The sequence below is a fragment of the Shinella sp. genome (assembly GCF_035998705.1).
Classification (GTDB): domain Bacteria; phylum Pseudomonadota; class Alphaproteobacteria; order Rhizobiales; family Rhizobiaceae; genus Shinella.
Genome location: NZ_DASYHH010000010.1, coordinates 114,204 through 171,426 on the forward strand (window position 1 = coordinate 114,204; position 57,223 = coordinate 171,426).

Below are 57,223 nucleotides of genomic sequence, written 5' to 3' on the forward strand. Positions count from 1 at the left end.
CCGCCTTCTCCCGCGCCTTCCGGCACCAGTTCGGCATGAGCCCGAGCGAGGTGCGCGACATGGGCGGCAGCAGGCCGCTCGCCCGAGGCTCCGCCGAAAAACAGGCGGCCACCTCCGTGCACGACTGGCTGCGCATCGTCAGCGCATTGTAGCCATCTTGTCGTTTGACACTTGAAATCACATCGGCCAATATGTGATCACATTTCACGGGGGTACGGCATGGAGAGGGCGAACCTGGAGGCGCGCGCCCGCGCGCTCATCGAGGCGGAAGCAGAGGTTTTTCGCGCAAGGCGGCCGCGTTGTGCCGCCGCGCATGACGAGGCGGCATCGGGCTTCTTCGACGGCGTGCCGCAGCACTGGATGCTCGACTGGCCGACCCCCTTCCCCATGGTCGTCGACCGGGCGAGCGGCGTCGAACTCGTCGATCTCGACGGCAACCACGTCGTCGACGTTTGCCTCGGCGATACCGGCGCGATGTTCGGCCATGGTCCGGCCCCGGTGCTGGAAGCCCTGAAGAATGCCGGCACGCGCGGCCTCACCACCATGCTGCCCTCTTCCGATGCGCAAGCTGTGGGCCGCCTGCTCGTCGAGCGCTTCGGCCTGCCGCGCTGGCAACTCGGCGCCACGGCAAGCGACGCCAACCGATTCGCCATCCGCATCGCGCGCGCCGTCACCGGCCGCGCCAAGCTGCTGGTCTTCGATGGCTGCTATCATGGGGCGGTGGATGATACGCTGGTCGATCTCGTCGATGGCAAAACCATCTCCCGCCGCAACCTGCTCGGCCAGGTTCGCGATCTCGGCGAACTCACCGTCTCCATTCCCTTCAACGACGAAGCAGCGCTGGAACAGGCGCTCGCCTCGCACGACATCGCCTGCGTGCTCGCCGAGCCCGTCATGACGAATTGCGGCATGATCTCGCCCGCGCCCGGTTTCCACGACGCGTTGCGTCGCCTGACGCGCGCCGCCGGCACGTTGCTGCTGATAGACGAGACGCATACCATCTCCACCGGCCTTGGCGGCTACTGCAGGGTGAATGGCCTCGATCCCGACCTGATCGTCATGGGCAAGCCGATCGGCGGCGGCGTTCCGGTCAGCGTTTGGGGCATGAGCCAGGCGATTTCCGACCGCCTGCACGTCATCCGCCGCGAGCAGAGCGGCCACGGCCATTCCGGCATCGGCACGACGCTCTCCGGCAGCGCCCTGCAACTCGCCTGCCTGCGCGCCTGCCTGGAGCACGTCATGACCGAGGAGGCCTACCGCATCATGCAGTCCCGCGCCGACCGTATCGAGGCGGGTTTTACGGCGGCGATCGCCGCGGCCGGCCTCGACTGGACGGTTTCACGCGTCGGCGCCCGGCTGGAAGTGGTGTTTTCACCCTTGCCGGTGCGCAATGCCGCGGAGGCCCGCGCCGCCGCATCCGACACGATCGAGGCGGCGCTGCATCTCTCCATGCTGAACCTCGGCTACCTGCTGACGCCCTTCCACAACATGGTGCTGGTCAGCCCCGCGCTTTCCGAAAAGCAGGCCGATGGCCTCGTTGAGGCCTTTGCGAGCGTCATCGGCCGCCTCGCGGAACGGAGGGCCGCCGCGTGAGCCGCGACATCCCGACCCCGCCCCCCGAGGCCGCCGACATTTCCGAGGCGGAAGCTTTTCTGGCCGCCCATCCCGAAATCACCGCCTTCGATCTCGTGCTGATCGACATCAACGGCATTGCACGCGGAAAAATCATCCGGCGGCACGAGCTGCTGCCGATCTTCCGCTCGGGCCGGCATCTGCCCGGTTCCATCCTCGGTCTCGACGTGACCGGCGAGGATGTCGAGGAGACCGGCCTCGTCTGGTCCGATGGCGATGCCGACCGTCGTGCCTGGCCGATCCCCGGCTCGCTCGTGCCCCTGCCCTGGACCTCGCCGCCGCGTGGTGAACTGCGCCTGGCGCTCTTCGAGCTCGACGGGGCGCCGATGGACTGCGATCCACGCCATGCGCTGGCACGCCAGGTCAACCTGCTCGAAGCCGATGGTTTCCACCCCGTCCTCGCCTATGAGCTGGAATTCTACCTGCTCGACCGCGAGCGCACGGCCGACGGCAATTTCCAGCCGTTGCGCCTGCCGCTCTCCGGCGAGCGGCCGGATGGCATCCAGGTCTATGGCGTGACGGAACTCGACCGGCTGGAGCCCTTCATCGACGCAGTCTATCGCGGCGCGGAGGCGCAGGGCCTGCCCGTCGAGACGATGATTTCCGAATATGCCCAGGGCCAGTTCGAGCTGACGCTGCGCCACGGCAAGGCGCTGCGCGCCGCCGACGACCTCGCCATGCTGAAGCGCCTGATCCGCAGCCTTGCCGTGCGCCACGGCATGATGGCCTGCTTCATGGCAAAACCCTTTGCCGGCCGCGCGGGCTCCGGCATGCATGTGCATGCCAGCCTCGCCGATGCCGAGGGCAACAACCGCTTCGCCGATCAAGGTCAGGCGCTCTCGCCGCTGTTGAAACACGCCGTCGCCGGCCTGCTCACGACGATGCAGGAATCCATGCTGGTCTTCGCCCCGCACTTCAACTCCTGGCGCCGCTTCGCCGCCCAGAGCTATGCGCCGACGACACCGACCTGGGGCACCAACAACCGTAGTGTCGCTGTGCGCGTGCCCGCGGGCTCCCCCGCCGGTCGCCATCTCGAACAGCGCGCCGCCGGCATCGATTCCAACCCCTATCTCGTCGGCGCAACGGTGCTTGCCGGCATGCGCAAGGGCCTGCTTGCAAAGGCCGACCCCGGCCCCGAAACAACGGCCTATGCCGAAACCGCGGGCGACGACCTGCCGCCGGACTGGCGCGGCGCCATCGAGACGGCAACCCGCTCCGCCTTCCTGAAGGAGGCGCTGGGCGAACGGCTGCACCACGTTTTCCTCGCTCTCAAACGCGCCGAATACCGCCGCGTCGCCGCGGAAGTCACGGCGCTCGAACGCACGCTCTATGGTGAAATCGTCTGATGAAGACCTTCTACACGGCAGACCATCACCTGCATCACAGCGGCATGGAGCTTTCCTTCGGCCGCATCGTCGAAACCTTCGAGAAGCCGGTGCGCGCCGAAATCGTGCTGCGGCGCGTAAACGAGGTCGGTCTCGGCCCGGTCATCGAGCCGCCGCCCTACGAACGGGCGGCCATAGAACGCATCCACACGCCCGATTATCTCGACTTCCTCGAAACCGTCTTTGCCGAATGGCGCGCCGCCGGCCGTGATGGCGAGGTCTGGCCCTATAGCTGGCGCCACCGTTCCATGCCGATGATCGACGCCCCGCCCTCAGGCCTCGACGCGCGGCTCTCCTACTATTCCTTCGACATGGCCGGCTCGATCACCGAAACCACTTGGCAGGCCGCCAAACGCGCCGCCGACACAGCGCTCGCCGGGGCAGACGCCGTGCTCGCCGGCGACCGCGCCGCCTTCTCGCTCTGCCGTCCGCCCGGCCACCATGCCGGCCGCGATTTCTTCGGCGGCTACTGCTACCTCAACAATGCCGCCATTGCCGCCCAGCGTTTTCTCGACAACGGCCACAGCCGCGTCGCGATCTTCGACGTCGACTACCACCACGGCAACGGCACGCAGGAAATCTTCTACGACCGCGACGACGTGCTGCTCGCCAGCCTGCACGGCGACCCGGATTTCGAATTTCCCTTCCACCTCGGCTACGCCCGCGAACGCGGCGCCGGCAAGGGCGAAGGCTACAACCTCAACTATCCGCTGCCCGCCGGCACCGCCTGGCCCGAATGGCAGGCCGCCTTCGAAGACGCCCACGAAAAGATCCGCGCCTACGCCCCGACCGCCCTCGTCATTTCGCTCGGTGTCGACACGTTCAAGGACGACCCGATCTCGAAATTCAAGCTGGAGAGCGAGCACTTCTCCACCATCGGCCGCCGCATCGCCGATTTCGACCTGCCGACGCTTTTTGTGATGGAAGGCGGCTACGCCGTCGACGCGCTGGGGGTCAATGCGGTGAACGTGTTGCAGGGATTCGAGGGCGGCTGACGCCCGCTCACAAATCCTTGTGCAGGTTGTTGCGCGAGAGGTTCTTCACGTCGCGCTCGCCGCACAGCGCCATGGTCACGTCGAGTTCCTTGCGGATGATTTCGAGCGTGCGGCGCACGCCGGCCTTGCCGCCGGCGCCGAGGCCGTAGAGGAAGGGGCGGCCGATATAGGTGCCTTTGGCGCCATAGCAGAGCGCCTTCAGCACGTCCTGGCCGGAGCGGATGCCGCCGTCGAGATGGACTTCCATCTTGTCGCCGACGGCGTCGACGATGCGCGGCAGCATGCTGATCGAGGACGCGGCGCCGTCGAGCTGGCGGCCGCCATGGTTGGAGACGATGATCGCGTCCGCGCCGCTGCCGAGCGACATGCGCGCGTCTTCCTCGTCGAGGATGCCCTTGAGGATCAGCTTGCCGCCCCAGCGGTCGCGGATCCACGCGATGTCCTTCCAGGACAGCTGCGGGTCGAACTGTTCCGAGGTCCAGGAAGACAGCGACGAAAGGTCGCCCACACCCTTGGCGTGACCGACGATATTGCCGAAGGTGCGGCGCTTGGTGCCGAGCATGTCGAGGCACCAGAAGGGCCTTGTGGCCATCTGCCAGAGATGTTTCGGCGTGAAGCGCGGCGGCGCGGAAAGGCCGTTGCGCAGGTCCTTGTGGCGCTGGCCGAGGATTTGCAGGTCGAGCGTCAGCACCAGCGTCGAGCAGCCGGCGGCCTTGGCGCGGTCGATGAGGTTCAGGACGAAATCCCTGTCCTGCATCACATAGAGCTGGAACCAGAAGGGTTTTGAGGTGACGGAACGCACGTCCTCGATCGAGCAGATGCTCATCGTCGACAGCGTGAAGGGCACGCCGAATTCTTCCGCGGCCTGTGCTGCGAGCATTTCGCCATCGGCGTGCTGCATGCCGGTAAAGCCGGTCGGTGCGAGCGCCACGGGCATGGAGACCTTCTCGCCGATCATCTCGCTCGTCAGCGACCGGTTCGTCATGTCGACAAGCACGCGCTGGCGCAGCTTGATCTTGTGGAAGTCATCCTCGTTGGCGCGGTAGGTGCCTTCGGTCCAGGCGCCGGAATCCGCATATTCGAAGAACATTTTTGGCACACGACGGCGCGCCCGTTCCTTGAGGTCCGCGATCGTCAGGGCCTGGTTCACGCTCATGCTGTCTGTCCTCGCACCGTCCGGCTGTTCCGGGATCACATCCTTTTACGAGGCGGCACACCCGCTCGCAACGGAAACGTTGGAGCGGAGCGGGACTCGTATGAATGAGATATTCACGCATAAATGATGAAGAGGCGCTGTCAATGTGGATTCAGCGCGATGGCGGCCGCCCGCCAGGAAAATCGCCCTCCCGATGGCGCCGGGAGGGCGAAAGCCTTATGCCGTGGCGTAGAACTTCGCCATGTCGGGCAGGCGCTTGACGCGGATGCTGGAAGCCTTGCCGGCGGTGCGGAAGGCTTCGAAACGCTCGCGGCAGACTTCCGTCATGCGGGCGGTCGCCGGCTTCAGGTAGGTGCGCGGGTCGAAATTGTCCGGCTTTTCCTTAAAATTCTTGCGGATCGTTCCGGTCATGGCGAGGCGCAGGTCTGTGTCGATGTTGACCTTGCGCACGCCGAGCGGGATCGCCTTCTGGATCTCGGCGACGGGTACGCCCCAGGTCTGCTTCATCTCGCCGCCATAGGCGGTGAAAAGGTCCTGCAGGTCCTGCGGCACCGACGACGAGCCGTGCATGACGAGATGCGTGTTCGGCAGCTTCTGGTGAATCCTGGCGATCGTCTCGATCGACAGGATGTCGCCATCCGGTGCGCGGGTGAACTTGTAGGCGCCGTGGCTGGTGCCGATGGCGACGGCGAGCGCGTCGACGCCGGTCCTCGAAACGAAGTCGAGCGCCTGGTCCGGGTCGGTCAGCAGCTCTTCACGGGTCAGTTTGCCCTCGAAGCCGTGGCCGTCTTCCTTCTCGCCGGCGCCCGTTTCCAGGTTGCCAAGACACCCGAGCTCGCCCTCGACCGAGACGCCGGCCGCATGCGCGATCTTCACGACTTCCGCCGTCACGTCGACATTGTAGTCGTAGCTGGCGATCGACTTGCCGTCGGCGAGCAGCGAGCCGTCCATCATGACCGAGGTGAAACCGTTGGTGATGGCCGAGATGCAGGTGGAGGGCTGGTCGCCGTGGTCGAGATGCAGGCAGACCGGGATATGGGGATATTCTTCCGCCGCACCCAGGATGAGGTGGCGTAGGAAGGCGTCGCCGGCATAGGCACGCGCACCGCGGCTCGCCTGCAGGATCACCGGGGAATCCGTCGCATCCGCCGCGCGCATGACTGCCTGGATATATTCCAGGTTGTTAACGTTGAATGCGGGCAGTGCGTAGTCGTTTTCCGCTGCGTGATCGAGCAGTTGCCGCATGGTGATCAATGCCATTCCTGTCCTCCTTGGATGCATTTCTTGGGGTCGGCGGCACTATTCACAGATCGTCCGCCATATGCAACAGGCCTCAAAGACCGGACGGCAAGCCAAATCGATTAAATGGCGTCAGCGAAATAAATTTCCCGTGGAAACGGCAAAAATCCCATCGGATTCAAATAAGTAGGACAAATGCCCGGCCGCTGGGCACATGCGGCCGGGGCAAAAATCTCAATCCGCGTCGTCGGCTTCCTGCGGTGCCTGGAAGCTGCCCCGTTCGCCGCTGATGATCTCGCGCTTGCCGACATGGTTGGCGGGGCCGACGAGGCCCTCCTTCTCCATGCGTTCGACGAGGGACGCGGCCCGGTTGTAGCCGACGGCAAGACGGCGCTGGATGTAGGAGGTCGAGCATTTGCGGTCGCGCAGGACGACCTTGACGGCCTTCTCGTAAAGGTCGTCTCCGTCCTCGGCCCCCATGTCGCTCTTGTCGAAGACCGCGCCGCCCGTGGCCGGCTTCTCGTCCTCGTCGTCCTCTTCCTCGGCGGTCACCGTTTCCAGATATTCCGGACGGCCCTGCGCCTTCAGGTGCAGCACAACCTTTTCGACTTCCTCATCGGAGACGAAGGGACCATGCACGCGCGAAATGCGCCCGCCGCCGGCCATGTGCAGCATGTCGCCCTGGCCGAGAAGCTGTTCTGCTCCTTGCTCGCCCAAAATGGTGCGGCTGTCGATCTTCGACGTCACCTGGAAGGAGATGCGGGTCGGGAAGTTCGCCTTGATCGTGCCGGTGATGACGTCCACCGAAGGACGCTGCGTCGCCATGATCAGGTGGATGCCGGCGGCACGTGCCATCTGGGCGAGCCGCTGGATCGCGCCTTCGATCTCCTTGCCGGCCACCATCATCAGGTCGGCCATTTCATCGACGATGACGACGATATAGGGCATCGGGTCGAGGGCGAGTTCCTGCTCCTCGTTGATCGCTTCGCCGGTTCCCTTGTCGAAACCGGTCTGCACGCTGATGGTGATCGTCTCGCCCTTGTCGCGCGCGCCGGCCACACGGTTGTTGTAGCCGTCGATATTACGCACGCCGAGGCGCGACATCTTGCGATAGCGATCCTCCATCTCGCGCACCGCCCATTTCAGCGCCATGACGGCCTTCTTGGGATCGGTGACGACGGGGGTCAGCAGGTGCGGAATGCCGTCATAGATCGACAGTTCCAGCATTTTCGGATCGACCATGATCAGGCGGCACTCTTCCGGGCGGAACCGGTAGAGCAGCGACAGGATCATCGTGTTGATGGCGACGGACTTGCCCGAGCCGGTGGTGCCGGCGACGAGCAGGTGCGGCATCTTGGCGAGCTCGGCCACCACCGGCTCGCCGCCGATGGTCTTGCCGAGGCAGATCGGCAGCTTGTAGCCGGACTTGGCGAAGTCGGCCGAGTCGATCATTTCGCGGAAATAGACGGTCTCGCGTGTCGCGTTCGGCAGTTCGATGCCGATGACGTTGCGGCCGGGCACGACGGCGACGCGGGCCGACAGCGCCGACATGGAGCGCGCGATATCATCCGCAAGACCGATGACACGGGAGGATTTGACGCCCGGCGCCGGCTCGAATTCATAGAGCGTGACGACAGGGCCCGGGCGGACGTGGATGATCTCGCCGCGCACGCCAAAATCTTCCAGCACGCTTTCGAGCAGACCGGCATTCTGCTCCAGCTGTTCCTGCGTCAGCACGAAGCCGACGGTGCGCGGCGGTTCCTGCAACAGTTCGCGCGGCGGGTATTCGTAGGTGTCGCCGGCAGAGGTCGTCAGCGTCACCTGGAACGGCTTCGAGCGGGAGAGCACCGAGGACGGCGTTTCGCGCACGGGCTCGATGACGGCGGCCGGCGTGATGACCACCGTCGCGGGCTTGGTCTCGGCGATCGCCGGAACGGCCACCGGCGCGGCTTCTATGACCGGAACGACGACCGGTTCCGCCTTCACCTCGGGAACGGCGGCGACAACGGTCTCGACAACCGGCTGGCGGGCAACGGCCGGACGGCACTCGACGACGCGGAAGAGCGCGGTGATGGAATGCGGCTCCTCCCGCTTTGTCGCGGCTACGGGCATCGCAATGGCAACGGGCGCCGGGGTGGGCGTCGGCAACGGCATACGCACGACGGTGGCAGCCTTCCTTGCCGGCATTTCGGACGCGTCCTCGTCGGGAACCAGCGTTTCCCAGAAGGCGTGGTCGGAGAGATGGGCGAAGCGGCTGATCGCGGCGCGCACATCCTCCCTGGCTACCGGCTTTACGATCGCGACAGGCGCCGGCAGCGGCACGGCGGGCTTGTAGACGACGGCGGCGTCAGCGGGCGTGCCGCTCGTTCCGGCGGCAACGACGGCCTGCACCAGCGACGGCACGGGCTCGACGGCAACGGCTGCCGCGGCGGCCTGCTGCTGTTCCTCGAAACGCCGGCGACGATCGTCGAGCGCTTCGCGCAGGCGCTGGAGCAGTTCCGATTGGGAGAGCTGCGCCGCCTCGGAAAGTTTCGTGGCAGGCGCGGCCTGTTCGACGGCGGGCTCGGCCTGCTGCACCTCTTCGGCGGCCGCCTCTTCGATCTTGGCGGCGACCTTGTCCGGGGTGCGCGTGAAGCGGACGTTCGGGGCCATGTAGAAATGGCTTTCCCAGCTACCGTCGGCATATTGGCCGGGGTCGTAGCTTCTCAGCGCCGGCGAGCGGAATCGCGGGCGGTAGTCCTCATCGTTGGCAACCGGTTCGTCGGCCGCATGCCACTCTTCCGCCTCCGGCACGAATTCCGGCAAGGCATTGTTTTCATGGGTGTAATACGGCGCTTGCGCGTCGCTTTCCCCTTCGGTCTCTAGGATGGGATAGAAGTTTGTTCTGGATATACGCATGAACCTGCAAACTCGACGATCATTGCCGATAGGGATGCGTAGATGGTTAGGAAATGAAGGTTAACATTGTCTTTGGAACGGAGCGAAATCGTGTTCACGATCTCGATTCAATCCACCCGTTGCCCCTCCGCACCGAAGAGGTGGAGCTTGTCCTGCGGCAGGTCGACGCGCACGCTCGGCCCGGGATTGAGCATTGCCCGGTCGAGCGTAAAAATTTTCATCGGAATATCGTGGATGGTGACATGCATGATGATGCCGAAGCCCGTCGGCTCGATGAGATCGACCTTTGCCTCCAGCGCGCCACGATCGGCGATCACGACATGTTCCGGGCGGATGCCGAGCGTCGCGACTGAGCCTGATTCGATGCCGGCCCGTTTTGCGAGCGGCAGTCTCGCACCATTCGCCAGTTGCAGCTCCGCGCCCTCGCCCGAGGCGACATAGCGCCCCTCGAAAAAATTCATGCCCGGCGAGCCGATGAAGCCCGCGACGAAGAGATTGGCCGGCCGGTCGTAGAGGTCGAGCGGCGTGCCGACCTGCTGCACGACGCCGGCATGCATGGCGACGATGCGGTCGGCGAGCGTCATCGCCTCGATCTGGTCGTGGGTGACGTAAATGGAGGTCGCGCGAAGGTCGCCGTGCAACTTCTTGATTTCGGCCCGCATCTGCTCGCGCAGGCGCGCATCGAGGTTGGACAGCGGCTCGTCGAAGAGAAAGGCTTTCGGCTGGCGCACGATGGCGCGGCCCATGGCGACACGCTGGCGCTGGCCGCCCGAGAGCGCGCGTGGACGGCGCTCCAGCAGCGGATCGAGGCCGAGTTTCGACGCGGCATTGCCGACGGCGCTGGCGATCTTCTCCTTGGTGGAGCGGCGCAGGCGCAGGCTGTAGCTCATATTGTCGGCGACGCTCATATGCGGGTAGAGCGCGTAGGACTGGAACACCATGGCGATGTCGCGGTCCTTCGGCGCGAGGTCGTTCACCCGCCTGCCGTCGATGCGGATCTCGCCGGCGGTGACGTCCTCCAGGCCGGCGATCATGCGCAAGAGTGTCGATTTCCCGCAACCCGACGGGCCGACCAGCACGATGAACTCGCCGTCGCGGATGGTGAGGTCGACGCCGTGCAGGACGGGAAAGGTGCCAAAGCTCTTGCGGATGCCGTGGATATCGATGGAAGCCATGAAAAACCCTTTCAGCCTTTGACCGCGCCGGCCGTCAGGCCCTGCACGAGGTAGCGCTGGATGAGGAGGAAGAAGAGGCAGGCCGGGATGAGTGCCAGAATGCCCGCCGCCATCATCTGCCCGAAATCGACCGAGAATTTGGAAACGAAGGTGAGGAGGCCGACCGGGAAGGTCGCCGCGTCGTTGCCGGAGATCAGCATCAGCGCGAAGAGCAGCTCGCTCCAGGCGGCGGTGAAAACGAAGCCGAGCGTGGCGGCGATGCCGGGCAGCGTCAGCGGCAGGATGATCTGTCGGAAGGCGATGAACTGCGTCGCCCCGTCGATCATCGCCGCCTCTTCCAGATCCTTCGGGATGCCGTCGAAAAAGGACTGCATGAGGAAGGTCGCGAAAGGCACGTTGAAGGCGGTGTAGACGATGATGAGGCCGGTGAGGCTGTTGGTGAGGCCGAGCGGCGAGAGCATCTTGAAGATCGGCGCGACCAGCATGACGAGCGGAAACATCTGCGTGATCAGCATCAGCGCGACGATCCAGTATTTTGCCCGAAACTTGAAGCGCGACAGCGCGTAGCCGGCAAGCGAGGCGAGGATGGTCACGGCAATGGCCGTGGAGCCTGCGACAATCAGGCTGTTCTTGAAGAAGGTCGGGAAGGCGCTGTGGGCGATGACGAAGGTGTAGTGCTCGAAGGTCGCGCGAGACGGCCACATGCGCACACCCTCGCTGTAGAGCAGGTCGTTCGGCGTCACCGAGACCTTCAGGAGCCAGAACAGCGGGAAGAGTGCCACGACGATATAGGCGAGGATGGCGAGGCGGTGCGCGACGGTGAGGAGGAGCTTGCTGGTGCGCATGGTGTCAGCCCTTGTTCAGCAGCGTCTGGCGCAGCAGCACGATCAGCATCGAATAGGCGAGCAGCAGGACCAGCAGCACCAGGGCGATCGCCGAGGCGTAGCCGAAATCGAGCCGCTTGAAGGCCTGGGTGAAGATGTAGCTCGCGACGATCTGGGTGCGGTCCGCCGGCCCGCCGTTCGTCATGACGACGATGAGGTCGGCGAAATTGGAGATCCAGACGGTGCGCAGCAGGATGGTGATGGCGATGGTCGGCGCCAGGAACGGCAGGGTGATCGACAGGAAGCGCTGGACCGGCCCGGCGCCGTCGATGCTGGCGGCCTCATAGAGATCGCGCGGGATCGCCTGAAGCGCTGCCAGCAAGGTGATGGCGAAGAAGGGAATGCCCCACCAGACATTGGCGACGATCGGCCCCCACATGGCGAGATGCGGGTCGGAAAGAATGTTGTTCGGCGCATCCACGATGCCGAGCGCATACATCCAGTGCGGCAGCGGCCCGATGACCGGATTGAACAGCCAGGCCCAGTTGAGGCCCGCCAGAAAACTCGGCACGGCCCAGGGCAGGAAGACCAGCGCCTGCGCAATCCCACGCCCGGCAAACGGCTTGTCGAGCAGCAGCGCGAGGATGAGGCCGAGGATGAATTGCAGGAAAACCGAAGCGCCCGTCCACCACAGCGTGTTGCGCAGCGCGCGGAAGAAGGCTTGGTCCTCGCTCAGCGCGCGAAAATGATCGAGCCCGATGAAGCCGCCGGAAAACGGGTTCAACAGCTGGATATCGCGGAACGCATAGGAAATGCCGAGCGCCAGCGGCACCAGCATGACGGTGATGATAAGGATCAGCGCAGGCGCACTGTAGAGATAGGGCTCCGACGCGTCGGCGATCCGCTTCTTGAGCGGTCGCACGGCTTGCGGATGGGCAGCAATGGTCATCGTCTCGCTTCCGTTCTCGGGTTGCGCGGCGTCTCATAAGATGGCTGCGGGCGGAGCCTCGTATCTCCGCCCGGAGGTTCCCCGGCCTATTTCTTGGCGAGGAACTTCTGCTGTGCCTTGGTCAGGTAGTCCGCCCACTGGTTGGCGAGGTCTTCCGGCGTGATGTCGCCGAGGAGCGCTTCCTGCGAGGTCTTGATGACCAGCGAGTCCTTGAAGAAGGCGAACTCTTCGAGATGCGTCGGCATCACGGTCGGCACGGCGTCCTTGTCCTCAAGCTCGGCGAACCAGCCCTTGAACTGCTCGCTGGCATAGAACGGGTCCTTTTCCGCCGAGGTGTGCACCGGCAGCGCGCCCGTGCGCTTGTTCCACTCGATATTGCCTTCCGGCCCCTCGAGCGTCTCGATCAGCTTCCAGGAAAGATCCTTGTTGGCGCTGGAGGAGAACATCGACCAGCCGGCGAAACCGATCGTCGGGAAGGTCTTGCCGTCCGGCCCCTTCGGCATGGTCATGATGCCGTAGTCTTCGGCTTTCATGCGCTCGGCAATGGCGATGAGCGCGTCCGGGTCCTGGTCGAGGAAGGCGCAAGTGCCGGAATAGAAACCGGCGACGATCTCGTTAAAACCCCAGTTGACGCTGTCCTTGGGCGCATAGCCGTTCTTGTAGAGGTCGACGACCCAGGTGAGGCCCTTGACCCAGCCTTCGCTGTTGAAGGTGGAGGTGCCGTCTTCGGTGAAGAAGGTGTTGTCGCCGGCCATGGAGGCGCCGAACATCACCCAGCCGTTGAGGCCGCCCGGGCCGCCGCGCAGGCAATAGCCGTATTTTCCGGGCAGCGCCGACACCTTCTTCGAGGCTTCCGCGAATTCGTCCATGGTCTTCGGCGGCTCGGAAACGCCGGCCTCGGCGAGCAGCTTCTTGTTGTAGAACATGGCGCGCAGATAGAAGCCGTAAGGCAGCATATAGGCCGTGTCCTTGATGTCGCGGCCGAGTTCCAGCGCGCGCGGCGTCAGGCCGGCGGTGTGTTCCCATTTCGCGAGATAGGGCTCCAGGCTTTCGAGCATGCCGTTGTTGGCATAGAGCGACAGCCAGGTGTCCGGCATTTCCATGACATCCGGCACTTCGCCGGCCGAGACCATGGTCGCGAATTTCTGGAACGCCTCACCCCAGGGCAGCGAGATGATCTCGACCTTGGTGCCGGGGTTTGCGGCCTCGAACTTTCCGACGATGGATTTCAGCGTTTCGGTGCGCTCGGGGCTGGTGATCACCTCGACGAGCTTCAGGGTGGTATCGGCCAATGCGCTCGATGCCATCAGGGTGGTGATGAGAGCGGCAGTCAAAAGTCTCTTCATGGTCGTTCCCTCTTTTCTGGTTGCTTCTGATTTGACGTCAGTTTGCGGACGCGGCTGTTATCGCCGCTTCCAGATCCCTCCACAGGGCCTCGGTTCCCTCCAGGCCGACATGGAGACGCACGGACCGCGCATCGATGCCGAAGGCATGCGCGGAATTCGGTTGGGCCTTCTGCTCCAACACCACCTCGCCCGGCACGATCAGGCTCTCATGCCCGCCCCAGGAGACGCCGAGCTTGAAAAGCTGGAGGTGGTCGGCAAAGGCGCGGATATCGATGCCTTCGCGGAAGGTGAAGGAGAACAGGCCGGATGTGCCGGTGAGCCCTGGCGGCAGGCGGTTGGCGAGCGCCGGATGGAAGACCTTGTCGACGATATCGAGCGCTTGAAGCCGATTGGCGATGTCGAGTGCGGAGGCCTCGTGCGCCTTCATGCGGATCGGCAGCGTGCGCAGGCCGCGCACCAGCAGCCAGGCATCGAAGGGCGAGAGTTTTCCGCCAAGATAGGGATAGGCCTCCGAGCGGATGCGGCCGATCAGCTCCTTGGAGCCTGCGACGACACCTGCGACGACATCGCTATGGCCGCCGAGATATTTCGAGGCCGAATGCAGCACCAGATCGACGCCGAGCGTCAGCGGCCGCTGGAAGATCGGGCTCGCCCAGCTGTTGTCGATGACGCTGACGACACCGTGACGCTTGGCAAGGGCCGCAAGCGCGCCGACATCATGCGCCTCCATCACCCAGCTCGTCGGACTTTCGAGATAGAGCAGCTTCGCGCCCGGCAAGGCCTTGGCGACCGCCTCCTCGTCGCGCCCGTCGACATAGGTCACCTCGACCTTCATGCGCTTGAGGTGCGTGCCGAACAGGCGGAAGGCATCCGGGTAGCAATGGCGCACCGCGACGATGCGGTCGCCCGGCTCGACGAAGGTGAGCACGGTGGACGAGATCGACGCCATGCCGCTCGCAAAACCCAGCGCATCCTCGCCGCCTTCGAGCTTCGCCAGCATCTCCTCGAAGGCCCGCACCGTCGGGTTCAGGCCGCGCGTATAGATCGGCCGCACGATCTCGCCGCGATAGGCCGCCACCATCTCGTCATAGCTGCCGAAGGTGAAGAGCGAGGTCTGCACGATCGGCGGCACCACGGCCTCGAAGGCGTTCGCCTCGTCATGGGCGACGATAAGGGAGGCAAAGTCGAACGGATCGGCTCCGTTGATCATCGGGACATGTCCTTGATGTCTTCCTCGACCACGGCGAGGATTTTCAGGGTTTCCGCCCGCGCAGCCTCGGGGTCTTCGGCGGCGATGGCGTTGAAGAGCGTGCGGTGGAAGGGAAAGGAGCGGCGGGCGAAATCCGGCCGGTTGAAGGGCTTTTCCCAGAACCGCTCGAAGGCGCCCCGCATCTGTTCGAGAAGCTGCTTGAAGAGCGGATTGTGGGTGGCGTCGTAGATGGCGAGGTGGAAGGCCAGGTCTTCCGGACCGGACGTGCCCTTGGCGAGATGCACGCGTTCCATCTCGTCGAGCTTCTCCTCGATAGTGACGAGATCGTCTGCCGTACGCCGCCGCGCGGCCACCATGCCGGCCTCGCATTCGATGCCGCGGCGGACCTCCAGCGTCTGGAGCAGCACGTCGCGCAGGTGGATTGCATCGAAGGAAAGCGGCATGTGCACGGTGCCGCTCGTCACCGGCTTCAGGAGATAAGTCCCGCTGCCCTTGCGGCTTTCCATGACGCCGAGCGCCTGAAAATGCCGGATCGCCTCGCGGATCGTCGAGCGGCCCACGGCCAGCGCCGCCATCAGCTCGCGCTCGGCCGGCAGCCGGTCGCCGGCCTGCAAGTTCGCGCGGTCGATGTAGGACGCCACCGCCTCGGTCACCTGTCGCGCCCGGTCGATGGGCGGCAACGGCGCTATTTGCGGCCGGTCGCTCGAATCCGTTGGCATGATGCCAATTCCCCTGTTCGTGTCAGCTTCTCAAATTGGTCTGACATCTTAGCATTATGCGGCGCGCTTGCTGTGTCAAGCGGCAATCAAGGGGAATTAATTCGCGGGCCGCATGGGAACGACGGAGCGGCACCAGTCCTCCAGCACACGGCGCATCGCTGTCTCGAAGGGCTCGGCCTGCGTGAACGCCCACCAGGTGTGGGCGCCCTGCCAGAGGCAGGCCATCTGCCAGCCGAGGCGCTCGGCCTCCTGCGGCTCGGCAGAAAGGCGCCGCCCGAGCGCCTCGACGATCTGCCGCGCCCAACGGGCACCCCGCGCCCGCAACACGGGATCGCGCACGTCTTCGCGAAGCAGCAGGAGCCCGTCGCTGGCATTCCGGTCCGCAAGCTCCGGCGGCATCAGCCGCATCAGCAGATCGACGGCGCCATCGACGCTGACCGACAGTTCGGCATCCGCCGCGGTCGTTTCCGCGTCGAGGCGATCCCAGCTGCGCAGCAGGATCGACCGGACCAGGCCTTGCCGGTCGCCGTAGCGTTGCACCAAAGTCGCGGCCGCCAGCCCGCAAGCGCCGGCCGCCTTGGCGAAGGTCAGGTTGTCCGGGCCGATGGTGAGGATGAGCGATAGCAGTGCATCGAGCACAGCCTCGTCGGAAATGGTCTTGTTTCTCGTCATGGATCTTTTTATAAACGTATGTTCATTTATGTAAAGCAGGAGAGTATCATGGCGAGAATTCTGGGTTACATCGCGGCAAGTCTGGACGGCTACATTGCGACCGAGGATGACGGGCTCGACTGGCTGTTCAAATATGACGGCGACGACCTCGGCGAACACGATTACCGCCTCTTCCTCAAGCGCATCCGCACCGTCGTCATGGGCCGCGGCACCTATGATTTCATTGCGAAAGACGCCTCGCCCTGGGCCTATGCCGATCAGCGCGTCATCGTGGTCACGTCCAATCCCATCCCCGATCCCAAAGGCGCTCTGGAGGTCAGAGACGACGTCGACGCCCTCATCGCCGAACTGCGCGCGCTCGACGATGGCGACGTCTGGATGCTCGGTGGAGGAAAGCTGCAAATGGCGTTCCTGGAACGCGATGCACTGGACGAAATCGAAATCTACATCATCCCGGAAATGCTGGGCGGCGGGCGTCCGCTTTTTCCTGCCACGGGCTTTCGCTCCACCCCGACGCTGGTCAGCGCGAAGGCGCTGGGCCAGGGCGTGCGCCTGCACTACAAGTGGCGTTGAGGCGAGCCGGGCCGCGGTAACCCTCCAGGGTTATTGGCTTTGCCGGCGGTTTCCCCGACCCTTCGGGCCTGTCTTCTGAGGAGGGGAACATGACGCAAAATACCATCAAGCTGGACCGCACCCTTGGCCTGTGGTCCGTGGTGCTGTTCGGTCTCGCCTATATGACGCCGATGATCGTCTTCGGCACGTTCGGGGCTTTGGCTTCCGCCAGCCAGGGCACCACGGCGATGGCTTATTTCATAGCGGCGCTGGCGATTTTTCTGACGGCGGCGAGCTACGGCATCATGGCCAAGGTCTATCCGGTCGCCGGATCCGCCTATACCTATGCCCGCAAGTCGCTGAATTCCGGCACCGGCTTTCTCGTCGGCTGGGCCGTGCTGCTCGATTATTTCTTCCTGCCGATGGTCATCTGGCTGATCGGTGCCGCCTATCTGAGCTCGGCCTTTCCGGCGGTTCCGGCCTGGCTGTGGATCGTGGGCTTCATCGTGCTGACGACCGCCGTCAACGTTATCGGCATCGCCTTCGCCAACCGGGTGAACGTCGTGCTCATGCTGGTGCAGCTCGCGGTCCTGGTCGCCTTCGTGGCGCTCGCCGCCCGCTATGTCGCCGCCCTCAACGGCGCATCCGGCCTCGTCTCGGTCCGGCCGTTCTTCGAGGCCGGCGTGCCGTTCAGCGCTTCCGTCGCCGGCGCGGCGATCGCCGCCTATTCGTTCCTCGGCTTCGACGCCGTCTCCACGCTGACGGAGGAGACCCGAGACCCGACCCGCACCATGCCGAAGGCGATCATGATCATCGCCGTCATCGGCGGCATCATCTTCACCGGCTCGGCCTACATCACCCAGCTCGCGCATCCCGGCGGCGACTTCGCCTCCGTCGATTCCGCCGCGTCGGAAATCGCCCTGATGATCGGCGGCGACCTGTTCGTGACCGTGTTCCTCGCCACGCTGGTCGTCGCGCAGTTCACCTCCGGCCTTGCCGCGCAGGCGAGCGTCGGCCGGCTGCTCTTCGCCATGGGGCGCGACGGCGTGCTGCCGGCCAGTATCTTCGGCAAGCTGCATGAAAAATGGCGCACGCCCGTGCTGAACCTCGTCGTCGTCGGCATCGTCGGCCTGCTCGCGCTGACGCTCGACATAACCACCTCGACGTCTTTCATCAATTTCGGCGCCTTCCTGGCCTTCACCGCCGTCAACGTCTCGGTGATCGCGCTCTACCTGAAAGAAAACCCGATCGTCCGGCCGCTCGGCCCGCTTCTCGGGCTTGCCGGTCCGGCCGTCGGCGCGGTCTGTGACCTGTTCCTGCTGTGGAACCTCGATGGGCACGCCAAGCTCCTGGGCGTGATCTGGCTGGCGATCGGCGTGTGTTATCTCGCCTATCTCACCCGGTTCTTCCAGTCCGCACCGCCCGAGGTGGAGTTCGTCGAATAGTCAGCGACGGCTCAAGAAGAGATGGAAGAGTTCCGCCTGGCTGGAAATGGTGAGTTTTGCATAGACCTGCCGGCGGTGCACTTTCACCGTATTGGGCGAAAGCCCGAGCGTCGCGGCGATGGAATAGGTCGAGTGACCCTTGAGGATGAGGGTCACGATCTCCAGCTCCCGTTTCGAAAGCAACGGATGGCTGATCGTCGCCGCGGCATTCGCCTCCCCGGCCTGCGGCTGGAACCGGGCATGCCAGTGTTTTTCGGCAAGTGCACGCACCAGCGGTGCCGCACTTTCCAGCCGCGCGATGTCCCGCCTGGAAAAGACCCGAACCGTGCCCATGCGCGACAGCGACAGCACCGCATCGACATGCTGCAGCTTCAGGATGAAACCGATCTCGTCGACGATGCCCGTCGCCTGGTAGTGGCGCCGATAATATTCCGTCTCGGTAAAACGGTCCGGTGCCAGCCGCCGCATCACCAGCACGGCCGGCTGCAGCGCATTGCGGGCGGCATCGTAGAAAGGGTCGAGGATATAGGCGCCGGCAAGGTAGTGCTCGACGATGGTGGTGCGGTCGCCGACGATGCGATCGTTGTCGAGATCGAAGGCCTTGCCGTTTTCGGCATAGGCAAAGCCGTTCATCATCTCGAAGGACACGAGATGGCGCAGCGCCCGCTCCAGCGCCTCGGGGAAACCCGGCTCGCCAAGCGCCGATACCGCCTCGGCGATAGCGGCGTTCCACAGGTCGGTATGGTTTTCCGTCAGGCCCGCTTGCGTTACCAAGTCCAACCCCCGTTTGTCGAAACCAAGACCTAACACGGAGTCCGCCACCATGCAGACTGTTTCTGGCACCGCCCCACAGGCCCATCCGCTCGATCTACCGGCGACGGACATTGCGGCCGGCATTCGCGCCGGCGCTTTTTCGGCCGTCTCCGTGGTGGCCGAATCCCTGCGACGCGCAAAAATCGTCGACCAGTCGCTGAATGCCTTCACGCTCCTTCGGGAAGAGGCCGCGCTGGCCTCGGCACGGGAGGCCGACCGGCAGGTCGCAACCGGTGCCGAAACACCCGCCCTTACCGGTGTTCCCTTCGCCGCAAAGGACCTCACGCCGACCCGCGGCGACCTCACGACGCTCGGATCCTGGACGCGGGAGGCGTGGGTTCCGACCGAGACGGCGCTGTGCATCGCGCGGCTCGAAGCCGCCGGCGCCATCCTCATCGGCAAGACGACGACGCCCGAATTCGCCCATTCCAGCTTCACCGCCAGCCCGCGCTGGGGCATTACGCGAAACCCCTGGAACGCGGAACGGACCTGCGGCGGTTCGTCGGGCGGCTCGGCGGTCGCGGTGGCGACGGGCGTCGTACCTTTCGCGGAAGGCACGGACATGGGCGGCTCCGTCCGCATTCCGGCAGCCTTTTGCGGCATCGTCGGTTTCAAGCCGAGCCTCGGGCGCATTCCCATGACGATCCTGCCCAGCGTCTTCGACAATATCTCGCATTTCGGCCCGCTGGCGCGCACCATCGAGGATGCCGTCGCCTTCATGGCGGTCGCGTCCGGCCCCGATGACGCGGACATCACCTCGCTCCCCCTGGCCTTCGCGGCCGACAAGGCGCGCCATGGCCGCCTCGCGGGCCGGCGCTTCGCGCTTTCCGCCGACCTCGGCTATTACAGCGTGGACGCGTCGGTGCAGGCATCCCTTCTGGCGGCCGTCGATGAGATGCGCGCCGCGGGCGCTGTCGTCGAGACCGTCGACCTCGGCTGGTCGCGGGCGGTCAACGACGGCTGGTACGATCTCTGGTGCGTGTTCATGTCGGCGTTTTTCGGCGATACACTCGAAGCATATCGCGAGCGCATGGACCCACTCGTCGTCGACCTGATCGAGCGCGGGCGCACGATGGGCGCCACGCAATACAAGCGCGTGGAACTGCTGCGCACCGCGATGTGGAAGGACCTTTCCGCCATTCTCTCCGGCTACGACGCCCTGCTCTCCCCGACCTGCGCCATGACCGCGCCCTCGGCCGAAGCAAACGACAACTCTTTTGTCGCCGATCTGCCGGACGGCCGGTTCCAGGGGCTGGACATGACCTGTCCGTTCAACCTCCTCCCGCAATGCCCCGCCCTGTCGGTGCCCATCGGATTGGCCGGGAACGGTCTGCCCGTCGGGCTCCAGATCATCGGCCGGCGTTATGCCGACGAAGACGTGCTGTCGATCGGCGGCGCGATCGAAGGCACGCTTCGCGCGATCGGCCGGCCGGAAGGCTGGTGCTGGTAGATGCAATCTATAGATGCTTTTCTTCTTGCGGATGGATGCGAAGTTCGCCTTATGCGCGAGGAGACATGCTCCGCGCTCGATACGCGATTTATTCCCGCTATAGATGTATCTCGTTTCCATTCTTCCTGAACTTCAGGAGAAAACGTCACGGTTTCCCGGTGGGCAGCGCTGAATTTTTCATGGAATCGGCAACCCATGCTTTTATCGAACTTTATTAAATATTTACCGATTAACCAAATATTTACGATCCGCTTAAATCTAATAGTAGCATGGTGTAAATCACTTCAACCGGAGGTGATGTCCATGGCAGATATCGACAACAGTTTTCGAAACAGCCTCAACGAAGAAAATACACCTATTGGTAGAGTGGAAGTGGAGCTTCTGTCTCTCCCCTCCTCCGGCGAACTTGCGTCCGCCCTGCGGCCGGATCAGGCCGCGCCGGAGCCAATGCCCTGGGAGGCGCTGCCGACCACTCCAAGCGCGCTCATGGGAGGCCTCGTCATCGCGGCGATCGACCGCGCCCGCGCTGCCGACATGATGATCGCGGCGACGCGGCGCCGTCGCGGTGGCCGTCCCTTCTATTTCACCTCCGCGAATGGCGAAGTCATCGCCCGGGCCCATAGGGACCGCGCCATCGCCCTCCTCTTTCACACCGCCGACCAGATTGTCGCCGATGGCCAGCCCCTCGTCTTCGCCTCGCGATGGTTGTGCAAACACCCGCTGCCGGAGCGCGTGGCGACGACCGACCTCTTTCACGACGTGGCGCTGCGCGCCAAGACGGAGGGCGTGACGTTTTACCTGCTGGGCGCGACCGAGGAGGAGAACGGCAAGGCGGTCGCGGCGGTCCGGCAACGCTATCCTGCGCTCAGGATTGTCGGGCATTGCCACGGCTACCTCACCGGCGCAGCACTCGACAGCAAGATCGACGAGATCAACGCGCTGGCGCCGGATATTCTCTGGATCGCCCTCGGTGTGCCCCGCGAACAGATCGCCGTGCGGGATTTCGCCGCGCGGCTCGGCAATGTCGGCGTGATCAAGACGTCCGGCGGCCTGTTCGATCATCTCGCGGGAAAGACGATGCGGGCGCCGCTCTGGATGCAGAGGGCCGGCCTGGAATGGTGCTGGCGCATGCTGATGGAGCCGCGCCGCCTCTTCTGGCGCTACCTGACGACCAATCCGCAGGCCTTCTACGTGATCCTGAGATATTCCCGATAAGCGCTGTCGCGCAGATGCGTGCCGAAGGAAACGCCGACGAGCAGCAGGCAGAAGCCGAGTGCCAGCGGCGAGAAGAAGGCTTCTTCCTGCAACACGGCATTGGCCGAGATGGTGACGACCGCGACGAAGGCGAAGAGGAAATCCGGCTTACCGGTTTCGAGAAGCCGCCTGCCGGCGGTGACGGCGAGCGCGGCGAGGAAGCCGAAGAAGACGAAGCTGCCGATCCCCATCTGGTAGAGAATGACGCCGACGGCGCTTTCGACGGGCACTGCCGCCGCACCCTCGCCCTGCGCCCGGTCCCAGTCGAGATTGACGCTGGTGCTCGACAGGTTGCCGCCGATGCCGAGCCCCTGCCCGAGCGGATTTGCCAGAAAATCCCGCACGCCGGCAATGAGCCCGAGCACGTGGTAATCGCCGTGCCGGGCGCCATAGACCGTGGCGGCGGCCGTCCAGGCCGTGGCGAGAAGAACGACTGCGGCGAGCGTCAGCCGGGCGCGCGACGGACGATAGAACAGCCGGCTCATCAGCGCGACGCAGAGCAGGAAAGCCGCCCCCTTGGAGCCGATGACGAGCAGGATGGGAAGGGCTGCGAGCGGCAGGAGCCAGCGCCCGCGAAAAAGCAGCCAGGACGACAGCAGGCTCAGCGCATAGGCATAGCTGATCGGGTGGAAATTCGGCCCGCCATTGCGGAAGATGCGCGGCAGCGCATCGCCGAAAAAGGCGGTGTTGAAGAAGGTGGCGGTCATCGTGTCTTCGAGCCCGCGCAGCACGAAGCCGGTTTCCCGCAGCGCCTTTTCCCACACGCCGGCCTCGATCTGCTCCTTCAGGCCGCGCTGGATGTAGAGGTCGCCGTGGAAGAGGCCGAGGAAATCCATGCGGAAGACCTGCTCGAGATAGCCGTAGGCGACGGCGACGGTGCACAGCCAGACCATCGGGATGCGCAGATCGACCCGGTAGAGGCTCGCGGCAAGAAGCGCGATGTGGAAACAGGCGAGCGGCGTGATCGTGTTGCGGAAATAGATGACCGCATCCTTCGGCCCGCCGCGCGCCGCGCCCAGCACGAGATAGAAGCAGATGACGCCCGAAAGCGCGAAGCCGAACAGCAGCCACGGGCGCAGCGCCGGAAGCCGGCGCACCCTCTGCTGGAACGCCGCCAGCACGAAGAGGCCGAAAGCCGTCATCAGGATGACGAAGTTGGCGCCGCGCAGCGCATCGAACGTGGTGTCATCCGGCACGAAGGGCGTGAACCAGGCGACGACGAGGTTCTGGAACAGAAAGGCGCAGAGGATGACCGTCGGCATGCCGGCCGGCACGGTCATCGTGAGGATCGCCGTCAGCACGAAGGTCGCGGCGAAGCCGAACGGCGTCCACACGGCAAAGGCCGCAGCCGCCGCGACGATGGTGAGGAAGGCGAGGGAGAGGTGGAACCGGGCATCGGTTTCCCGCGCCGAAGGGATGGAGCCGGATGTGCTCGTCACCTGTGCCATGCTTTAGCCTCCGGTGCCGAACAGCGCATCGAGCATCGTACTGTCGAAACCCTCGGTGCGTGTCCGGCTCTCGATGAAACCGAACCCCTGGTCGAGTTCCCAATAGGCCCAGCCGATGCCGCGCGCTTCCGCCGCCCTGCGCACGGCGCGCACCCAGGCGATGCGACTTGCGGCATCGACGCAGAAATCGAGCACGCCGAACTCGTTCAGCATCACCGGGCAACGGGTCGCGGCAGACCAGCGTGCGGCCTTTTCGAATTCCGCGCCGATGGCCGCCTCCGTCCAGTCCGTTGTCAACTGCTCTTCGACGAGAAGCGCCGCCTCCTCATCGCCGGCCGCGCGCAGTGCCGCAATCCGTTTCGCGACGATAGGCATATCCCGCGTCGCCGGGAACGGCAGGCCGCGGATACGCGCAAGCGGCGAGGCACCCCAGCTCTGGCATTGATGGGTGAAGGCCATCGGCGCATAAAAATGTACCGCCGCGATCTGCCGATCGTCGTCCAGCGGCGGCGTGCCGTCGAGCTGCCAGATGCCGTGGTCCGGTGCCGGACCCCAGATGACGATGTGATGCGGGCAGGCGGCGCGGACGGTCTCGGCAAGCCGGTCCCGGAGCGAAAGCCAGGCCGCGCGCGCCATCGGCGGCTCGTTCAGCAGCTCGGGATAGACCCTGTCGGCCGGCAGGTCGGCGATGACACTGCGCAAGGCGCTCCATGCCTCCACGACCCGCGCGCTGCCAGCCGCGGGATCGTTGCGCAGCGCGGCATGCAGGCCGGCGGAAGGATGCAAATCTGCAAGCACCGCAAATCCCGCAGCGACAAGCGCGGCGACGCCCTCCTCGATGCGGCGCAGCGCCGGTGCGCCGGATAGAACGACATTACCATCGATCGGCAGCCGGATGGTCTCGAATCCGCTGCGGCGGAGTTTTTCCAGCACCGCTTGCGCTGGCGCGAGCCCGTCCTCACGATCGAACCAGCCCGGCAGATTGACCCCGCGGCTGGGGATGGAAGACTGGGCGTCTGCGGAAAAAGACGGCGGAAGACCTGCTGCAAGAAGGGATGCGCCAGCCAGCGACAGCACGGTGCGGCGTGACAATGCCGGCGACCTCACTGCGCCGCCCCTTGCAGCGGCGCGACGGCGTCGGCCATCTCGGCCTCTTCGGCGGCAATGACCAGCGTGACGCTCCGGGCGATGCCATCCGCGGCAAGGCGCTGTCGAAGCAGGCCGGCCGCTTCCGCCGCGTTCTCGTCGGCGGCGAGGGTGAAGAGCATCAGGTCCACCTTCGCGAAGAGCGCAGCGTCAAAATCCCGTTCGGCAAGCGGCGGGCCGAGCAGGAGCACGAAATCGAAGTCGCCGGCGAGATCCGCGTCGAGCACGAAGGGGCCTGCGTCGCCGGTAATTGCGCGCACGATGGTCGGCAGGCCGCTGGCGCCGTTGATGAACACGCCGGCATTCAGCTCGCCCGGGCGCGGCTGACCCCTGAATTCGACGACGAGCACGTTCTGGCCGGCCTGTTGCAGGCCGATGCCGATCATCGCCCCGGCGAGTTTTGCTTCAGGGGCGCTTCGCACAGCGGAGACCAGCAGCGTGTAGGGCGCCGGGTGTTCGGTGAGCCGCGCGATGATGCGTCGCACGAGTTTCAGCGTGTTCTGCGAAAAAGCCTCGCCGCCGCGTTGGAGAAAACGCCGGCGCATCGCCCGGATGCGGGCCGCGGCACCTGCTCCCGCCAGGCCGGGCAGAGCGTAACGCCCAAGGCTCGTCGGCACGGCCTCGACCCGCGAAAGGGCCGCGCGGCCAGCCTCGTCCGGTTCCGCGGGCTCGGCGCGGTCCGGCTGCCGGTCGGGCGTGCTGCCCACCACCGCCAGGCCGCAGCCGGCAAGAAGCCCGAGCGCGGCACTCACCGGGAGCAGCAGCAGGGGCGTCGGCCAGGTCGGCTGGACCGGGGGGGCCGCGACGCCGATCACCTTGGCTTCGGAAAGCTGGAGGCCGCGCATCTGCGCCGTCTCCTCCGCCCGTTTCAGGACGTCGTCGAGCACGCTGCGGGCGGCCTCGGCGCGGGCCTTCAGCCGCCGGAGTACGACCTCGGCCGCATCCGCCGCCTGCGATTGGCCGCGCAGGGCCGCAAGCTTGGTCTCCAGCGTGGCGACGGTCTCGGCGGAGAGCTGGTATTTCGCCTTCAGCTCGCGCGTGATGCGCTCCGCCTCCGTTGCCATCAGCGTGCTGGTGCGCGTGAGTTCGGAGCGCAGACGGCGGATTGTCGGATGGCGCGACTGGTAGATCGCCTCGGCGTTGGCAAGTTCGGCCGCGCGCTGGTTGTAGTCGGTGCGCAACCGGTCGATCGTCGTGGAGGAGACGATTTCCGGGCGCATCGCAAGGCCGGCGGCGGACGCGCCTGCCGCGGTCGCCTGGTCGTATCTGCCCTTCGCCTGGTCGGCGCCGGCGCGGGCGTCGATCAGCTGTGTTGTGAGCTGGTCGATCTGCGATTGCAGCGTGCCCCCGGCCGCGGGATCGAGGATTTCGTGCCGCACCTTGAAATCGCCGACGGCGCGGTCGGCCTCGGAAACATTCGCCTGGAGGGCGGCGATCCTGTCGGCCAGCCGGGCATTGACGTCGCTGTTGGCGTCTTCACGGTCTCCAGCAAGGCCCGCCCGGTAACGCTCGACAATGGCATTGGCAATGCGGGCCGCCTTTTCGGCCGCCTCGGATTTGAAGCTGACCTCGATGACATAGGTAAGCCCCGCCCGCTCCACCGTGACGCGCCGCTCGAACCGCCGGAAGATGACGTCCTTCTCGATGCCGCTTGCGCCCGTGAGGAAGGACAACAGCCCGCCATTGGCAAATTCCGGGTCGCGCTCGATGCCCTCCTCTTCGAAGACGGCCATCAGCAGGTCGCGCGATTCGATCACGAAGACCTGGCTTGCCACCGCGGCGCTGTCGGCGCCAATGCCGGGCAGCACGGTTTCGAACCGGGTGGAGCGCGCATCGCGCGGATCGATCAGCAGCGAGGCGGTCGCGGTATAGGTCGGCTTGGTCACCGCGAGATAAAGAAGCGCCAGCGCCAGCGCCGCGCCGATGCAGGCCAGCACCGTCAGCCGGCCGCGCCATAGTTTTGCCCAGACGGCGCCGACGTCGAACAGCGGCGGAAAGGCGTTTTCGGTCGAATTCAGCGCTGCCATGCCTGCAGTCTCAGCCTCTCGCGCGTGCCCGATCGGGACGCGTCGTCGGCAAAACTTCTAGCATAAGTATTATTAACAATTCTAAAAGTAACCATTACGCGTGTTTTTGATGGCGCCTCCATGGGGTTTCCGGTTATTCGAATGAATTCTCTCATTGGTAGCGGGTTCTGGCAATGGTTCTCTTTTTGGTGGCATCGTGAGCCAAGGCAGAAGACAATCGATCGGCACGCTTGCGCGCAACGGCGCGGCTGCCGGCGTCATCAAGCTTGCGAGCGCCGGGCTCACCTTCCTGCTCTTCGTGGCGGCGGCAATGGTGACCGACGAGCGGCAGTTCGGCCTGTTCAGCACCGCCTATGCGAGCGCCAGCCTCGTCTCCTTCTTCTCGCTGATCGGCCAGCACGCCGCCGTCATGCGCTTCTGGCCGCAATATGCCGGCGGCGGGGATCTTTCATCGGCGAACGGCCTGATGGCCCGCGCCATCCTGGTCGCAGCCGCGGGGCTCATCGCCGCGAGCCTCCTCATGCTCGCAACCGCCTTTTTGCCTTTCGCGACGGTGCCGGAATGGTTCGAGCTCTGCCTCGCGACGGCCGCGCTTGCCTTTGCACTCGGCTGGTCGGAATTCACCTCCTGCGCCTTTCGGGCCAAGAATGCCCTCTTCAGCGGCCTGCTGCCCCGGGACATCTTCTGGCGGGTGGCGACCATTGCGGGTTTTGCCGCCACAGGCTTTTTGTCGCCCGGCATCAGCGCCGTCGCGGCGACGAGCCTTGCGGCCGGGCTGCTCCTTGCCTGCGTCCTGCCGCAGACCGTCGTGCTCCTGCGCGAGACGTTTCACGCACCGCGTGGCGCCTTGAACGATGCCCAGAAGATGGAATTCAAGGCGGTCACGCTCGGCCTCTGGGGCGTGACCGCCCTGCCGCCGGCGCTCGGCCAGGCGAGCACGCTGCTCGTCGCGGCGATCCTCGGGCCGGAGGCGGCGGGCGCGATCTTCGTCGCAGACCGCGTCATGCGCCTTGCGGTGCTGGCGCTCAATGGCATCAACCAGGCGCTCGCGCCGCAGATCTCCAGCGCCTTCCACAGCCACGACCGGCCCCATGTGCAGCGCATTGCCGGCCTTGCGGCGATCGGCGGCTTCGGCATCGCCCTCGCCATGCTCGCCGTCTTCGTGCTCTTCGGCAAGCTCATCCTCGCCGTCTTCGACCCCGCCTATGCGAGCGACACGATGCATGCGGCCCTCATCATCCTCGGCCTTGGCGCGCTCGTCGGCACGGCCTGCGGCCCGACGGAACTCATCATGCAACTGACCGGGCTGCAACGGGAGCTGTTCCGTACGCTGGTGGTCGTCAATACCGTCGGCCTCGGGGTAACCGCCGGCCTGACCGTCGTTCTCGGACCAATGGGTGCCGCGCTCGGCATTGCGGGCACGATGATGGTCTGGTGCGTGACGGGTGCCACGATCACCCGGCGGCGCATCGGCATCGACCCGTCGATCCTCGGTTTCCTCGCGGGACAGGATGCAAACGCGTTGCGCACCCTCTTGAGAGGCCGGCCATGAAGATCGTCCAGGTCCAGACGCAGGCGGAGGCGGGCGGTGCGCAACGCATCTCCGACATGGTGGGCGATGGGTTGCGCGCCCGCGGCCATGAGGTGCGCACCGTCTTCCTCTACCGCAAGACCGATGTCTACGACCGCGATCCCCATGCGGATTTCATCCTGGCCCGGCCACCGAAGGGGCCGCTGGAAGAGATCGGCGCCGTCCTCAGGCTCTGGCGTTACCTGCGCCGGACGCGGCCGGAGGCGGTGCTTTCCTTCCAGCATTACGGCAATATCGCCGGAACGCTCGGCGCCCGGCTCTGCGGCGCGCGGGTGATCGTCGCCAACCAGAGCGGCGCGCCGCAGAAGCGCGGCCTGCGCGGACTCCTGACCGGCATCGACAGGCTGATGGGCATGGCCGGCCTCTACCAGCTCAATATCGTCAATTCCGCCTGGACGCAGGCGCAGTTCGATGCCTTCCCGCCCTCCTACCGCAAGCGCCTGCGGCGCATCGACCACGGCGTTCCAGCACCTGCGAAAATTTTCGACAAGGCGCAGGCGCGCGCCGCCTTCGGCCTGCCCACGGACGCCACGATCGTGCTCTCCTCCGGAAGACTTTCACCCTCGAAGAACCAGGCCGCGCTCGTCGGCGCGTTGGCGCTCACGAAAAACGTCCATCTCGCCGTCGCCGGCACGGGGCCGGAACACGATGCCCTCGTTGCGCTTGCGGAAAACCTGCTGGTGCGCGACCGCCTGCATCTCGTCGGCGAAGTGTCGCCCGCGCGTATCTACGAGTTCCTCGCGGCCGGCGATGCCTACGCGTTTTCCTCGCTGACGGAAACGTTCGGGCTCGCTGCCGTGGAGGCGGCCATTGCAGGGCTGCCCGTCGTTGCAAGCGATCTCGATGTGCTGCGGGAGGTGCTGACCACGCGGGACGGTGAAGCCGCCGCGTTGTTCGTGCAGCCGGATGCGGACGGGATCGCCGGGGGGCTCTCGGAAATTCTTGCCAAGCCGGCGCTTGCCAAAGACCTCGCGGCGGCCGGGCGAAAACTTCGGGAGCAATATGCGCCCGCAGCGATGTGCGCCGGCTACGAGGCGCTGCTCCTGCCGGATCGTTTCGGCACGGCTGCGATGCCGTCGATCACCTCCAGCGATCCCGAGCGGTTGAGCGTGTGAATGCGCGGATAGGGCCAATCCCCCTCGGTAATGATGGGCCGCGGCTCGCCGAGGCGGACTGTCCCGCCATCGAGCGCCAGCAGTTCCGATAGCCCGAGCCCGCCACCATAACCAAGCGTGCCGTCCTGAACCGGAAGGAGGTTACGGCCGGCAGCGTCCCGATGGAAAGCGCCGCCCGGCCGCGCCCTGCGGCGGTCGATCAGGATCGGGTTGAGCGTATGGGCGCGCCAGGGGCCAAGCAGGGTCGGGGCCTGAAAAACCGCGAGCGTATCGGAGGTGCTGCCAAAACCGTCGCGGCTGGTGGCGAAAAGCCATAGTCCGCCCTCGTGCTCCAGCAGGGTCGCGTCGGAAATCTCGCCCTCGAGAAGCACGGCCTCGGGGTGCCATCGGTCGGGAAAGTCGGTGGCGCGGTAGAGGGTCAGCCTGCCGCCGGCGCTCGCCTCCGGCAGCATCCAGATCGCGCCGTCGCGTTCGAAGACCTGGGGATAGGAGAGATGGTGCGGCTCTTCGAGCACGACGCGCGGTGTTTGCGCGATGCCGCCATCGTCGAACGGCACGACGGAAATCACCGCCTTGTGGGCCGCCTGCACATAATCCTCGACGAAAAGGTACGGTCGCCCCTGCCAATGGAAGGCAAAGGGGTCCGCGTAGAATCGTCCGGCGCTGTCGGGCAGGATCTTCCAGTTCGTGCCTAACCTCCCGGTTTCCGCCACGCCCGGCCCATCGAGGAAGCGGTAGCCGACGCGCCAGTGTGCGTGATGGAAGTGCATCCGCCGCAGGGCTTCCCGGCCAAGGCGCGGCAGGGCGCGCGACAGATAGGGCGCGAGAAAGCGAGGCTTCTCTGCGTTGCAAGCGCTCGTCTCTGGCAGAGGCGCAAGCCGGTCCTCGGCAAAGGCGCGCACGAGGGAGAGAAGCAGCGTCACGGCACGGGCGAGCACATCCTCGATGCCGAGCGATGCCGCCTCCCGGCGGTCGATCATCGGCAGCGCGCGCCCCACAACCGTGCGCCCGTCGAGAACCGCTTCGATCACCGGCAGGTCGCCGGCTGCGACCGCCTGTGCCACCGCCAGGTCGAACGATGAGTGCGCGAATCTGAGGGTGATGGTGGGCACGGGAGACGGGGATGTGTTGCCGGCGAGGTCGAGCCGCAAGGCGGGGCTTCGCTCATGGGAGCGCGCCGGGATGGGTCCCGATGGCGCGGCGAGACTTGTCCCCCGCCTGCGGAACAGGGCCCGCTCCAGGGCGAGGATGGCGTTGACCGTGCCGGGCCACGCGTCCACTGCGCGATCGTGCAGGACGGCGACGTCGTGGCCTTCCGCGTCGAGCCGCTGGATCACGATTTTCTGCCAGCCGCGCGCGGCGCGCTCGGGGACGATGACGTCGATGCTGAGCCGGGGGGCGGTCATCGATATCTGTCACGAATTGAAGATGACGAATTCCGTAAAGGCCAGGTCCCCCGGAAAGGGCGGGTTCGGGCCCTTGTAATATTTCGGCCCGACCTCGGAGAAGTAGCGTCCGACAAGGCCCGGCACGGGCGCATTGGCGTCGACGATGGCGAACAGCCGGCCCCTGCGCAGCAGATGGCGACCGAGCGCGCCGGCGCATTGGCCGAGCGCCTCGGGGGACCGGCAATAGATGACCTGGCTACAGGGAACGAGGCCACGAAGGACGCGCCGGGACTTGAAGACGAACGGATAGGCTGTTCCGCCCAGAATGCAGATCAGTGCATCGCAGCCGAATTCCGCATGGTCCAGCAGGATGGCGCGCTCGCCCTCCGGCAGGAGATCGAGTTCCGGAATGCCCGGCCGCACCGCCACGACCCTTGCCGGCGCCTTTACCCGGCTCAGCACGGGCACGAAGGCCTGCTGCCCATTGGCGAAGCGCTGGAACCGCAGCCCTTCCGTCACCTTCAGCGTCACCGGCGCCGGGGTGATGCTGAGAAAGGTCACCTCGCGGCGGCGCAGCGCCGACATGACCAGTTTGCCGGCATAGGCGCGAAAATCCTCGTCGACCGTCCAGCTCGACAGATTGCAGCGGATGGCCTCGACGGCCGGGTGATGGAAATAAAGCGTGAGCATGACGCCGACGACCCGCCCTTCGCTGACCAGCGCATAGCCGTAGCGCGGAAACGCGTCGACGGCGGGCCGCCGGGCCATGCGGGCAAGCGCCTCCTCCCAATGCCGCCGCGGGCGTTCGGGAAAACCCCGGCCAAGGCAATCGATGACGCCAGGCCAGTCGCCCTCCTCGATCGGGCGGCAGACGAGACCTTCCGGCAGAGCACCCAGGACACCCATTTCGGCTCCAGTTCTAACTCTATGAGTGTGAATCAGTGATATACACTTAAAGATAGAGAGCATGGATTGGCAATCCACTTTCGCGATTGCCTGCCTGAAAGCGGGTCGGCGGGATGTCGGTTCAGGCAGCCGCCAGGGCGGCTATGACGGCTGCGGAATCGTAGGGCTTTTGCAGGAGGATGGCCGGGCGGTCGCCGGGAATGCTCGGCAGGCTGTTATGGCCGGTCGCGAAGACGACGCCGATGGCGGGGTTTTCTGCGCGGGCATGGATCGCCAGCTCTGTTCCGGACATGGCGGGCAGGCCGATATCCGTCAGCAGGATGTCGAAGGCCTGGGCCTTCAGCAGCGGCAGCGCCTCTTCCGCGGTCGTCGCCTCGACGATGTCGTGGCCAAGTTCCTGCAGCAGATCGGCGGCATTGAGCCGGATCAGGAAATCGTCCTCGACCAGCAGGATCTTCAGCGCTTTTCCTTTCGCCGCCCCTTCCCCCGATTGGCCTTCACCGGCCGGAACCTCGGCTTCCGCCTTGCTGCGGCCCGCCAGCGTGGCGCGAATTTTGCGCGCCAGCGCCTCCCGGCTGTAGGGTTTCGACAGGAGTTCGACGCCGGCATCGAGCCGGCCTTCGTGCACGATCGAATTCTCCGTATAGCCGGAGGTGAAGAGCACGGCGAGGTTGGGCAGCCGTTCGCGCGCCTTGCGGGCGAGATCGGGACTGCGCAAAGGCCCCGGCATGACGACATCGGTAAACAGCAGGTCGATCGACACGCCGCTTTCGATGACCGTCAGCGCGCTTGCGGCATCGCGCGCCTTCAGCACCGAATAACCGAGATCGCCGAGCATTTCGACGACGGTCGCGCGCACCTCGTCGTCATCCTCCGCGACGAGGATCGTTTCCGTGCCGCCGGTGACCGGGCCGTAGTCGATATCGGTAAGCCGGTCCTCCTCTTCCTTCGAGCGCGGCAGGTAGACGCGCACCGTCGTGCCCTCGCCCGGCTCGCTGTAGATTTTCACATGCCCGCCCGACTGTTTGACGAAACCATAGACCATGGAAAGCCCGAGCCCGCTGCCCTTGCCGACCGGCTTGGTGGAGAAGAACGGCTCGAAGGCGCGTTCCAGCACGTCCGCGGTCATGCCCTCGCCCGTATCGGTGACGGCGATGAGGACATACTGGCCGGTTCGGATATCCTGGTGTTTGCGGGCATAGGCGTCGTCGATATAGGCATTGCCCACCTCGACCGTCAGCTTGCCCACGCCGCCCATGGCGTCGCGCGCATTGATGGCGAGGTTGAGGACGGCGTTCTCGATCTGCGAGGGATCGACGAAGGTGTTCCACAGGCCGCTGGAGCGGATCGTCTCGATTTCGATCGCCTCGCCGATCGTGCGGCGCAGCAGGTCCTCCAGCGCCAAGATGAACCGGCCGATATTGATGACCTTCGGTTCCAGCGCCTGCCGGCGGCCGAAGGCGAGGAGCTGGTTGGCGAGCTTGGAGCCGCGGCCGACGCCGGCAATGGCGTTCGCAATGCGCTGCTCCGCCTTCGCATTGCCGGCAACGTCCTTGCTCAACAGTTGAAGATTGCCCGATATCACCTGCAAAAGATTGTTGAAATCGTGTGCGACACCGCCCGTCAACTGGCCGATCGCCTCCATCTTCTGGGCTTGTCGCAACTGTTCCGAGGCGTCCGCCAGCGCGCGGGCCTGCTCCCGTTCCGCCGTCACGTCGCGTCCGTAGGCAAAGGTCAGCCCTTCCTCCACGAAGATGCGCCAGGAGATCCAGCGCGCCGAGCCGTCGATATGGCGGAAGCGCACGTCGAGATCCGGCAGTCGGCGGTCGCCCGTCAGGAACATCGCCACATCGTCCGGCCAGACGAACGTGCCGATGCGCCGGCCGACGCTGTCGCGTGCCGGAAACCCGAGCACGGCCGACCAGGCCGGATTGACCGAACGGATCGTGCCGTCGTCGCCCGTCACCACGAGCAGGTCGCGCGCGTTGCGCCAGAGCCGGTTGACCTCGGCGGTGCGTTCGCTGACCTGGCGCTCCAGCGAGTTCGCCAGCTGTTCGAGCTTCTGCTCGGCGCGGCGCCGCTCGACCGCGACCCGGGTACGCGCAGCAACTTCGCGCACGAAATCCAGCTCGCTCGGCGACCATTCGCGCGCGTCTTCATGGTTCAGGTAGAGCAGCGCGACGAGGCCGGAGGCCTCGGTGATCGGCATGTTGATGAAGGCCCGCGCCTTGATCGCCTTCAGGGCGTCCGCCGTCGTCCTGGTGCGCGCATCCGTCTCCGCATCCGAAACGACGACGGTCTCGCCGCGCCGGAGATCTTCGATATAGCTGCCATAGTCGCGGAAGTTCAGCACGCCGGCGATCGTCTCGACGCCGGGGGCATTCCAGTCGCGCTCGATGGTGATCGTCTCGCCGACGAGGTCGATGGTGCCATAGCCGGCGCGGCTGACGGTGTGCAGCCTCCCCAGCGTCTCGGCCGCCACGAAGGCGATGTCGGCGGGCTCGGTCAATTCGCTGAACCGGTCGGCGAGTTCGATCAGAGCATTGCGCCGCATCTCTTGCGCGCGCAGCTCCGTGACGTCGACATTGACGCCGATCATGCCTAGAAATTCGCCGCCTGCGCCAAAACGCGGCTGGGCCTGCGTGTGCAGCAGCCGATAGCAGCCGAGCTTGCGGCGATAGCGCGCCTCCGTGGAGAACGGAACCTGGCGGCGCATGGCGTCGCCAACCGTTTCGGCGAGCGCCGGCATGTCGTCTGGATGGACCGTGTCGTTCCAGTCGAAGGTCGTGACATCTTCCTGCGCCACGCCCCAGAATTCGCGCTTCAGGGCGTTCAGGTAGAGACACCTGCCGTTTTCGTCGCCCATCCAGAGCATGACGGGCGCATTGTCCGCCGCGAGACGAAACCGCGCCTCGCTTTCCCGCAGCGCCTCTTCGGTCGCCCGTTGTTCGGTGACGTCGTGGCCCTGCACGAAGACGCCGGTCGCCCGGCCACCCTCGTCGAACACCGGCTGGTAGATGAAATCGAGGTAGCGCTCATCGGGCGCGCTGTCCTGCCGGCGGCGCAGCAGCACGCGAGCACCCGTGCCGACATAGGGGCGGCGGGTGGATATCACGCGATCGAGCAGGTCGACGAAGCCCTGCCCTACGACCTCCGGCAAGGCCTCCCGGATCGGCTTTCCAAGAATGTCGCGGTGGTCGACGAGCTGGAGATAGGCGTTGTTGGCGATCTCGAAGACGTGGTCCGGCCCGACGAGCGTCGCCACGAAGCCGGGCGCCTGCTCGAACATCTGGCGGAGCCGCTCACCCTCCGATTTCAGCCGCTCCTCGGCCTTCACCTTGGCGGTCGTCTCGACCACGATGGCGATGACGCCTGCCGGATGGCCGTCCTCGCCGAGCACCGGCGAATAGTCGAGGTTCATCCAGACCCGTTCCGGCTCGCCCCGATGCCGGTAGAGCGTCAGGTCCTGGTCCTTGTAGGCGAGCGTGCCGCCGGCAAGACCGACTTTCATGACATTATCGTTGAAGTCGGCGACCTCCGGCCAGCCCTCCCGCACCTTGCTGCCGAAGAGCGCCGGATGCCGCTCGCCGGCAAACACTGAATAGGCTTCGTTGTAGATCATGATGCCGTCTTCGCCCCACAGCAGCACCATGGGCACGGGCGAACGCAGCATGAGGCTGACCGTGGTCTTGAGGCTCTGCGGCCACCCGCTGATGGGACCGAGCGTCGTTGCGGACCAGTCGAAGGCGACGATCAGATCCGCGGCATTCCCGCCTCCGTTCAGGAACGGAGGCTGCCCATCATATTGCGACGCCATTCACACCCTCTTTCCAGACCACTCACCGAAAGCCGGCAATCTTCTTAGCGCAGCCTCCGCGCGAAAACCGCGATCGATGCCGTCGACGCCCGGGACCGCGATCAGACATAGGGCGCGGCGGCAGCACGTCAAATGTCGCGATGGGGTCGACGCACGCAATTTTCCGGCCCGCCCGGAACATCGCGTTGACAAGCCGGTTGTTGTCCGGTCCGGCACCCGCCGGAGCCCAATCAAGGAGAACATCGAAATGGCTGAGAAGACACTCAACGATCTGTTCTACGATACGCTGAAGGACATCTATTACGCCGAGCGGCAAATCGTGAAGGCGCTGCCGAAGATGGCCCGTGCCGCCCAGGCGCCGGCGCTGAAGGCCGCCTTCGAAAAACACAAGGAAGAAACCGAAGGCCATATCGAGCGCCTGCAGCAGGTGTTCGAGGCGATCGGCAAGCGTGCGCAGGGCAAGACCTGCGAGGCGATCCAGGGCATCCTTTCCGAGGGCGAGGAAATCATCGAGGACTTCAAGGGGACCACGGCGCTCGACGCCGGCCTGATTTCCTCTGCGCAGGCTGTCGAGCACTACGAAATCACCCGCTACAGCACGTTGAAAGCCTGGGCGGAACAGCTCGGCCATCGCGATGCGGCGAAGCTGCTGGATGCGACGCTGAAGGAAGAATCGAAGACTGACGCGACGCTGACCACGCTTGCCGAAAGCGCCGTCAACGCGGCCGCGCAGAAAAAGGTGGCATGACATGCCGATGGCCGGGCGCGTTCTGCGCCCGGCCAGCCAGCCTCATACAAGCTTGCTGGGTGATGCTTTCGGGGAGAGATTCCGGAGGCGCAAGGCATGGAGCAGGGTCGGTTCAGGATTGTCGGGGGAACGGATATGGGGCCGCCCGGCGCAAGAGTGCCGACGGCCGACGATGTGCTGCGGGAGGCGCGCCGCAGGCTTTCCACAAGTGACATAGACCCGCATCGCGTCCGCGCGCTTGCGACCGGGCGCGCTGTGCCGAATGCGGTGCGTTACCGCATGATGCAGATCGAGTTCGTTGCCGACACGCTTTGTGCCCTTCGGCCCATCCCAGCGGATTTCGCCGATGACCGATACTGGCCCGCTGGCTAACGCAGCCAGATAGCGAGGTCGGAGGGATTGCGGGCCTGCCGGCTCTTCATTCCGAGCTTTTCGAAAGCGAATTTCTGTGCCGCGACCTGCGCGGCTTCCTTGCTTGCATAGGTATCCGGCAGGACATAATCCTTGCCTTCGCACGACAGCAGTGCCCGGCAACTCAGAACGTCGAAATGCAGCTGGATGTTGGATTGTTCTTCCATCTTGCTCTCCCTTCTAGGCAAGGTCCAAACGGCGCCGGCGGGTGGAAGTTCCCGCGCGAAGCCGATTTGTGCGAAACCGTACCGATCATTCGATCTCCAGGTCGGCACAGAGCGGCAGGTGATCGGACGCGCGGCGTGCAAGCGGGCTGTCGTTGACGAAGGTTTTGAGGACCCTGATGCCCTCGCCGACGAAGATGTGGTCGATGCGCAGCAGCGGCAGGCGGGAGGGGAATGTCGCCCTGGGCTTGCCGCCTGATACGACCTGCGCATCCGTGAGACGCCGCGCCAGCATGCGATAGGATGCGGAGCGGGAGATCGCGTTGAGATCACCGACGAAAACGGTGCGTGCCTCCTTCGCCATCTCAGCGCCGAGCCAGCCCGGCCCCATCAAGGCCTCGGTCTGGCGCACGCGCTCGCCGCCCAGAAGGCCGAGATGCGTTACGAAAATCTGCAACGTCACCGCGTCTACCGGCACCTCGACCCAAAGCGCCCCCCGCGGCTCGCCGCGCGACGGCAGGCCTGCCGCCTTGACGAGACGGGTCGGAAGCGCCGTCAGCAGCGCATCGCCATACCGCTCCTCTTCGAGGTGAAGGGCCGGATGGAAGTGCGAGACCATGCGCAGGTGGTTGGCGATGGTCTGCGCCTGATCGATGCCGCCGCTGCGGGCGCGCGACACGTCGACCTCCTGCAACGCGACGATATCCGCCTCACACTCCGCAATAACCTCGGCGATGCGGCCGGGATCAAGCCTTTGGTCGGTGCCGAAGCAGCTATGTACATTGTAGGTCGCGATCCTGAGGCGCGTGCCCATGCCGTTCCTTTCGATATTTTCGCACCCCGGGAACACGAAAACCTCCGATTTCGTTCCGTTTCGACATATCCAGGAAAGATCGTCGAATGAAACGAGCCCATATCCTCCACGCGCTGGTCGCCTGCGCGGTCCTTGTCGCCGGCTGGCTGGTCTATCGAACCTTGAGCCAATATTCGTGGGCGGACATCTCCGGCTCGATCACCGAAATCCCGGCCATGAATTTCGCCCTCGCGCTCGCCTTTGCCGCATGCTCCTATCTCTGCCTGACGCTCTTCGATTTTCTCGCTCTGCGCTATGTCGAAAAGCCGCTCGCCTATCCGCGCGCGGCCCTTGCCTCCTTCACCAGCCTTGCCATCGGCCACAATGTCGGCATCGCCGCCCTCAGCAGCGGCGCGGTGCGCTATCGCTTCTATTCCCGCTGGGGCCTGACCGCCGAGGAGATCGCCAAGCTGATCGTCTTTTGCGGCGTCACGGTCGGCCTCGGGCTCATCACGCTGGCCGGCCTCTGCCTGATGCTGCTTCCGGGCACTGCCGGCAAGGTGGCGGGGCTCGGGACGGCGGCCTCCGTCGGGCTCGGTGCCGTCTGCCTGGTGCTTGGCGCTGCCTATCTGACGTTGGCTACCTTCGTGCGCGGGGAACTCAAGGTACGGAGCTGGCGCTTCGCCCTGCCGACGCCGCGTATCGCGGCCTTGCAGATCGGGGTGGGGACGCTCAATTTCGCCTTCGTCGCCGCCTCGCTGCACCAGCTCCTCGCGGGTGCCGCCGGCTATATGGAGACGACGGCTGCCTATGTGGTCGGCAATCTGACCGCGCTCGTCAGCCATGTGCCCGGCGGGCTCGGCGTGCTGGAGGCGACGATCGGCTTCCTTCTCGGAGGCTCCGCCTCGATCGGTGCGCTGATCGCCTTCCGTGTCGTCTACTTCTTCATCCCGCTGCCGCTCGGGCTCGTTTCGTTGCTGGCAAGCGAAGCCTTGCTCGGACCGAACGGGGATTCCGGCCTGCGCAACAGCCCGAGTTGACGGCGGACGGACTCCACCAGTGTGGAGAGCGGCCACCAGGGCGCCACCGGATCGACCAAACCGGTGCCGAAAACCAGCTCGGTAGCGCCCTCGCCCTTTGCGGCATCGAAGGGCCGCAGGCCGCGTGCGCGGGTGTTGAAAGAGTCTATGGTCGTGACGAGTGAGCCTTCCGCCTGCACCGCAGCCCCGAAGGCCGCCGGGTCCGCGTCGAGATGCTCCGCCAGCAGCCGGTCCCGGAGTTCCCGGATGCTGCGGCGCTCTGCCTCGGTGCGCGCTTCCATCGCGATGTCCAGTTCGGTATCCAGCCCTTCGCTGCGCTGGTTCAGGTTGGACGAACCGATGCGCAGAAAAATGTCGTCGACCAGCACGGCTTTCGAGTGGATGATGACTTCCTGCTCCGTGCCATCGGGCCTCGGCACGACGGGATAGAAGGCCCGCATGCGGCCGAACTTGTCGCATTGGTGGAGCCGCCGGACAAGACGATCACGGTTCGCGCCGAGCACCATGCGCTCGATCATGCCATGCGAACTCAAGGTGGAGATCACGACCACCTCCGGCCCATCGGGATCGGCGAGCTTCTCGCACAGCACGTCGCAGACCTTCTTCGAGGCGAAATACTGGCTCTCGATGTAGATGTGCCGGCGCGCCGCCGAAAGGGCCGCGAGCGTGAGGTCCATCGCCTCCGTGCAGCAGGCCCGGCCGCGCAGCGCCGGTTCCGTGCGGGCAAGGGCGACGGTGCTGTTCGTCATGTCGGCGACGACGCCGTCGAGGCACACGGAAGCGCCCGTCTCGCAGGCGGGCACCGCCTCGTCCGTCGCAAACAGCCAACGGCTCCGTGCAACGTCGCCGGCCAGCCGCGCGGCCTCGCCTTCGAGCGCCACCTGCATGTCGTGCACCGGCTCGTAGCGCTCGCCCGACGGCAGCGTGCGGCGCGGATCGTCGACGCGGTGTTCGCTCGTATCCCAGCGTTTCGCCGTGAGATCAATGCCGCCGACGAAGGCCACGCGGTCGTCCACCACCACGATCTTCTGGTGGTGCGATCCGCGCAGCGGATGCCGGTTGTCGAAGGCGAGCACGATGCGCGGATGCGAGGACCACCGCCGCTTTCGGAACATTTTCAGCGATTTCCCCGAATAGATCGGCCCCATCGACCAGACGAGCACCCGGATTGTGAGCGCCGGCCGCGTTTCGGCGAGGTTCAGCAGGAAGGCGCCAAGGGTCGGCGATTGCGGGTCGTCGGGCCGAACCCGGATGTCGGGATTGAAGTCCCAGCCGACGATCCACACCTCTCGCTGTGCCTGTTCCAGCACGCTCTCCAGCGCCCGGAAATAAGCCTCGCCGTCGATCAGAACGCTCAGCCGGTCGGCGGTCGCCGTGCGCCAGACGTTGCATCCGGGCCGGATGATGGCGGAAGGCGCGTCTGCGGTCGGGACGCACGACGGAAACTCTTCAATTCGCACGATCTGCTGCCTTGTCTTGGAGACGCATTCATTCTGCGCGGAAATTCGTGGAAACGACTTTGGTTCCCGATGCCGGCAAATGCCGGAACAAATCACGCCTGCCGGCATTGCTTCCGTTTTGAAACGGGAGTGCGGCAGCGTGGCGCCAAGAGCGAACTGGAAGGGTTTCTTGAAGGTGGCGGAGTTGGTCTGTCCGGTCGCCCTCTATACGGCAGCCTCGACGAACGAGCGCATTTCATTTCACATGCTGAACCGCACGACCGGACACCGCCTCCGGCGCGAATTCGTCGATAGCGAGACCGGCAAGCCCGTGGAGCGCGACGACCAGGTCAAGGGCTACGAGACCGGCAAGGACGACTATATCGTGCTCGACCCGGAGGAAGTCGCCGCCGCGGTGCCGGAGAGCGACAAGACGATGGATATCGGGGCCTTCATCGCCTGCGACGAGATCGACGACCTGTTTTTCGACAAGCCCTATTACCTCGCGCCGGCCGATCGGCATGGCGAGGAGGTTTTCACCCTGATCCGCGAGGGCATGAAGAGCCGGAAGGTGGCGGCTTTGGCCGAGACCGTGCTGTTCCGCCGGGTGCGCACCGTGCTGATCCGCCCGCACGGCGACGGCCTCATCGCGACCACGCTCAACTATAACTACGAAGTCCGCTCTGCCGAGGAGACGTTTTCCGAGATCCCCGACATCAAGCTCAAGGGCGAGATGCTGGAACTGGCCGAGCATATCATCAAGACGAAGAGCGGCCGCTTCGATCCGAAGACGTTCGACGACCGTTACGACGCGGCGCTGGCCGAGGTGGTGAAGGCGAAGATCGAGGGCCGCAAGATCAAACCGCAGAAGCCGAAGGCCGAAGGCAAGGTCATCGACCTGATGGAAGCGCTGCGCCAGAGCGCCGGCCGGGATAGCAAGACGGCGAAGCCCGGCACGAAGAAAGGCACGAAGAAAACCGCATCGACGCGCAAGCCGGCCGCCGGCCGGCGAAAGGCGGGCTGAACATGGCGACGCTCGATCTCTACCGGCAGAAACGGGATTTCAAGACGACCGCCGAGCCGAAGGGCCGCAAGGGACGAAAGAGCGGCAACAGCTTCGTCATTCAGAAACACGACGCGACCCGCCTGCACTATGATTTCCGCCTCGAAATGGACGGCGTGCTGAAAAGCTGGGCGGTGACGCGCGGCCCGAGCCTGGTGCCGAGCGAAAAGCGCCTCGCCGTGCATGTCGAGGACCATCCGCTGGCCTATGGCGACTTCGAGGGCACGATCCCAAAGGGCGAATATGGTGGCGGCACGGTGATCGTCTGGGACCGCGGCACCTGGTTGCCGCTTGGCGATGCAAAGAAAGCCTATGCCAAGGGGCATCTGGAATTCGAGCTCGACGGCGAGAAGCTGCATGGCCGCTGGCATCTCGTGCGCATGCACGGCAGGCCGGGCGAAAAGCGCGAGAACTGGCTGCTGATCAAGGGCGACGACGAATTCGCCATGCCGGAGGGCGAGGACGGCCTTCTCGACGAGCGGCCGGAATCGGTGAAGACCGGGCGGGAAATTGCGGACGTTGCCGGCGAGGCGCCGGGCTGGTCGTCGAAGACGGGGCGAATCCGGAAATCCGCGAAACCGAAGGTGGCTAAGGAGACGAAAGCAAAACCGACAGTAAAGGCGACTCCGGTGCCCGACCCCTCCGACCTCAAGGGCGCCCGCAAGGCAAAACTGCCGGATTTCCTGCCTCCGACGCTGGCGACGCTCGCCGCCGCGCCGCCCGCCGGCGAACGATGGCTGCACGAGATCAAGTTCGACGGCTACCGGCTTCAGGCCCGCATCGAGGCCGGTCGCGTGAAGCTTCTCACCCGCAGCGGTCTCGACTGGACGAAGAAGTTCGGCAAGGCCGTGCCGGAGGCGCTGCGCGACCTGCCGATGGGCACGGCGATCATCGACGGGGAACTCGTCGTCGAAACCGCCGCCGGCGCCTCCGATTTCTCCGCCTTGCAGGCCGATCTCAGCGAAGGGCGCGACGACCGCTTCGTCTTCTATGTCTTCGACCTTCTCTATCTCGACGGCTACGACCTGACGCGCCTGCCGCTGGAGGAGCGCAAATCCCTGCTAGCAACGCTCGTGCCCGGAACGGAAGGGACGCTGCGCCAAAGCGGTCATTTCGACGAAAACGGCGCGCTCGTGCTCAGCCATGCCTGCCGGCTGAGCCTCGAAGGCGTCGTCTCGAAACTGCGCGACGCGCCCTACCGCGGCGGGCGCAGCAAGAGCTGGATCAAGTCGAAATGTTCGGCGCGCCAGGAGTTCGTGGTGGGCGGTTTCGTACCGTCCTCCGTGTCGCGCCAGGCGATCGGCTCCCTTGTGCTCGGCGTCTACAATAACGGCAAGCTCGAACCGGTCGGCCGGGTGGGCACCGGTTTCAGCGCCTCGGTCGCCGCCGATCTCTTCAAGCGATTGAACCGCCTGCGGACGGACGAAAGCCCGTTCGGCCGTCCGCTCACGGCGGACGAAGCGCGGCAGGCGCGCTATGTGCGGCCGGAACTGGTAGCGGAGGTGGAATTTCGCGCCTGGACGGCCGACGGGCATCTGCGGCATGCTTCCTTTCGCGGTTTGAGGGAAGACAAACTCGCAACGGAGGTCGTCGCCGAAGTGCCCAGATCGAAAACCCCCCCGAACGCCGAAAAGCCGCCGCGCCGCACCGTGCGCCTCACTCATCCGGACCGGGTCTACTGGCCCGCCGAAGGCGTCACCAAGGAGGGCCTTGCGGACTATTACACCGAGGTCTGGCGCTATATCGCCCCGCATATCGTCGGCCGGCCGCTCGCGCTGTTGCGCGCGCCGAGCGGCATCGACGGCCAGACCTTCTTCCAGAAACACGCCTGGAAGGGCATCAATGCCAATATCGTCGAGGTGCAGGACCCGGCAGAGAAGGACGACGAGCCCTATGTCGCGATCAACGATCTCGACGGGCTGCTGGGTCTCGTGCAGTCGGCGACGCTGGAAATCCATCCCTGGGGCTCGACGCTCGCCGATTGGGAGCGGCCGGACCGCATCATCATGGACCTCGATCCCGGCGAAGGTGTCGACTGGCCCGCCATCATCAAGGCGGCCGAGGAGACCCGCAAGCGGCTGGAAGCGGCAGGGCTCAACGCCTTCGTCAAGACCTCCGGCGGCAAGGGCCTGCACGTCGTCGCGCCGCTGAAACCCTCCGCGCAATGGCCGGCGGTCAAGGCCTTCTGCAAGGGCATCGCCGACGCCATGGCGAAGGACAGCCCGGAAAACTATGTCTCGACCATCACCAAGTCGAAGCGCGGCGGCAAGATCCTCATCGACTACCTGCGCAACCAGCGCGGCATGACGGCGGTCGCGCCCTATTCCACCCGTGCCCGTCCGGGTGCTGCGGTCTCGATGCCGCTTGCCTGGAAAGAGCTCAGCCCGGATATCGGCCCCGCTTACTTCACCGTCGAAAACACCCCGACGCGGCTTCAGGCGCTCGATGCCGATCCCTGGGCGGAATTCAAGGCGGCGGCGGAGCCGTTGAAGGCGGCAAAAAGCAAAGCCAAGGGCTGAGGGCTATTTGCCCTTGCCCTCAGCCTTGATGCTCTTGCGCAGCGCGTCCATGATGTTGATGACATTGCCGGATGTCGGCGGTGGCGATTTCGTCTTGGCCGGGCGCTTGCGGCCCTTCTTCTTCGCGGCGATGATGTCGAGAAGGCGGTCCTGCACCGGGTCGTCGGCCATCTTCGGATCCCAGGGCTTCGTGCGCTCCTTGATGAGCGTCTTGACCAGTGTCAGGGCCTTCGCTTCCGGTTTTCCGGCCTTCAATCCGGCGAAATAGTCCTTCTCCTCGCGCACCTCGTCGCCGTAGCGCAGCGTCCACAGCACGATGCCCTTGCCGCGCGGCTCCAGCATCACCGCGCGCTCGCGGCGATAGAGCACCAGCCGGGAAATGCCGACCGTGCCGGTCGCCGCCATCGCCTCGCGGATCACCGAAAACGCCTCTTCGCCGACCGTGTCGTTCGGCACGAGAAAATGCGGCGCGTCGTACCAGATCCATTCGATCGTCTCACGTGGCACGAAGCTGTCGATGTCGATCGTGCGCGTGCTTTCGAGCGCCACCGCCTCGATCTCCTCGTCCTCCAGCACGACATAGTCGTCTTCGCCGCGCGGATAGCCCTTCACCTCGTCGTCCTCGCCGACCGCCTTGCCGGTAACACCATCGACATAGCGGCTGACGACGGGATTGCCGGTTTTGCCGTTCAGGGTGCGGAAACGGACCTTGTCCTCCTCGGAAATTGCGGGCGTCATCGCCACCGGGCAGGTGACGAGCGAGAGCTTGAGATAACCCTTCCAGAACGAGCGCGGCGCCATCAGCTCTTCCTCTCGATCGGCAGGTGTTTGGAGAGCGCGAACCGTTCGGCGAACGCGATGTCCTCCTGCGTGACGATGGGGATCGGATCGGACAGGATCGCCATCAGCGTCTCGCGCGAGATGGAATCTTCCTCCAGCACCTCCAGCAGGGCGCCGCGGGTTTCGCGCTCGGCGCGCAGAAGTGCCGCCAGCGCCAGGATCAGTCGGTCCTTGTTGTCCATGGCGAAAATCTCCGTTCGACCCCCTAATGCGGGTATCGCGCCGTCGGTTCCCGGAACATCGGCCGCGCGGGATAGTTCGACTGTCGAAAGACCAACACCCCGGGAGGATGGAGGAGACCGAGCATGGCCAGGAAGAAGAAAAAATGGTCGCAGGACGTCACCGAGAACAGCGACGCGCTGGATCTCGACAAGGGCGTCTTCAAGGAGCGTAGCGCCAGGAAGATCGCAGCCTCCCTGAAGCAGTCGGCCGAGGAAAGCGACAGGCGAAAATCGAACCCCTTCCGCTCTGCCATGTCCATGCTCACATTCTATATCAACAGGGCCGGAAGCCAGCTGTCCAAGAGCCGCCGCGGTACGCTGGAAAAGGCCAAGGACGAATTGCGCAAGGATTTCGGCAAGGCGCCGAAACAGGGCAAATGAGGTCGAGATGACAAATCCGGAAGTGCTGTTCTTCCCGGCGAGCGAGTGGGTGCCCAACCACCCTTTCCTGCCGGTCCTCGTCTATCGCCAGGTTTTTGAACGGACGGAAAAGGATCGAGCGCATGGCTTCGAAAGCCGGTTTTTCGATGCCGGCTGGCAGGGCCTCTGGCGCAACGGCGTCTTTTCCTACCAGCACTACCATGTCGGGGCGCATGAGGTTCTCGGCATCGCCGAGGGCAAGGCGGAACTCCTGATCGGCGGGCCGGAGGGTGCCACCCTGGAAGTGCGCGCGGGCGATTGCCTGGTGCTTCCCGCAGGCACCGGCCATATGCGGATTTCCGCCAGCGAGGATTTCCTCGTGGTCGGCGGCTATCCGCCGGGCCAGCACGCCGATATCGAGACGGCGGCTGCAACGCCGGGAGAATTGAAGATCATCGCCAACTTGCCCGTGCCCCACAGCGATCCGTTCCACGGTGCCGGCGGCCCGCTCGTCGCGCTCTGGAAAGAGGCATCCGGCAACCCGGACTAACGAAGATCGATGAGGGCGATGCCGAGATCGGCGCGGTGCTTGCGCCTGAGATCGGCCGGCGTTTCCCGGAGCACGACTTCCAGCGTCGGCCGCACGTAGCCCTCGAGGAAATGGCCGCCCTTCGTGCTGCCGTCGGAAAGGCCGAGCACGACATGGAGATGCGGGCTCGCCTTGCCCTCGTCGTCGATCGCGATATCGCCGAGCATGCTCAGCACTTCCGACTGCATCTCGACGGGGATCTTCTCGTAGCTCTTCGTCTCGAAATCGAAGAAGGCGATCATCGCCGAACGAAAAGCGCCGATCGCAGTGATCGAGGCCGCCGTCACGCCCTCTCTTTCGGCGAAGTCGACGATGCAGCGAAAGGCCTCGTCCCCCTCGTCGAGAACGAGAATGAAGGTGCGTTCGCCCGCGTCGCTGGCCAGAAGTTTGTGTTTCATCTCGGTCTCCCTTTGCCGAAGAGGGAAAGGCGCGAAGGCCGCTTCGGTTCCCGATGGTCAGGAGGCGGATGCCCTCTCTTCGTGCGCGGTCGCGATGGCGGCGAGCGCCGATCGGATGGCCGAGGGCGACGAGGCCCTGGCAACCGCGCAGGTGGCGGCGGAAAGCGAGCCGACCCGGATCGACTGGCCACCACGCGCATTCGCCAGTGCGAACATGGATTCGTCCGTCAGGTCGTCGCCGATCGCGATCGGCAAGCGGCCGGCGAAGGCGGGCGCGTCGAGGTAGGCGGCGACCGCGTCGCCCTTGTCGGCCCGCGCGGGCCGGATTTCGAAGACCATCTTGCCGGGTTGCAGCACCCAGCCCGGTCCCGCTTCCTCGGCGAGGTCCCGCATCAGCGTTTCGATCGCGGTGTTATAGGCGGGCGCCAGCCGGTAATGCGCCGCGACGGCGGCACCCTTGTCCTCGATCAGGACACCTTCCATCCAGGCAGTCTGTTCAGTGAGACGCTTTTTCAACTGAGCGAAGGCGGGCGTTTGCGTGACGATCGACGTCTCGCCGTCGGCGGCCCGGAACTCTGCGCCGTGCAGACCGGCGATCGGGAAGCGGAACGGCGCGAAAAGCCCGTCCGCATAGGGCAGGCTGCGCCCCGTCACCAGCGCCAGCGCGCCGCGCAACCGGGCGGAGACGGCGTCCAGGGTGCCGGGCAGCGACAGCGGCACCTGAATGGCATCCGGCGTCGTCGCGAGATCGATGAGGGTGCCGTCGATGTCGAGGAAGAGCGCCCAGCGATCGGGCTCATCGACCAGGCGACGGATGAGATGGCGGGTTGCGACGTCGGACGGCCGCGATGGTTCCTGTTCGCTCATCGACCAGCAACTAGATCGCGATTGCCGGCTGGCAAGGGGAGATGTCCGCTGAGCCGGCAGGAACAAGTTTTTCCCCGGCGCATTCTGGTCTCGCATTCAACAAGGGAACGGATATGGCCAAACAGAAATCGCGACCGGTCGAGGAGAACGAGGCGCCCGTCACCCACGGGGCGGAAGAGCTGCCGACGGTCACCGTCGCAAGCTACAATCTCGAACGGCGCGACAAGGAAGGCTTCATCGGCGACCGGGCGAACAAGGGCGCCTTCCGCGACGCCATCAACGACTGGCGCAAGCGTGTCCGCGAGGGTGGCGACGATCCACTGGGCGGCGTTCCGACCGACGATCTCTCGAAGAAGGAGGTCGATGCACTGCTGAAGGATCCGGAATCGGAGGCGGCCGCCCTCGTGATGGCGGCGATCGGCGATTTCGGACAAGCGCTTGCGGGCGTCATTGCCCAATACCTGAAGGAAGATTCCTGGAAGGATACCGAAACGATCGCCGTTGGCGGCGGCTTCCGCGACAGCAAGGTCGGCATGATGGCGATCGCGCGCGCCCAGATCCTGCTAAAGGCGGAAGGCCTGAAGGTGGCGCTGAAGCCGATCGCCCATCATCCGGACGAGGCGGGCCTAATCGGTGCCGTGCATCTCATTCCCTCCTGGATGCTGAAGGGCCATGATGCGATCCTCGCCGTCGATATCGGCGGCACCAATATCCGCGCCGGTGTCATCAAGCTCAACCTCGACGAAAAGGCGGATTTCTCCAAGGCCAAGGTCTGGAAGTCCGAGCTGTGGCGCCATGCCGATGACGAACCCCGCCGCACCGCGACGATCGAATATCTGGTCCGTATGATCGAGGCGCTGATCGCGAAGGCCGAGAAGGCCAAGCTGGCGCTGGCGCCGGTCATCGGCATCGGCTGCCCCGGCATCATCGCGGCGGACGGCTCGATCGCCCGCGGCGGGCAGAACCTGCCGGGCGGCAATTGGGAAAGCACGCATTTCAACCTGCCGGAAGCGCTGCGCACCGCTATTCCGCACATCACCGACCAACCGACCTTCGTCATCATGCACAATGATGCCGTGGTTCAGGGCCTCTCCGAAGTGCCGCGCATGAAGGACGTGAAAAGCTGGGCCGCGGTGACGATCGGCACCGGGCTGGGCAATGCCAGCTTCGTCAACAAGAAAAATTAGCGCGCGAAGGCGAGCGGGCGGCCGGAGGATGGCTGGCGCACGACATCCATCGCGACGCCGAAGATGCGATCGAGTTCCGGCGGCGTCATGATGGTCTCCGGCGTGCCGACGGAGACAACCTCGCCGCCGCGCAGCGCGACGATGTCGTCGCAATAGCGCGCCGCCATGTTGACGTCGTGCAGCACGGTGACGACGGTGACGTTCTTCTGCGCTGTCAGGTCGCGCACCAGCGACAGGACCTCGATCTGGTGGGCGATGTCGAGGGCGGAAATCGGCTCGTCGAGCAGCATGCAGCGGGCGTCCTGCGCGACCAGCATGGCGATCCAGGCTCGCTGGCGTTCGCCGCCGGAGAGGCTGTCGACCAGGCGATCGGCAAGCGTGCCGAGATGGGTGAGTTCGATCGCCTCCTCGACCCTGCGGCGGTCCTCGGCGGAAAAGCGCCCGAGCGCGCCGTGCCAGGGATAACGCCCGAGTGCGACCAACTCCTTCACCAGCATGCCCGGCGCCAGCGGCAGGGACTGCGGCAAATGGGCGAGCCGACGCGCCAGCGTGCGCCGCTCCCAGCTTTCGAGCGGCTGGCCCTCGAAATGGATGCGGCCCGATGTCGGCGTGGCAAGCCGGCCGAGAAGTTTCAGCAGCGTCGACTTGCCCGATCCGTTATGGCCGATCAGCGCGACCGAGCGGCCTTCGACGATCTCCAGCGAGATCGAGCTGAGCAGCGCCCGCCCCTCCAGTTCCATGCCGACATCGTGCAGGGAAAACACGGAGGCCGGAGCGGTTGAAGGTCCGGTTGCTTGTGCCGCCGATGCGCTCATGAAAAGCAGGTCCTCGCAAATATGATTTCCGCCTTCATATTTTCACCCGCGCGGCGCGGCAAGCGCCAAGTTGCGAGGGATGTCACGCGGCCGGCTGCTTGCGGACGAGATAGATCCCCACGAGGCTCATCGCGGCCAGCGCATACCAGGTAAGCGCATAGACGAGATGGCTGTTGCGGAAGGCGACGACGGTGAGCCCGCCGACCGGGAGGCCGCCCGGATTGGGCGTCGCGTCCGCATCGATGAAATAGGGCGCAACGCTGCTCAGGCCTTTGGCGGCGGCGATGGCGGCAATATCGCGGGAGAACCAGCGGTCGTTTGCCGGATCGTTGGAGCGCAGGAAGGCGCCGCCGGGTTCGCTGATGCGCAGCAGGCCGGTCACGGTGACGGGGCCGGCGGCGATCTCGCTTGCCACGCGCGCGGCGGGATCGCGCTTGTCGGCGGGCACGAAGCCGCGGTTGATGACCACGGTCGATTCGTCCGGCAGGCGGAGCGGCGTCAGCACCCAGAAACCGGCGCCGCGCTCCGTCACGGCCTGCACCAGCACCGTCTTGTCGTGCTGGAAGAGGCCGGTGGCGGTGACGCGACGATACTCGTCCTTTTCCGGGCTGATCGCCGGCCATTCCGCCCTGCCCGGCGCCGGCACCGGCTCGGCATGGACGCGGCTTTCGACGCGCGCGATGAGGTCGAGCTTCCAGAACAACCGCTGCACCTGCCATGTGCCGAGCGCCAGGAAGACGGCGACGAGGAGGAGCAGGAAGCCCGTGAGAGGCCATCGGGCGCGGGGGGATGGTTGGGGCATGGGCTACGCCACCCCCCTCTGCCCTGCCGGGCATCTCCCCCTCAAGGGGGGAGATGGGATGGCGCGCCGTTTCGTCCATCTCAACCGTTGCCGATTGAGCAAAGTTTTCGCTTCCTGCCGATCTCCCCCCTTGAGGGGGAGATGCCCGGCAGGGCAGAGGGGGGTGTTTGCATCGCAACGCACGCGGCTCGCCCTCGTCAGGGCATGTTCTTCATCATCTCGTGGGTCATCGGCATCATGTTCTGGTTGAGGTGATGCATGACCCAGAGCGAGCCGGCGAGCGCGATGCCGACGATGATCAGCGTGAAGATCAGCGCCATCATCGTCCAGCCGCCCTCCGAGCGCGGGTTCATGTGCAGGAAATAGACCATGTGAACGACGATCTGCACGACGCCGATGCCCATGACGATGACGGCGGTCAGCAGCTTGCTGTCCAGCACGCCGGCCATTACCAGCCAGAAGGGAATGGCCGTCAGGATCACCGACAGGACGAAGCCCGTCATGTAGCCCTTGAACGAGCCATGGCCGGCGCCGTGGCCGTGGCTGTGGGCGTGGTGGGCTTCGGCAGCGTCTTCATGGGTGGGGTGCGCGCTCATCCGATGACTCCAAGCAGATAGACGAAGGAGAAGACGCCGATCCAGATGACGTCGAGGAAGTGCCAGAACATCGAGAGGCACATCAGGCGGCGGCGGTTTTCCGGGATCAGCCCGTGTTTGCCGACCTGCACCATCAGCGTGATCAGCCAGATGATGCCGAAGGTGACGTGCAGGCCGTGTGTTCCGACCAGCGTGAAGAAGGACGACAGGAAGGCCGAGCGCGTCGGGCCGGCGCCCTCGAGGATCAGGTGGTAGAACTCGTAGATTTCCAGCGCCAGGAAGATCGCGCCGAACACGCCGGTAATGCCGAGCCAGACCAGCGTCTCCATCTTGGCATTGCGCTCCATCTGGAGCATGGCGAAGCCGTAGGTGATGGACGAGAGCAGCAGCATCGCCGTGTTGATGGCGACGATGTTGAGATCGAACAGGTCGGCCGGTGACGGACCTGCCGCATAGTTGCGGCCGAGCACGCCGTGGGTGGCGAAGAGCACGGCGAAGATCAGGCAGTCGCTCATCAGGTAGAGCCAGAAACCCAGCATGGTGCTGTTTTCCGGGTGATGGTCTTCCGTCAGGTAGAACTTCGGCTTTTCGTCGGTTTGCTGGACTTGGGTCGCGCTCATGGCTCAGGTCCGTTCTTGAAGCAGCTTGGACCGCGCGTCTTCGGTCGCCGTCACCGTTTCGGCGGAGATGAAGAAATCGCGATTGTAGTTGAAGGTATGGGCGATCGACACCGCGATGATGCCGATGAAGGAGAGAACGACCAGCCACCAGATGTACCAGATCATCGCGAAGGCCAGCACGACGCTGATGGCAGCGAGGATCACGCCGGTGCCGGTGTTCCTCGGCATGTGGATCGGCTTGAAGCCTTCGAGCGGACGCTCGTAGCCGCGGTTCTTCATGTCATACCAGCTGTCGTGGTCGTGCACGACGGGCGTGAAGGCGAAGTTGTAGTCCGGCGGCGGCGAGGAGGTCGACCATTCGAGCGTGCGGCCGTCCCACGGATCGCCCGAGGTGACGCGAAGCTCGTCGCGCCGGAGGTAGCTCACCACCAGCTGGACGACGAAGGAGCCGATGCCGAGCGCGATCAGGCCCGCGCCGAAGGCGGCGATGACGAACCAGATTTGCAACGACGGATCCTCGAACTGGCTGACGCGGCGGGTGACGCCCATCAGGCCGAGCACGTAGAGCGGCATGAAGGCGAAGAAGAAGCCGATCTGCCAGAACCAGAAGGTCATCTTGCCCCAGAACGCATCGAGCTTGTAGCCGAAGGCTTTCGGCCACCAGTAGACGAGGCCCGCCATCAGCCCGAACAGCACGCCCCCGATGATGACGTTGTGGAAATGGGCGATGAGGAACAGCGAATTGTGCAGCACGAAGTCGGCCGGCGGGATGGCCAGCATGACGCCGGTCATGCCGCCGATGACGAAGGTGATCATGAAGCCGACCGTCCACAGCATCGGCACCTCGTAGCGGATGCGGCCGCGATACATGGTGAAGAGCCAGTTGAACATCTTCGCGCCCGTCGGGATCGAAATGATCATCGTCGTGATGCCGAAGAAGGCGTTGACCGAAGCGCCCGAGCCCATCGTGAAGAAGTGGTGAAGCCAGACGATATAGGAGAGGATCATGATCACGCAGGTGGCATAGACCATCGACGCGTACCCAAAGAGGCGCTTGCCGCAGAAGGTCGCGACCACCTCGGAGAAGATCCCGAAGGCCGGCAGCACAAGGATGTAGACCTCCGGATGGCCCCAGATCCAGATGAGGTTGATATACATCATCGGGTTGCCGCCGAGGTCGTTGGTGAAGAAGTTCGTCCCCACGTAACGGTCGAGCGACAGCAGTGCGAGCGTCGCGGTCAGGATCGGGAAGGTCGCGACGATCAGGATGTTGGTGCAGAGCGACGTCCAGGTGAAGATCGGCATCTTCATGAAGGTCATGCCCGGTGCGCGCATCTTCACGATGGTCGCGATCAGGTTGATGCCCGACAGCGTCGTGCCGACGCCCGCCACCTGCAGCCCCCAGATGTAATAATCGACGCCGACGCCGGGACTGTAGTCCACGCCGGACAGCGGCGGATAGGCGAGCCAGCCGGTGCGCGCGAATTCGCCCACGAAGAGCGACATCATGACGATGATCGCGCCGCCGGTCGTCATCCAGAAGGAAAAATTGTTGAGGAAGGGGAAGGAGACGTCGCGGGCGCCGATCTGGAGCGGCACGACGTAGTTCATGAAACCGGTGACGAAGGGCATCGCCACGAAGAAGATCATGATCACGCCATGCGCGGTGAAGATCTGGTCGTAGTGGTGCGGGTTGAGGTAACCCTCGTTGCCGTTGAAGGCGATGGCCTGCTGGATGCGCATCATGATGGCATCGGCGAAGCCGCGCAGCAGCATGACGATCGCCAGGATGATGTACATGATGCCGATCTTCTTGTGATCGACGCTGGTGAACCACTCGTGCCAGAGATAGCCCCAGAGCTTGAACTTCGTGATGAGGCCGAGGAGCGCGATGCCGCCGAGCGCCACCACCGCGAAGGTCACGACGAGGATGGGCTCGTGATAGGGGATCGCCTCCCAGGTAAGCCGTCCGAAGATGAATTGCGTGAGGCTGATGTCACCGAACATGGGTTGTCCAATATCTTTCGAATGCGAGCGCGGGGCTCGTGAGGTCTCCCAGCGCCCGCCGGAACCGGCGAGCGTGGTGAGGTCCCGTTACATCTTGTGCATGTCGTGGTTCATCGTGGCCGGCTCCTCCTGCCGCTCCTCGACGCCTTCGGCCGGCTCTTCGCTGCGCGCGGGATTGCCGGTTTCCGGGAAGGTGGCGCCGGGCGCTTCCTCCTCCGCATGGCGGTTGTCGTGCTCCAGCTTCGCCCGGTTCTCATGGCTCTCGACGCCGGCGCCGCCCATCATGTCGATATGCATCATGTCCTTCATGCACATCTGGCCGGTGCGCACACACATGTTGAGCACCGCCTCGTAGAGACCGTCTTCGACGCTCGCATAGTAGCGAACGGGTTCCTTCATGCTCGGCTTCTCGAGCTTGAGGTAGGCGTCGCGATTGAGCATCGTGCCGTTCTGCTTCACCCGCGCGACCCAGGCGTCGAAGCCCGCCTGGTCGACGCCATGGAACTTGAAGCGCATGTGGGAGAAGCCGTCGCCGCTATAGTTGGACGACAGGCCTTCATATTCGCCGGGCTTGTTGATGACGGCGTGCAGTTTGGTCTGCATGCCCGGCATCGTGTAGATCATGCCGGCGAGCGCGGGCACGTAGAAGGAGTTCATCACCGAGGAGGCGGTGAGCTTGAAATTGATCGGCACGTCGACGGGGGCCGCCATCTCGTTGACGGTGGCGATGCCGTAGTCCGGATAGAAGAACAGCCATTTCCAGTCGAGCGCCACGACCTCGACATTGATCGGCTTGACCTCCTCGGTCACCGGCCGCGCGGCATCGATCCGGTCGAGCGGGCGGTAGGGATCGAGCTTGTGGGTGCTGACCCAGGTGATCGCGCCGAGCGCGATGATAATGGCGAGCGGTGCCGACCAGATGATGACTTCGAGGCCGGTCGAGTGGTGCCATTCCGGGTCATACTTCGCCGCCGTGTTCGACTGGCGGTAATGCCAGGCGAAATAGAGCGTCAGGCAGATGACGGGAATGATGATGATCAGCATCAGGAAGGTCGAGATGACGATCAGGTCCCGCTGCTGCGCCGCGACGTCACCGGAGGGCGACATGACGACCATGTTGCACCCCGAAAGCGTCGCGAGCATCAGCGTGAGGATGATGGATCGTCGTGCTAAACTGAATGGCTTCGGCATTTCGGCCTCAACTTGTGTTCTGTCTAGTCGGCAATAGGCGGGTGCGGCCACGCTTGAAAATGAGGTCGTTCGTCGCAGCGCAGCATTCTGTCGCAGTAGGCTAGTGAAGTTGGGGCTTTCTGTCGATGCGCCTTTGTACTAGCCCAATAGAAATGTTTGTTGTCAATTGAGGCCGGCTTGCGGGCTTTCTGCGTCTTGTCCTTGATATCGGGCCCCGATTGGTCAACATTCTAACGACATGATGCAAATCCCCGTGGAGAAGTTCATGAGCTCGGCCAGCAATCCCACATCGTCCGGTCTCGAGCGAGACGCCCGCCGCATGCACGACGACGACAAGCCGCTGTCGCCGGGCAGCGTCGCGATCGGCGTGGTGATCGGCCGGACTTCGGAATTCTTCGACTTCTTCGTCTACGGCCTGGGCTCCATCCTCGTCTTCCCGAAGCTCATCTTCCCCTTCGCGTCCAGTCCGGTCGCCGCGACCCTGATGTCCTTCGCGCTGTTTCCGCTGGCCTTCCTTGCCCGTCCGGTCGGCTCCTTCGTCTTCATGTGGATCGACCGCAACTACGGCCGCGGCACGAAGCTGACGGTCGCATTGTTCCTTCTCGGCGGCTCGACGGCGTCGATCGCCTTCCTGCCGGGCTACGACACGATCGGCTATTGGGCGGTGGCGCTGCTCGCTCTGTTCCGCCTCGGCCAGGGGTTTGCGCTCGGCGGCGCCTGGGACGGCCTTGCCTCGCTGTTGAACCTCTCGGCACCGCCGAATCGCCGCGGCTGGTATGCGATGATCCCGCAGCTCGGCGCGCCGATCGGCTTCGCGCTGGCAAGCGTTCTCTTCGGCTACATGGTCTCCAGCCTTTCCGAGGCCGATTTCCTCGCCTGGGGCTGGCGCTATCCGTTCTTCGTCGCCTTCGCGATCAACGTCGTGGCGCTCTTCGCGCGCCTGCGCATCGTCGCCAGCAAGGAGTTCGGCGCGGCGATGGAAGCGCAGGAATTGCAGGCCCGGCCGATCTTCGAAATGCTCAGCAAACACAGCATGGACGTGGTGCTCGGCGCCTTCGTGCCGCTCGCAAGCTTTGCGATGTTCCACCTCGTCACCATCTTCCCCTTGAGCTGGATCACGCTGTTCGGCGGCCAGTCGGCGGCGCAGTTCCTCTGGGTGCAGGTGGCGGGCGCGGCGCTGGGCGCCGTCGGCATCGTGCTGTCCGGCTTTATCGCCGACCGGATCGGCCGACGCAACGAGCTGATGCTCGGCGCCATCCTGATTGCGATCTTCAGCTTCTCCGCGCCGTTCCTGCTGGATTCCGGCGGCAAGGGGCAGGATGCCTATATCCTGATCGGCTTCTTCATCCTCGGCCTCACCTTCGGCCAGTCCTCCGGCGCCGTCTCCTCGCGCTTCACGCAATATTACCGCTATACCGGTGCGGCACTCACCTCCGACCTCGCCTGGCTTTTTGGCGCGGGTTTTGCGCCGCTCGTGGCGCTCGGCCTCGCCAGCAGCTTCGGCATCATCTTCATCGGCGGCTACCTGATCTCGGGCGCGATCTGCACCATCGCGGCGCTCACGCTCACGCGGGCGCTCGACCAGCAATAGGCTTCGAGGAAGGGCTTCAGCCCTCCTCGGCGGCACCCCGGCGCCAGTAGGAGACGACGAGGTGCTCCTTGTTCGAGAGGCGCTTCTCCTGCCGCAGGAAGCTGCGGATGGCGCGGAAGGCATCGAACTCGCAGCCGGCCCAGACATAGACGGCCGCGCCATCGGCCGGGAAATCCGCACCGCGCACCGCATCGGGAAGCAGGCTCGGGCTGCCGGCCGGGCGGCCGTCGCGCGGCAGCCATTCGGCGTGCATGCCCGGCGGCATGCGGAGCGGCTGGATTTCGGCGGCATCCGCCACTTCGAGGAAAACCTCGCCGCGCGCCTGCACGGGCAGGTGCTCCAGCATGCGGCCGATCGCAGGAAGCGCCGTCTCGTCGCCGGCGAAGAGATACCAGTCGGCCGCAACAAGGCCGCCGCCGCCGGGACCGACGATGCCGACCCGGTCGCCGACGGACGCGGTCTTCGCGAAATCCGAACCGGGGCCGGCATCCTCATGCAGCACGAAATCGATGTCGAGCGTGCCGGCGGCGAGGTCGACGGCGCGGATCGTGTATTTGCGCATCAGCGGCCGCAGTTCCGGCCGATCCCAGGCGATCACGCCGTTCGCGCCGACGCGCGGCCATTGCGGCTCGTCCGCGTCGTGCTGCTGGATCATCAGGTTGACGTGCAGCGCCTGAAGGCCGGCGAAGCGCGCGACATCGTCGCCGGAAAAGGTCAGCCGGCGCATGTGCGGGGTCAGCGCCCGGCTGGCGACCACCCGAAGGATCTGGAAATTCGGCGGGCGCACGATATCCTCGCCGTCGCCGGCCCAGGTGATGGAAGGCGGGTCGTCGCCGGCGAATTCCAGGATATGCGAGGCGATGGCCATGCGGGCGAGATAGAGGCCCTCGAGATCCGGCGCGGCGATGTCGACCAGCGTCTCGGCGCCATCGCGCGAAAACTGTGCGCGGATGCCGCCGAGCGTCAGAAGCGGCCCGGTCGGCCCGTCGCTGACGTCCGCATTGTGTTCCAGCATATGTTCGCAGAATTCGGCGATGACGGGCTCGGGATTGTTGAGCGCGATGCGGGCCTGCGCGGTGTATTCTCTGCCTTGCATGGGTTTTCCTATTGCGGATTGAAGTCGATCCAGAAGGTGCCTTCGAGCGGCACCGCCAGGAAACGGTCATTGATTTCGGCAAGCGTTTTCGCCGGGTCGACGTCGGTAAAGAGCGCGGGATGCATCCATTTCGCGTAACATTCGAAAACCAGGATATTGAGCACCGAGATCGAGAGCTGGTGCGACACCGCATGCGCCCTGCCCCCGCGCACCGCCGCCAAGCCGTCGCGCATGCCCTTGCTAAGAACATCGCCGAAGGATTTTTGCGCCGCTGCGGCGTCGATGCCGCCGCCGAGCACGAGGCCGCCCTGGGCGGCGAGGTGCGGGCCGCCGGTTGCGATATAGACGTCCGGATTCGCGCCGAGCACGAATTCGGGGCTCAACTGGCCGTCATAACCCGGCACGTCCGCGCCGATGCTTTTCCCCCCGGCAAGCCGCAGCGTATCCGTCATGCGGTTGCCCTTGCCGGGTGTCGAGCAGCAGACGGCGCCGGCATGGGCATCGACCAGCACGGAGACCGGCTCCACCGTTACCGTGCGATCCGTGATGCGCCTGTAATGCGCGCGCAGAAAATCGCCGAACGCCCGGCCCTTCGTAGCCTGCCCGACCGCCTTGGCCAGCAGTTCGACGGAAAAGGCGGTCGTTTCCGCCGGCCCCTTGCCGTCATTGACCGGCCCGTCGAGGAAGAGCACCGGCACGCCGGCCGCCTCCAGG

General features: G+C 65.1%; 50 protein-coding genes and 1 pseudogene (2 of these 51 only partly in view). 18 read left to right on the plus strand and 33 right to left on the minus strand.

What is annotated here, in order from left to right; genetic code table 11:
- From VGN93_RS08395 to VGN93_RS08410, 4 genes are all read left to right on the plus strand, one after another.
- Positions 1-152, plus strand: the final stretch of a protein-coding gene (locus tag VGN93_RS08395; RefSeq protein WP_319313724.1) for a helix-turn-helix domain-containing protein. It extends 898 nt beyond the left edge of the window; 152 of the gene's 1,050 nt are visible here — the last part of the coding sequence; its start codon lies beyond the left edge, outside the window; it ends in the stop codon at positions 150-152.
- A gap of 67 nt (positions 153-219) precedes the next feature.
- A complete protein-coding gene (locus VGN93_RS08400) occupies positions 220-1,593 on the plus strand; it encodes a transaminase (protein WP_327507097.1) in 1,374 nt (457 codons plus the stop codon).
- Positions 1,590-2,978: a glutamine synthetase family protein gene (locus VGN93_RS08405; RefSeq protein ID WP_327507098.1), complete on the plus strand. Its 1,389-nt coding sequence runs from the start codon at positions 1,590-1,592 to the stop codon at positions 2,976-2,978. Before VGN93_RS08400 ends, VGN93_RS08405 begins: the two co-directional genes overlap by 4 nt.
- The gene (locus VGN93_RS08410) at positions 2,978-4,012 is read left to right on the plus strand and encodes a histone deacetylase family protein (RefSeq protein ID WP_327507099.1); all 1,035 of its coding nucleotides are present in this window, start codon (positions 2,978-2,980) and stop codon (positions 4,010-4,012) included. Before VGN93_RS08405 ends, VGN93_RS08410 begins: the two co-directional genes overlap by 1 nt.
- A gap of 7 nt (positions 4,013-4,019) precedes the next feature.
- On the opposite strand, the gene VGN93_RS08415 is transcribed toward VGN93_RS08410, so the two are convergent.
- The 10 genes from VGN93_RS08415 to VGN93_RS08460 form a co-directional block, all read right to left on the minus strand.
- Positions 4,020-5,162, minus strand: coding sequence for an alpha-hydroxy acid oxidase (locus tag VGN93_RS08415; RefSeq protein ID WP_319314802.1), 1,143 nt, complete (start codon positions 5,160-5,162; stop codon positions 4,020-4,022).
- Between the two features lie 222 nt (positions 5,163-5,384).
- Positions 5,385-6,428 carry a class II fructose-bisphosphate aldolase gene (gene fba, locus VGN93_RS08420; protein WP_327507100.1) on the minus strand — a complete coding sequence of 348 codons (1,044 nt, stop codon included), beginning with the start codon at positions 6,426-6,428 and terminating at the stop codon, positions 5,385-5,387.
- Between the two features lie 213 nt (positions 6,429-6,641).
- Positions 6,642-9,305: a DNA translocase FtsK gene (locus tag VGN93_RS08425; protein WP_327507101.1), complete on the minus strand. Its 2,664-nt coding sequence runs from the start codon at positions 9,303-9,305 to the stop codon at positions 6,642-6,644.
- 107 nt (positions 9,306-9,412) lie between these two features.
- Positions 9,413-10,480: a sn-glycerol-3-phosphate ABC transporter ATP-binding protein UgpC gene (locus VGN93_RS08430; RefSeq protein ID WP_327507102.1), complete on the minus strand. Its 1,068-nt coding sequence runs from the start codon at positions 10,478-10,480 to the stop codon at positions 9,413-9,415.
- Positions 10,481-10,491: 11 nt separating this feature from the next.
- Complete coding sequence (locus tag VGN93_RS08435; RefSeq protein WP_327507103.1) at positions 10,492-11,325, minus strand: carbohydrate ABC transporter permease; 834 nt, start codon at positions 11,323-11,325, stop codon at positions 10,492-10,494.
- Positions 11,326-11,329: 4 nt separating this feature from the next.
- Positions 11,330-12,253 carry a sugar ABC transporter permease gene (locus tag VGN93_RS08440; protein WP_327507104.1) on the minus strand — a complete coding sequence of 308 codons (924 nt, stop codon included), beginning with the start codon at positions 12,251-12,253 and terminating at the stop codon, positions 11,330-11,332.
- 86 nt (positions 12,254-12,339) lie between these two features.
- The gene (locus tag VGN93_RS08445) at positions 12,340-13,599 is read right to left on the minus strand and encodes a sugar ABC transporter substrate-binding protein (RefSeq protein WP_327507105.1); all 1,260 of its coding nucleotides are present in this window, start codon (positions 13,597-13,599) and stop codon (positions 12,340-12,342) included.
- Between the two features lie 37 nt (positions 13,600-13,636).
- Positions 13,637-14,809, minus strand: a complete 1,173-nt coding sequence (locus VGN93_RS08450) for a PLP-dependent transferase (protein WP_327507106.1) — start codon at positions 14,807-14,809, stop codon at positions 13,637-13,639.
- Positions 14,806-15,528, minus strand: coding sequence for a FadR/GntR family transcriptional regulator (locus VGN93_RS08455; protein WP_327507107.1), 723 nt, complete (start codon positions 15,526-15,528; stop codon positions 14,806-14,808). The genes VGN93_RS08450 and VGN93_RS08455 overlap by 4 nt, the downstream gene beginning before the upstream one ends.
- 96 nt (positions 15,529-15,624) lie before the next feature.
- Positions 15,625-16,200, minus strand: a complete 576-nt coding sequence (locus tag VGN93_RS08460; RefSeq protein ID WP_327507108.1) for a TetR/AcrR family transcriptional regulator — start codon at positions 16,198-16,200, stop codon at positions 15,625-15,627.
- A gap of 48 nt (positions 16,201-16,248) precedes the next feature.
- On the opposite strand from VGN93_RS08460, the gene VGN93_RS08465 reads away from it, so the two are divergent.
- Together VGN93_RS08465 and VGN93_RS08470 are read left to right on the plus strand one after the other, a co-directional pair.
- Complete coding sequence (locus tag VGN93_RS08465; RefSeq protein WP_327507109.1) at positions 16,249-16,773, plus strand: dihydrofolate reductase family protein; 525 nt, start codon at positions 16,249-16,251, stop codon at positions 16,771-16,773.
- Positions 16,774-16,862: 89 nt separating this feature from the next.
- Positions 16,863-18,197 carry an APC family permease gene (locus VGN93_RS08470; RefSeq protein WP_327507110.1) on the plus strand — a complete coding sequence of 445 codons (1,335 nt, stop codon included), beginning with the start codon at positions 16,863-16,865 and terminating at the stop codon, positions 18,195-18,197.
- Here the strand turns inward: VGN93_RS08470 and VGN93_RS08475 are convergent, their stop codons facing one another.
- The gene (locus tag VGN93_RS08475; RefSeq protein WP_327507111.1) at positions 18,198-18,971 is read right to left on the minus strand and encodes a helix-turn-helix transcriptional regulator; all 774 of its coding nucleotides are present in this window, start codon (positions 18,969-18,971) and stop codon (positions 18,198-18,200) included.
- 49 nt (positions 18,972-19,020) lie between these two features.
- Between VGN93_RS08475 and VGN93_RS08480 the strand changes: the two genes are divergently transcribed.
- Positions 19,021-20,460, plus strand: a complete 1,440-nt coding sequence (locus VGN93_RS08480; protein WP_327507112.1) for an amidase — start codon at positions 19,021-19,023, stop codon at positions 20,458-20,460.
- Between the two features lie 447 nt (positions 20,461-20,907).
- Complete coding sequence (locus tag VGN93_RS08485) at positions 20,908-21,675, plus strand: WecB/TagA/CpsF family glycosyltransferase (protein WP_327507219.1); 768 nt, start codon at positions 20,908-20,910, stop codon at positions 21,673-21,675.
- Here VGN93_RS08485 and VGN93_RS08490 read toward each other — a convergent pair.
- From VGN93_RS08490 to VGN93_RS08500, 3 genes are read right to left on the minus strand one after another with little or no spacing between them, the layout of a single operon-like run.
- Positions 21,648-23,162 carry a hypothetical protein gene (locus VGN93_RS08490; protein ID WP_327507113.1) on the minus strand — a complete coding sequence of 505 codons (1,515 nt, stop codon included), beginning with the start codon at positions 23,160-23,162 and terminating at the stop codon, positions 21,648-21,650. The genes VGN93_RS08485 and VGN93_RS08490 overlap by 28 nt on opposite strands.
- Before the next feature lie 3 nt (positions 23,163-23,165).
- Positions 23,166-24,254: a glycoside hydrolase family 5 protein gene (locus VGN93_RS08495; protein ID WP_327507114.1), complete on the minus strand. Its 1,089-nt coding sequence runs from the start codon at positions 24,252-24,254 to the stop codon at positions 23,166-23,168.
- Positions 24,255-24,265: 11 nt separating this feature from the next.
- On the minus strand, positions 24,266-26,335 hold the full coding sequence (locus VGN93_RS08500) for a GumC family protein (protein ID WP_327507115.1): 2,070 nt from the start codon (positions 26,333-26,335) through the stop codon (positions 24,266-24,268).
- A gap of 196 nt (positions 26,336-26,531) precedes the next feature.
- Between VGN93_RS08500 and VGN93_RS08505 the strand changes: the two genes are divergently transcribed.
- Both VGN93_RS08505 and VGN93_RS08510 read left to right on the plus strand, forming a co-directional pair.
- A complete protein-coding gene (locus tag VGN93_RS08505) occupies positions 26,532-27,887 on the plus strand; it encodes a lipopolysaccharide biosynthesis protein (protein ID WP_327507116.1) in 1,356 nt (451 codons plus the stop codon).
- Positions 27,884-29,041, plus strand: a complete 1,158-nt coding sequence (locus VGN93_RS08510) for a glycosyltransferase family 4 protein (protein ID WP_327507117.1) — start codon at positions 27,884-27,886, stop codon at positions 29,039-29,041. Before VGN93_RS08505 ends, VGN93_RS08510 begins: the two co-directional genes overlap by 4 nt.
- Here VGN93_RS08510 and VGN93_RS08515 read toward each other — a convergent pair.
- From VGN93_RS08515 to VGN93_RS08530, 4 genes and pseudogenes are all read right to left on the minus strand, one after another.
- Entirely contained in the window at positions 28,954-30,447 is a 1,494-nt protein-coding gene (locus VGN93_RS08515) for a glucosamine inositolphosphorylceramide transferase family protein (RefSeq protein ID WP_327507118.1), read from the minus strand. The genes VGN93_RS08510 and VGN93_RS08515 overlap by 88 nt on opposite strands.
- A gap of 9 nt (positions 30,448-30,456) precedes the next feature.
- Positions 30,457-31,335, minus strand: a complete 879-nt coding sequence (locus VGN93_RS08520; protein ID WP_327507119.1) for a hypothetical protein — start codon at positions 31,333-31,335, stop codon at positions 30,457-30,459.
- A gap of 121 nt (positions 31,336-31,456) precedes the next feature.
- The gene (locus tag VGN93_RS08525) at positions 31,457-33,454 is read right to left on the minus strand and encodes a response regulator (protein ID WP_414714067.1); all 1,998 of its coding nucleotides are present in this window, start codon (positions 33,452-33,454) and stop codon (positions 31,457-31,459) included.
- Positions 33,434-35,152: pseudogene (locus VGN93_RS08530) on the minus strand (PAS domain S-box protein); the annotation flags it as partial. The gene VGN93_RS08525 and the pseudogene VGN93_RS08530, both read right to left, overlap by 21 nt.
- 247 nt (positions 35,153-35,399) lie before the next feature.
- On the opposite strand from VGN93_RS08530, the gene VGN93_RS08535 reads away from it, so the two are divergent.
- The gene (locus tag VGN93_RS08535) at positions 35,400-35,900 is read left to right on the plus strand and encodes a ferritin-like domain-containing protein (protein WP_327507120.1); all 501 of its coding nucleotides are present in this window, start codon (positions 35,400-35,402) and stop codon (positions 35,898-35,900) included.
- A 368-nt stretch (positions 35,901-36,268) separates the two neighbouring features.
- Here the strand turns inward: VGN93_RS08535 and VGN93_RS08540 are convergent, their stop codons facing one another.
- Both VGN93_RS08540 and VGN93_RS08545 read right to left on the minus strand, forming a co-directional pair.
- The gene (locus VGN93_RS08540; RefSeq protein ID WP_327507121.1) at positions 36,269-36,478 is read right to left on the minus strand and encodes a hypothetical protein; all 210 of its coding nucleotides are present in this window, start codon (positions 36,476-36,478) and stop codon (positions 36,269-36,271) included.
- An 85-nt stretch (positions 36,479-36,563) separates the two neighbouring features.
- Positions 36,564-37,289 (minus strand): endonuclease/exonuclease/phosphatase family protein, encoded by a 726-nt coding sequence (locus VGN93_RS08545; protein WP_327507122.1) that lies wholly within the window; start codon positions 37,287-37,289, stop codon positions 36,564-36,566.
- Positions 37,290-37,375: 86 nt separating this feature from the next.
- Here VGN93_RS08545 and VGN93_RS08550 point away from each other — a divergent pair, with 86 nt between their 5' ends.
- Positions 37,376-38,308 (plus strand): UPF0104 family protein, encoded by a 933-nt coding sequence (locus VGN93_RS08550; protein WP_327507123.1) that lies wholly within the window; start codon positions 37,376-37,378, stop codon positions 38,306-38,308.
- On the opposite strand, the gene VGN93_RS08555 is transcribed toward VGN93_RS08550, so the two are convergent.
- Positions 38,206-39,768 (minus strand): phospholipase D-like domain-containing protein, encoded by a 1,563-nt coding sequence (locus tag VGN93_RS08555; protein ID WP_327507124.1) that lies wholly within the window; start codon positions 39,766-39,768, stop codon positions 38,206-38,208. The genes VGN93_RS08550 and VGN93_RS08555 overlap by 103 nt on opposite strands.
- Positions 39,769-39,907: 139 nt before the next feature.
- On the opposite strand from VGN93_RS08555, the gene VGN93_RS08560 reads away from it, so the two are divergent.
- On the plus strand, positions 39,908-40,771 hold the full coding sequence (locus tag VGN93_RS08560) for a Ku protein (RefSeq protein WP_327507125.1): 864 nt from the start codon (positions 39,908-39,910) through the stop codon (positions 40,769-40,771).
- 2 nt (positions 40,772-40,773) lie between these two features.
- A complete protein-coding gene (gene ligD, locus VGN93_RS08565) occupies positions 40,774-43,329 on the plus strand; it encodes a DNA ligase D (RefSeq protein ID WP_327507126.1) in 2,556 nt (851 codons plus the stop codon).
- Positions 43,330-43,332: 3 nt separating this feature from the next.
- Here the strand turns inward: ligD and VGN93_RS08570 are convergent, their stop codons facing one another.
- Complete coding sequence (locus VGN93_RS08570; RefSeq protein ID WP_327507127.1) at positions 43,333-44,130, minus strand: Ku protein; 798 nt, start codon at positions 44,128-44,130, stop codon at positions 43,333-43,335.
- A complete protein-coding gene (locus tag VGN93_RS08575) occupies positions 44,130-44,351 on the minus strand; it encodes a hypothetical protein (RefSeq protein WP_256116824.1) in 222 nt (73 codons plus the stop codon). The genes VGN93_RS08570 and VGN93_RS08575 overlap by 1 nt, the downstream gene beginning before the upstream one ends.
- Before the next feature lie 123 nt (positions 44,352-44,474).
- Here VGN93_RS08575 and VGN93_RS08580 point away from each other — a divergent pair, with 123 nt between their 5' ends.
- The gene (locus tag VGN93_RS08580) at positions 44,475-44,771 is read left to right on the plus strand and encodes a DUF3175 domain-containing protein (RefSeq protein WP_319313788.1); all 297 of its coding nucleotides are present in this window, start codon (positions 44,475-44,477) and stop codon (positions 44,769-44,771) included.
- Between the two features lie 7 nt (positions 44,772-44,778).
- Entirely contained in the window at positions 44,779-45,300 is a 522-nt protein-coding gene (locus VGN93_RS08585; protein WP_327507128.1) for a cupin domain-containing protein, read from the plus strand.
- Here the strand turns inward: VGN93_RS08585 and VGN93_RS08590 are convergent.
- Together VGN93_RS08590 and otsB are read right to left on the minus strand one after the other, a co-directional pair.
- Positions 45,297-45,737 (minus strand): PPC domain-containing DNA-binding protein, encoded by a 441-nt coding sequence (locus VGN93_RS08590; RefSeq protein ID WP_327507129.1) that lies wholly within the window; start codon positions 45,735-45,737, stop codon positions 45,297-45,299. The two genes, VGN93_RS08585 and VGN93_RS08590, sit on opposite strands and share 4 nt — an antisense overlap.
- A 57-nt stretch (positions 45,738-45,794) precedes the next feature.
- Entirely contained in the window at positions 45,795-46,604 is an 810-nt protein-coding gene (gene otsB / locus VGN93_RS08595; protein WP_327507130.1) for a trehalose-phosphatase, read from the minus strand.
- A 113-nt stretch (positions 46,605-46,717) separates the two neighbouring features.
- Here otsB and VGN93_RS08600 point away from each other — a divergent pair, with 113 nt between their 5' ends.
- On the plus strand, positions 46,718-47,791 hold the full coding sequence (locus tag VGN93_RS08600; protein ID WP_327507131.1) for an ROK family protein: 1,074 nt from the start codon (positions 46,718-46,720) through the stop codon (positions 47,789-47,791).
- Here VGN93_RS08600 and VGN93_RS08605 read toward each other — a convergent pair.
- The 6 genes from VGN93_RS08605 to cyoA form a co-directional block, all read right to left on the minus strand.
- Complete coding sequence (locus VGN93_RS08605; protein WP_327507132.1) at positions 47,788-48,606, minus strand: ATP-binding cassette domain-containing protein; 819 nt, start codon at positions 48,604-48,606, stop codon at positions 47,788-47,790. The genes VGN93_RS08600 and VGN93_RS08605 overlap by 4 nt on opposite strands.
- Before the next feature lie 82 nt (positions 48,607-48,688).
- Positions 48,689-49,408, minus strand: coding sequence for an SURF1 family protein (locus tag VGN93_RS08610; protein WP_327507133.1), 720 nt, complete (start codon positions 49,406-49,408; stop codon positions 48,689-48,691).
- A 197-nt stretch (positions 49,409-49,605) separates the two neighbouring features.
- Positions 49,606-50,004: a cytochrome o ubiquinol oxidase subunit IV gene (cyoD, locus tag VGN93_RS08615; RefSeq protein ID WP_327507134.1), complete on the minus strand. Its 399-nt coding sequence runs from the start codon at positions 50,002-50,004 to the stop codon at positions 49,606-49,608.
- Positions 50,001-50,624 (minus strand): cytochrome o ubiquinol oxidase subunit III, encoded by a 624-nt coding sequence (cyoC, locus tag VGN93_RS08620; protein ID WP_327507135.1) that lies wholly within the window; start codon positions 50,622-50,624, stop codon positions 50,001-50,003. The genes cyoD and cyoC overlap by 4 nt, the downstream gene beginning before the upstream one ends.
- A gap of 3 nt (positions 50,625-50,627) precedes the next feature.
- Entirely contained in the window at positions 50,628-52,631 is a 2,004-nt protein-coding gene (gene cyoB, locus VGN93_RS08625) for a cytochrome o ubiquinol oxidase subunit I (RefSeq protein WP_327507136.1), read from the minus strand.
- An 87-nt stretch (positions 52,632-52,718) separates the two neighbouring features.
- Positions 52,719-53,822 (minus strand): ubiquinol oxidase subunit II, encoded by a 1,104-nt coding sequence (gene cyoA / locus VGN93_RS08630; RefSeq protein WP_319313808.1) that lies wholly within the window; start codon positions 53,820-53,822, stop codon positions 52,719-52,721.
- A 265-nt stretch (positions 53,823-54,087) separates the two neighbouring features.
- On the opposite strand from cyoA, the gene VGN93_RS08635 reads away from it, so the two are divergent.
- On the plus strand, positions 54,088-55,413 hold the full coding sequence (locus VGN93_RS08635) for an MFS transporter (RefSeq protein WP_327507137.1): 1,326 nt from the start codon (positions 54,088-54,090) through the stop codon (positions 55,411-55,413).
- Positions 55,414-55,429: 16 nt separating this feature from the next.
- On the opposite strand, the gene VGN93_RS08640 is transcribed toward VGN93_RS08635, so the two are convergent.
- Positions 55,430-56,509 carry a siderophore-interacting protein gene (locus VGN93_RS08640; protein ID WP_327507139.1) on the minus strand — a complete coding sequence of 360 codons (1,080 nt, stop codon included), beginning with the start codon at positions 56,507-56,509 and terminating at the stop codon, positions 55,430-55,432.
- An 8-nt stretch (positions 56,510-56,517) separates the two neighbouring features.
- Positions 56,518-57,223 carry the 3' portion of an ABC transporter substrate-binding protein gene (locus VGN93_RS08645; protein ID WP_327507140.1) on the minus strand. 431 nt of this gene lie beyond the right edge of the window, so 706 of the gene's 1,137 nt are visible here — the last part of the coding sequence; the start codon falls outside the window, past its right edge; its stop codon occupies positions 56,518-56,520.

Bases quoted from the DNA above. Each gene is read 5' to 3' on its own strand.
- VGN93_RS08425 (WP_327507101.1), bottom strand. From the start codon at position 9,305: ATGCGTATATCCAGAACAAACTTCTATCCCATCCTAGAGACCGAAGGG.
- ligD (WP_327507126.1), top strand. From the start codon at position 40,774: ATGGCGACGCTCGATCTCTACCGGCAGAAACGGGATTTCAAGACGACC.
- VGN93_RS08515 (WP_327507118.1), bottom strand. From the start codon at position 30,447: ATGACCGCCCCCCGGCTCAGCATCGACGTCATCGTCCCCGAGCGCGCC.
- cyoB (WP_327507136.1), bottom strand. From the start codon at position 52,631: ATGTTCGGTGACATCAGCCTCACGCAATTCATCTTCGGACGGCTTACC.
- VGN93_RS08640 (WP_327507139.1), bottom strand. From the start codon at position 56,509: ATGCAAGGCAGAGAATACACCGCGCAGGCCCGCATCGCGCTCAACAAT.
- VGN93_RS08430 (WP_327507102.1), bottom strand. From the start codon at position 10,480: ATGGCTTCCATCGATATCCACGGCATCCGCAAGAGCTTTGGCACCTTT.
- VGN93_RS08460 (WP_327507108.1), bottom strand. From the start codon at position 16,200: ATGACGAGAAACAAGACCATTTCCGACGAGGCTGTGCTCGATGCACTG.
- VGN93_RS08535 (WP_327507120.1), top strand. From the start codon at position 35,400: ATGGCTGAGAAGACACTCAACGATCTGTTCTACGATACGCTGAAGGAC.
- VGN93_RS08400 (WP_327507097.1), top strand. From the start codon at position 220: ATGGAGAGGGCGAACCTGGAGGCGCGCGCCCGCGCGCTCATCGAGGCG.
- cyoD (WP_327507134.1), bottom strand. From the start codon at position 50,004: ATGAGCGCGCACCCCACCCATGAAGACGCTGCCGAAGCCCACCACGCC.
- VGN93_RS08510 (WP_327507117.1), top strand. From the start codon at position 27,884: ATGAAGATCGTCCAGGTCCAGACGCAGGCGGAGGCGGGCGGTGCGCAA.
- VGN93_RS08480 (WP_327507112.1), top strand. From the start codon at position 19,021: ATGCAGACTGTTTCTGGCACCGCCCCACAGGCCCATCCGCTCGATCTA.
- VGN93_RS08445 (WP_327507105.1), bottom strand. From the start codon at position 13,599: ATGAAGAGACTTTTGACTGCCGCTCTCATCACCACCCTGATGGCATCG.
- VGN93_RS08485 (WP_327507219.1), top strand. From the start codon at position 20,908: ATGCCCTGGGAGGCGCTGCCGACCACTCCAAGCGCGCTCATGGGAGGC.
- VGN93_RS08540 (WP_327507121.1), bottom strand. From the start codon at position 36,478: ATGGAAGAACAATCCAACATCCAGCTGCATTTCGACGTTCTGAGTTGC.
- VGN93_RS08465 (WP_327507109.1), top strand. From the start codon at position 16,249: ATGGCGAGAATTCTGGGTTACATCGCGGCAAGTCTGGACGGCTACATT.
- fba (WP_327507100.1), bottom strand. From the start codon at position 6,428: ATGGCATTGATCACCATGCGGCAACTGCTCGATCACGCAGCGGAAAAC.
- VGN93_RS08435 (WP_327507103.1), bottom strand. From the start codon at position 11,325: ATGCGCACCAGCAAGCTCCTCCTCACCGTCGCGCACCGCCTCGCCATC.
- VGN93_RS08605 (WP_327507132.1), bottom strand. From the start codon at position 48,606: ATGAGCGCATCGGCGGCACAAGCAACCGGACCTTCAACCGCTCCGGCC.
- VGN93_RS08600 (WP_327507131.1), top strand. From the start codon at position 46,718: ATGGCCAAACAGAAATCGCGACCGGTCGAGGAGAACGAGGCGCCCGTC.
- VGN93_RS08520 (WP_327507119.1), bottom strand. From the start codon at position 31,335: ATGGGTGTCCTGGGTGCTCTGCCGGAAGGTCTCGTCTGCCGCCCGATC.
- VGN93_RS08455 (WP_327507107.1), bottom strand. From the start codon at position 15,528: ATGCCAACGGATTCGAGCGACCGGCCGCAAATAGCGCCGTTGCCGCCC.
- VGN93_RS08635 (WP_327507137.1), top strand. From the start codon at position 54,088: ATGAGCTCGGCCAGCAATCCCACATCGTCCGGTCTCGAGCGAGACGCC.
- VGN93_RS08490 (WP_327507113.1), bottom strand. From the start codon at position 23,162: ATGGCACAGGTGACGAGCACATCCGGCTCCATCCCTTCGGCGCGGGAA.
- VGN93_RS08580 (WP_319313788.1), top strand. From the start codon at position 44,475: ATGGCCAGGAAGAAGAAAAAATGGTCGCAGGACGTCACCGAGAACAGC.
- VGN93_RS08550 (WP_327507123.1), top strand. From the start codon at position 37,376: ATGAAACGAGCCCATATCCTCCACGCGCTGGTCGCCTGCGCGGTCCTT.
- VGN93_RS08545 (WP_327507122.1), bottom strand. From the start codon at position 37,289: ATGGGCACGCGCCTCAGGATCGCGACCTACAATGTACATAGCTGCTTC.
- VGN93_RS08440 (WP_327507104.1), bottom strand. From the start codon at position 12,253: ATGACCATTGCTGCCCATCCGCAAGCCGTGCGACCGCTCAAGAAGCGG.
- VGN93_RS08570 (WP_327507127.1), bottom strand. From the start codon at position 44,130: ATGGCGCCGCGCTCGTTCTGGAAGGGTTATCTCAAGCTCTCGCTCGTC.
- VGN93_RS08470 (WP_327507110.1), top strand. From the start codon at position 16,863: ATGACGCAAAATACCATCAAGCTGGACCGCACCCTTGGCCTGTGGTCC.
- cyoC (WP_327507135.1), bottom strand. From the start codon at position 50,624: ATGAGCGCGACCCAAGTCCAGCAAACCGACGAAAAGCCGAAGTTCTAC.
- VGN93_RS08450 (WP_327507106.1), bottom strand. From the start codon at position 14,809: ATGATCAACGGAGCCGATCCGTTCGACTTTGCCTCCCTTATCGTCGCC.
- otsB (WP_327507130.1), bottom strand. From the start codon at position 46,604: ATGAGCGAACAGGAACCATCGCGGCCGTCCGACGTCGCAACCCGCCAT.
- cyoA (WP_319313808.1), bottom strand. From the start codon at position 53,822: ATGCCGAAGCCATTCAGTTTAGCACGACGATCCATCATCCTCACGCTG.
- VGN93_RS08410 (WP_327507099.1), top strand. From the start codon at position 2,978: ATGAAGACCTTCTACACGGCAGACCATCACCTGCATCACAGCGGCATG.
- VGN93_RS08500 (WP_327507115.1), bottom strand. From the start codon at position 26,335: ATGGCAGCGCTGAATTCGACCGAAAACGCCTTTCCGCCGCTGTTCGAC.
- VGN93_RS08575 (WP_256116824.1), bottom strand. From the start codon at position 44,351: ATGGACAACAAGGACCGACTGATCCTGGCGCTGGCGGCACTTCTGCGC.
- VGN93_RS08590 (WP_327507129.1), bottom strand. From the start codon at position 45,737: ATGAAACACAAACTTCTGGCCAGCGACGCGGGCGAACGCACCTTCATT.
- VGN93_RS08610 (WP_327507133.1), bottom strand. From the start codon at position 49,408: ATGCCCCAACCATCCCCCCGCGCCCGATGGCCTCTCACGGGCTTCCTG.
- VGN93_RS08585 (WP_327507128.1), top strand. From the start codon at position 44,779: ATGACAAATCCGGAAGTGCTGTTCTTCCCGGCGAGCGAGTGGGTGCCC.